The organism is Micromonospora andamanensis (assembly GCF_016863495.1).
Classification (GTDB): domain Bacteria; phylum Actinomycetota; class Actinomycetes; order Mycobacteriales; family Micromonosporaceae; genus Micromonospora; species Micromonospora andamanensis.
On sequence record NZ_BOOZ01000003.1, the window covers coordinates 341,716 to 398,217 of the forward strand.

Genomic DNA, 56,502 nt, shown 5'->3' on the forward strand with positions numbered 1-56,502 from the left:
GCTGATGATCATCACGGCGGCGGTCTGGGGGGTCACCTCACACAGCCCCGCCAGCGGCGGGATCGACCAGCCGACCCAGGCGCGTATCGGCGGCGACCAGGACGTTCCCTGCCAGGTCACGTACGTGCTGCGCAAGGACTCCGGCAAGGACTTCACCGCCGAGCTGAGCCTGACCAACACCGGCGACCGTGAGCTGCGCGACTGGACCATGAGCTTCGCCTTCCCCGGCGAGCAGACGGTGACAGCCGCGACGCCGGCCCCGGTGCGGCAGCAGGGTCGGGCCGTGGCGGTGCAGCCGGCTCCCGAGCGGCCCGCGCTGGCACCCGGTGCCACCGAGAAACTGAACCTGACCGGGCGGTACACCGGGACGAACCCGCTGCCTGTGGAGTTCCGGGTGGGCACGGCGGCGTGCGGGGTACAGGTCTCCGGGGTGGCCGGCACCGCGCCCACCGCCAAGCCGGCACCCGTCAAGTCGACCCCGGCCAAGACGGTGAAGGCAGCGGCCGGGAAGGCCGGTTCCGGCGACGCCACCTCCAAGGGGAAGAAGCCCAAGGCCGAGAAGCCCAAGCCGGACGACGGTAAGGGAAAGGGCAAGGGCGGGGGGAAGCCGCAGCCGGCCAAGCCCGGCAAGGGCCCCGGCCGGTGAGCTGACAGGTCAGGACAGCGTGGAGAAGCGCTGGACCTGTTCGATTGTGCCCTCCACGATGAGAACCGTGCCCTCGGCGAGTTCCAGGCCGTCGGAGACGTAGCGGTACCGGTCCTCGCCCGGCCGTCTGATCCCGATGACCCGTACGCCGTAGCGGTCCAGCAGCCGGATCTCGCTTGTCGGGCGCCCCAGAAGCGACTGCGGTACGGGGATCCTCGCCACCGCGAAGGCCTCACCGAACTCCACGAAGTCGAGCATCCGACTGATGATCAGGTGGGCGAGCCGTTCGCCGGTCTCCGCCTCGGGAAAGATCACGTGGTGGGCGCCGACCGAGGAGAGGATCTTCGCGTGCTGCCCCGACGTCGCCCGGGCCCAGATCTGCGGTACGCCCAGCTCCACCAGGGCGAGCACGGTGAGCACGCTGGCCTCGACGGAGGCGCCGATCGCCACCACCGCCTGGCCCAGGTCGGCCACCCCGAGCTGGCGGAGGGCACCCTCGTCGGTGGCGTCGGCCTGCGCCACCTGGTCGAGCATCGACGACCATTTCTGTACGTGTTGGGCGTCGCGGTCGATGGCCAACACCTCGCGGCCGAGGGCGGAGAGCGATTCGGCCAGGTGGCTGCCGAGGCGGCCGAGGCCGATCACCGCGATGCCACCCTGGTCCGGCTTTCTATCCAACAACGGGTTGCTCCTCTGGGTAGCGGTAGAGCCGGCGCCGGGTGTTCAGGGCGATCGCCGAGCCGAAGGTGAGCGGCCCCACCCGGCCGACGTACATGAGCACGGTCAGCAGTAGCTGGCCACCATCCGACAGGGACGACAGGACGCCCACCGAGAGCCCGGTGGTGCTGAACGCCGACGTGACCTCGAACAGCGCGGCGTAGAACGGCAGCTTGTCGGTCATCGCGATGAGCGCGGCGGTCCCGGCGGCGACGATCGCGACGCTGAGCAGCGCCACGGTGAGGGCCTGCCGTTGGCTGGCGGTGGCGACCCGACGGTGCCCGACCGTGACGTCCGGTTCGCCGCGGACCTCGGCCCAGATGACGAAGGCGAGCAGGAAGAAGGTGGAGACCTTGATCCCGCCGGCGGTGCTGGCGCTGCCGCCGCCGATGAACATCAGGCCGATCAACAGGGTGTAGCTCTCCTCCCGGAGCTGGTCGGTCGGTACCACCTCGAAGCCGCCGGTGCGGGCCAGCGCGATCTGCGTGAACCCGGCGACCACCTTGCCGGGAACGTCGTACTGGCCGACCGTCCAGGGGTTGGCCCACTCGGCGGCCAGGAACGCGACCGCACCGAAGGCGATCAGAGCGGCGCTGCCCCAGATGGTCAACTTGGTGGCGACCGCCCACCGGGCCGGCTGCCGCCATTCGCGGACCGCCTCGAACAGGGCCGGAAAGCCGAGACCGCCGACGATGGCGCCGAGGGCCAACGGCAGACTGACCCAGGGGTCGCGGGAGAACGCCAGCAGCCCGTCGCTGTAGAGCGAGAAGCCGGAGTTGTTGAACGCCTGCACCGCGTGGAACGAGCCCGTCCAGAGGGCCCGCCAGAACGGATAGTCGTACCCCAGCCAGAGACGTGCCGTGACGATGAGCGCCATCACCAGCTCGCAGGCGAACACCGTGCCGGCGATGTGTGCCAGCAGCCGGCGTACGTCGCCGAGCCCGTACTCCGCGGTCTCGGCCTGCACCAGCAGCCGGTTGTGCAGACCGAGCCGCCGGGACACGGTGAGGATCACCAGCGCGGCACCGGTCAGGATGCCGAGCCCGCCCAGCTGGGTGAGCACCGTGATGAGCACCAACCCGGGGCCGGACCAGTAGTTCGGGGTGTCGGTGACGGTCAGCCCGGTGACCGAGATGGCCGACGTGGCGGTGAAGAGCGCGGTCATGAACGGGGTGTGCTGGTACTCGATTGTCATCGGGCGCAGCATCAGCAGGCCGGTGCCGATCAGGATCGCCACCAGGAAGACGAGCGGCACGAGCCGCACCGGGTGACGAAGGAACCGACGCACCAGACAATCTTCCGATTCCACCCACCCGTTCCGGGCCGGAACCGCCATCCCGCCACCCGCCCCGCCGACTCACTCCTTGCTCTGCGTCCTTGCTCTGCGTCCTTGCTCTGCTTCAACGGACGCACAGGCGGAGGATTCACCGGATGGTCAGCCGCGGACCAACTGACGGTCAGCCCGGGCAGGTCTGCTGAGGCGGTTCCCGACGAGTCAAGGAGACCGCGTTGCGACGTACCCTTTCCGCCCTCGGTGTGACGGTGACCCTGCTCGCCGCCGCCGTGGCCACGCCCATGGTCGCCACGGCGAAGCCGACAGGCGGCACGGACCCGGCCCGCGTCGGTGACCAGCCCATCGTCATCGGTCACCGGGGTGCCAGCGGCTACCGGCCGGAGCACACGTTTGAGGCGTACCGGCTGGCGATCCGGATGGGTGCCGACTACATCGAGCCCGATCTGGTCGCGACCGCCGACGGCGTGCTCGTCGCCCGGCACGAGAACGAGATCAGCGGTACGACCGACGTGGCGACCAGGACGGAGTTCGCCGCCCGTCGGACCACGAAGACAATCGACGGGGTGTCGGTGACCGGCTGGTTCACCGAGGACTTCACCCTCGCCGAGCTGCGGACGCTGCGGGCCAAGGAGCGGCTGCCCCAGGTACGGGTGACGAACACCGCATTCGACGGCCAGTTCCAGGTGCCCACCTTTCAGGAGGTGATCGACCTGGCCCGGGCGGAGAGCCGGGCCCGGGGCCGGGTGATCGGTGTCTACCCGGAGACCAAGCATCCGACGTACTTCGCCTCGATCGGCCTGCCGCTGGAGGAGCCGCTTGTCGAGACGCTACGTCGGGCAGGCTGGACGAAACGGCACTCGCCGGTCATCATCCAGTCCTTCGAGACGGCGAACCTGCGGCGGTTGGATCGGCTGACCGACGTGCGGTTGGCCCAGCTGCTCGACGCCACCGGCAGGCCGTACGACTTCACCGTGGCCGGCGACACCCGCACCTACCGTGACCTGGCCGCCCCCGCCGGCCTCAAGTGGATCTCGCGCTACGCCGACGGGATCGGCGCCAACAAGAACCTCATCGTGCCGCGCGACACCGCCGGCAAGCTGCTCGCCCCGACGACTCTGGTCCAAGACGCGCACAAGCAGAAGCTGATCGTGCACGCCTGGACGTTCCGGGCGGAGAATCAGTTCCTTCCGGCGGACTTCCGGATCGGCACCGACCCGAACGCCCGGGGCGACATCCAGGCCGAGTACGAGCTGTTCTACCGGCTGGGCCTCGACGGCGTCTTCACCGACCACCCGGACACCGCCGTGGCCGCCCGCGCCGCCCTACCCCGCCCCTGACCCCGACCCCACCCCTCGCCCCGCTCCGAGTTCCCTGCAACTGCGGGGATGTTGCTGCCTCCGCTGGGGGTCGACCCAGCAGCATCCCCGAAGTTGTCGAAGAATCAGCGCAGGCGGGCGGCCGTTGCGCAGGACAGCGCAAGTTGGGCCTTCGGCTTGCCCGGAGGCCCCGACATGCCGCAACCCGCCGCCCAACCACTGACACGGCCGGGAGTGGGCGGCGGAGCGTGGGGGTGGGCGACACATGGCGGGCCGGTGTCGTGGGAGCGGTGCCCACCGCTCGGGCGGGTCGGGGCGCCCGAGGCGTCGAGCTTGTAAGGGCTGGCCATCCCGACCCTGTTACTTGTGTGTTTCCGCCACATAGCCCGTGGGTGACGTCACTTCTAGCGTGAGCCGACACATAAGGTTTTCCTCCCTCTGAGTCCTCACGTGGAGTCGCAATGACGGTCCGGACGACACGGCGGGTGTTCATCTCCGCCGCCACGATGATGGCCGCGGCGATCGCCGCCACGGCCTGTGGCAGCCCCCAGGACACCGCCAACGGCGGCGGCGACAGCGCCGCGCCGGTGAAGGTTGGTCTGGTCTACTCCCAGTCGGGAGCGCTGGCCAGTTACGGAAAGCAGTACATCGAGGGGTTCAGGGCCGGCCTGGACTTCGCCACCAACGGCACCAACAAGGTGGGCGATCGGGCGATCGAGATCACCGAGGTCGACGACGCGGGTGACCCGGCGAAGGCGGTCTCCGCGGCCAAGGACCTGATCGGCAAGGGCAACAAGATCATCGCTGGTTCGACGGCCTCGGGTGTGGCGCTTCAGGTCGCCCCGATCGCCGCCCAGAACAAGGTGCTGTTCATCTCCGGGCCGGCCGCCACCGACGCGGTGACCGGCGCGAACAAGTACACGTTCCGCTCCGGTCGGCAGTCGTACCAGGACGTGGTGACGGCGAAGTCGTTCATCGGTGACCCGGCCGGCAAGAAGGTGGTGGTCTTCGCCCAGGACGGTGCCTTCGGCGACGCCAACGAGGCGGCGGTCAAGGCGGTCATCGGCGGAGCCGGCGCGAGCGTCAGCGCCGTCCGGGCGCCGGCCAGCGCGACCGAGTTCACCCCGTTCGCCAGCCAGATCAAGTCAGCCAAGCCGGACCTGCTCTTCGTCGCCTGGGCCGGCACCACCGCCCCGGCCATGTGGCAGACCCTCGACCAGCAGGGCGTGCTCACCTCCACCACCGTCGTCACCGGTCTGGACATCCGCGCCTCCTGGCCGACCTTCGGCGCCGCCGGCAGCAAGATCTCCTTCCTGTCGCACTACTTCGACGGGGCCAGCGACACCGAGGCGGCCAAGGCCGCGAAGGCGAAGGTCCCCGGCGGCACGCTCGACCTGTTCCACCCGGACGGGTTCGCCGCCGCGCAGATGGTGGTCCGCGCCGCGGCCGAGGGCGGCGACGACGTCGACAAGATGGTCACCGCGCTGGAGGGCTGGAGCTTCGAGAGCGTGAAGGGCACCATGACCATCCGCGCCGAGGACCACGCCCTGCTCCAGCCGATGTATCAGGCCAGCCTGACCGGCAGCGGCGACGCCTTCACCGCGACCGCCCAGAAGGCGCTCACCGGTGACGAGACCGCGCCGCCGGTCCAGGCGATGAAGGGCTGAGGCGGAGATGCTCGCCACCCGCGGTCTGACCTGGCGGATCGGTGAGGTCTCCATCGTCGACTCCGTCTACCTGGACCTGGCACCCGGGGAGTTCCTCGGCGTGATCGGCCCCAACGGTGCCGGCAAGACCTCACTGTTCAACCTGATCACCGGCCTGCGCCGGGCCACCGAAGGTCGGGTCACCCTGGACGGGCAGGACATCTCCGACCTGCCGCCGTACCGGCGGGCCCGGCTGGGCCTGGGCCGTACCTTCCAGGCGTCCTCGGTCTTCGGCTCGCTGAGCGTGCGGGAGAACGTCCGGCTCGCCGTGCAGGCACACCGCGGGGGTTCGCTGAAGTTGTGGCGGCGAGCGGCGGCCGACCGGGAGGTCGCCGCCGCCGCCGACGCGGCGCTCGACCGGGTCGGCCTGGCCCACCGGGGTACGGCACTGGCCGGCACCCTCGCCCACGGCGAGAAGCGGAAGCTGGAGATCGCCCTGCTGCTCGCCGGCGAGCCACGGGTGATGCTGCTCGACGAGCCGATGGCCGGGGTCAGCGCCGAGGACGTGCCGGAGCTGGTCCAGGTGATCCGCTCGTTGACCGGCGACAGCGGCCGGGCGGTGCTGATGGTCGAGCACCACATGGACGTGATCCTCGAACTGGCCGACCGGATCGCCGTGATGCACCACGGCGCGCTGCTGGCCTGCGACACACCGGAGACGGTGATGGCCAACCCGACAGTACAAGAGGCCTATCTCGGGGAGTCGCTGTGAGCGAACCGGTATTGACCGTGGAGGATCTGTCGGTCCGGATCGCCGGACTGCACATCCTCCAGGGAGTGTCGTTCACCGTGGCTCCGACCGGGGTCACCGTGCTGCTCGGCCGCAACGGGGTCGGCAAGACCACCACGCTGCGCGCCGTGGTGGGGCTGACCCCACGTAACGGCGAGGTCCGCGGCACGGTCCGGATGGGTGCCCAGAGCCTGCTGTCCCAGCGGACCCACCGGCTGGTCCGTGGTGGGCTCGGCTACGTCCCGGAGGACCGCTGCGTCTTCGCCGGCCTCACCGTCGCGGAGAACCTGCGGCTCGCCGAGCGGCGCGGCACCACTCCGGCGTACGACCGGGTGTTCGCGCTCTTTCCCGAGCTGGACCGGCGTTCCCGGCAACGGGCCGGCTCGCTCTCCGGCGGGCAGCAGCAGATGCTCGCCATCGGTCGGGTGCTGCTCAACGACAACCGACTGCTGCTTGTCGACGAGCCGACCAAGGGGTTGGCGCCGAAGGTGGTGACCGAGGTGGCCGAGGTGCTGGAACGGGTCGCGGAGTCGGTGCCGGTGCTGCTCGTCGAGCAGAACCTGGCCGTGGTGCGGCGGCTCGCCCGCGACGCGGTGGTGCTCGCCGCCGGCCGGGTCGCCTGGACCGGTGACGCCCAGGAGTTGCTGCTGGAGACCGCGCTGACCCGGTCCCTGCTCGGCGTCGGCTCGGCGGAGAGCCACCAGCCCGCCGGGCCGGGCGCCGACCACCAGCCCGCCGGCCAGCGGACCGCCGCCGCGTCGGCCTTGGAGGACGGTAGCTGATGGACGCGATCATTCTGTTGACGCTCACCGGTCTCGGCCTGGCAGCCCTCTACTTCCTGGTCGCCTCCGGGCTGTCGCTGGTCTTCGGTCTGGCCGACGTGCTCAACTTCGCCCACGGGCTCTTCCTCGGCGTCGGCGCGTACGCCACCTGGTGGGCGGCGGGGAACCTGCCCGGCGCCGGCCCCGACGGCCTCGGCTTCGTGGTCGCGGTCGCCTTCGGGGTGGCCGCCGGCACGCTGATGGCGGTCCTTGTCGAGCTGGTGCTGATCCGGCCGCTCTACTCGCGCACCATCGAGCAGGTGCTGGTCACCGTCGGTCTGTCGCTGGCCGGGGTGGCGCTGTTGCAGGCCACCTGGGGTGCGGACGCCCGACCGTTCCCGCGCCCGGCGTGGACCCGTGAGGTGACCTCGATCTTCGGCGCGCAGGTGCCCAACGGAGGGCTGCTGCTGATCGTCGCCGCGACGCTGGTACTCGGTGCGATTCTCGCCTTCCTCCGCTGGACCCGCTACGGCCTGATCATCCGGGCCGGGGTGGAGAACCGGGAGATGGTGACCGCGCTGGGCATCGACGTGCGCAAGGCGTTCACCCTGGTCTTCGCCATCGGCGGGGCGGCGGCGGCGTTGGCCGGAGCGCTGGGCAGCGTGTACTTCGGCACGGTCTCGCCGCAGCAGGGCGGCTCGCTGCTGATCTTCGCGTTCATCGTGGTGGTCATCGGCGGCATGGGCTCGGTGGTCGGGTCCGCGTACGCGGCAGTCGCGGTCGGGCTGCTGCAACAGTTCGTCAACTACTACGGCACCTCCGGGCTGGGTGACATCTGCGTGGTGGCGCTGCTGGCCGTGGTGCTGCTGCTGCGCCCGCAGGGCATCGCCGGAAAGGCGGTTACGGCATGACCGAGGTCAAGAGTCCCGAGGTTCCGGCACCCCCGGCTGCGGTGCCCGACGAGTTGACTGAGGAACCGGGCCGCTGGGGCCGGATCCGCCCCTTCCTGCCGCTCGCCGCGCTGGCGGTGGCGGTGATCCTGCCGTACTCGACGCTTCACCTGCCGGGCATCTTCGAGGGCGCGCTGAACTCGCCGGGCACCCTGCAACTGCTCGCCGTGTGTCTGGTCTTCGGCGGGCTGGCGGCCGGCTACGACCTGCTGTTCGGGCGCACCGGGATGCTCTCCTTCGGCCACGCCCTCTACTTCGCCGCCGGGGTCTACGGCACCGACATCCTGATCACCCGGGCCGGGCTGCCGTTGTGGCAGGCCGCGCCGCTGGCCATCGTCGGCGGCACGATTCTCGCCGGCCTGCTCGGCGCTGTGGCGCTGCGTACCATCGGCATCGCCTTCGCCATGGTGACGCTCGCGTTCGCGCAGGTCGGGGCGATTCTGGTGGCTCGGGACTTCGGTGGGCTCACAGGTGGTGAGGAGGGGCTGCCGCTGGACGTCGCCGGGCTGCCGGACGGGCTGGTCGGGGTCGCCAACACTGTCAACCTGTACTGGCTGGCGCTGGCGTACCTCGTGGTGGTGGTCTTCGTGGTGCACCGGGTCAGCGGCTCACCTACCGGCCGGGTGCTGGCCGGGCTGCGCGACGACGAGCGCCGCATCGGCGTGCTCGGGCTGGATCCGTACCGGTTCAAGCTTGTCGCCTTCACCCTGGCCGGCGGTCTCGCGTCGGCCGGCGGGGTGGTCTACTGCCTGATCGTCGGCGGTGCCTCGCCGCACATCACCAGCAGCGAGCTGACCCTGTCACTGCTGGTGATGGTGGTCCTCGGTGGGCCAGGTACCCGGTGGGGCCCGGTGCTGGGCGGCATCCTCTACATGTACCTCGATCATCGACTTGTGTCGTTCGGCACCTCCGACGCGGTGAACGCGCTGCCGGCGTTCCTCAGCCGGCCACTGTCCCAGCCGCTGTTCGTGCTCGGCACGGTCTTCATCCTGGCCGTCTACTTCTTCCCCGGCGGCCTGGCCAGCCTCGCCCCTCGGCTGGCGCTGCTCCGCGACTCCCTGCGTCCCGGCTCCCGGCGTCAGGGCTGAACGTGAGGCCGGCGGGACGGCACGGACGGCGTGCCGTCCCGCCGCGCTAGCCTCATGATCGGGGTGGCCGGACCGGCGCTTCGGTCCGGCCAGCCGGGCATCCGGCTGGCCGGACGTCGCGCTACGGCCCGGCGGTGGACGCCTGCGGGACAGGCGGGGACGGGGAGGACAGCATGAGTCAGCGGTTGGCCGTGGTCAGCGGCGGCGGTACGGGCATCGGGGCGGCCGTGGCCCGGGCGCTCGTCGAGGACGGGTGCTCGGTGCTCGTCGTGGGCCGGCGCGAGGAGGTGCTCACGGCGGCGGCCGAGCGGATCGGAGCCGAATCAGGCCGTCCCGAAGCGATCCGGGCCGTGACGGCGGACCTCACCGACCCCGACCAGGTGGTGAAGGTGGTCGAGGCGGTCGGTGGGCGGCCGGTCGACGTGGTTGTCAACAACGCCGGCGGCTACCACAGCGCGGACAGTGACACGTTGGCCGGGATCGCCGCGAACTGGCGGGCGACCCTGGACACGAACGTGCTCACCGCGGTACTGCTCACCGAGGCGTTGCGGCCGGCACTGCGCCGGCCCGGCGGGCGGGTGATCCTGGTCAGCTCGATCGCCGCGCAGCGCGGTGGCGGCGACGCGTACTCGGCGGCGAAGGCGGCGCTGCACGGCTGGGCGTACAGCCTGGCGGCCCAGCTCGGACCGGACCAGATCACGGTGAACGTGGTCAGCCCGGGCTACGTCGCGGAGACCGAGTTCTTCGCCGGCCGGATGACCCCGGAGGGCCACGCGCAGCGGGTGGCCGCGACCCTTGTCGGACGGGCCGGGGTGCCGGACGACGTCGCCGAGTCGGTGCGCTACCTGGCCAGCCCCGCCGCCGGCTACGTCACCGGCCAGGTGCTCGGGGTCAACGGCGGGTCGGTGCTCGGCCGCTGACGGTCAGCCGTTGAGCAGGTCGTACGCGGCGGTGGGGGCCTGCTGGGCCTGCTCCTCGGTGAACGGCACAACCTCGGGAGCGGCGCCGAAGTCGAAGTACTCGACAACGTACTCGGACGCCTTCTTCTTGCCGGCCGCCGGGATCTCCAGGGTGAGCGAGGACAGGTTGCCGTCCGCGCCGACCACCGCGCTGAGCGGTAGCTGCCCGGCGGCGTCACCGAGCGTGGCCACGCCCTCCAGAGCGTCAGCCAGCTCGGGCACGGCGGACAGGTCCACCACTCCGGTGTACGTCCCTGGTTCGCCGGCCTGGACGTCGGTTGCCGCGCGGATGATCGCGTCCGCGTTGCCCGGATCGGTGCCCTCGTAGGTGGGCAGCGAGTCCGGGCCCTCGATCTTCGCCGGGTCCAGCGCCATCCACTTGGTGGGCAGCTTCATCAGCTTCTGGATGTCCTTGGCGCCCTTGAAGTTCACCTTCATCCAGGTGCGTGACTCGACCATCCGGAAGGACATCTCCAGGGTGAAGTCCTTGTCCTTGGTGACGGTGTCGATGTCCATGCCCCGGTTCGTCGGATCGACCACACCCGAGACGTCGCCCGAGGCGTCGCTCGTGGTGAAGCGGAAGGCCGGGTCCTGCTCACCCGGCACGGCCGCCAGGAGCTCCTGCTTCGGGTCCGGTGGCGGTGGAGCTGCCTCGGGGGTGGTCTCGTCGTCGCAGCCGGCCACCATGGTCGCGGCCAGCAGGGCGGCGGCCACGGCCGCGAGACGCCGGGTCGTGGCGGTGGTGCCGGTTCGCTGAGTCATCTCGTCTCTTTCTCCGGTATCGAACGGGAATGGTAGAACACACTCCCGGCCGCGGTCCGGCTCTGCCGTCGCTCCGCTGGTAGAAACGTCGGATGAGCCAGGAACGGACGGCGGTACGGCAGCGGGCCGAGGCGGTGCTGCGGCGGCTGGCCGGCGCGCAGGCCCGGCTCCGCGAGGACCAGTGGCGGGCGATCGAGGCGCTGGTGGTGGACCGGCGACGGGTGCTCTGTGTGCAGCGCACCGGGTGGGGCAAGTCGGCTGTGTACTTCGTGGCGACAGCGCTGTTGCGCGACCGCGACGGCCAGGGTGCCGGGGCCGGACCCACCGGCCCGACCGTGATCGTCTCGCCGCTGCTGGCGTTGATGCGGAACCAGGTCGACGCGGCGTCCCGGGCCGGGATCCGGGCCCGCACCATCAACTCGGCGAACCTGGACGAGTGGGAGGAGATCACCGCCGAGATCCACGCCGGCATGGTGGACGTGCTGCTGATCAGCCCGGAGCGGCTCAACAACCCGGACTTCCGGGACGGCGTGCTGCCGAAGCTCGCCGCCACCACCGGTCTGCTCGTGGTCGACGAGGCGCACTGCGTGTCGGACTGGGGGCACGATTTCCGGCCGGACTACCGCCGGCTGCGTACCTTCCTCGGCAACCTGCCCGACCGCACCCCGGTGCTCGCGACGACAGCCACCGCCAACGCCCGGGTGACCCGGGACGTTGCCGAGCAGTTGGGCACCGAACCGGCAGCGGCGACCGGGCCGCGCCCGGACGTCCTGGTGCTGCGCGGCAGCCTGGACCGGGAGTCGCTCCGGCTGGGTGTGCTCGACCTGCCGAGCCCGGCGCACCGGCTCGGTTGGCTCGCCGACCACCTGGACCGGCTCCCCGGCTCCGGCATCGTCTACACGTTGACCGTGGCCTCGGCGACCGAGACCGCCGAGTTCCTCCGCTCGCGGGGCTGGGCGGTGGCCGCCTACACCGGGCAGGCCGAGGACGCCGACCGCCGCGCCGCCGAGCAGGACCTGCTGGACAACAAGATCAAAGCCCTGGTCGCCACAAGTGCGCTCGGCATGGGTTTCGACAAACCGGATCTCGGCTTCGTCGTGCACCTCGGCGCGCCGCCGTCGCCTATCGCGTACTACCAGCAGGTGGGTCGGGCCGGGCGGGCCGTCGAACACGCCGAGGTGCTGTTGCTGCCCGGCGCCGAGGACGCGGCCATCTGGCGGTACTTCGCCTCGTTGGCCTTCCCGCCCGAGGAACAGGTCCGCACGGTGCTGGCGGCCCTGCACACCGACCGGCCGTTGTCGACGCAGGCGCTGGAACCCGTGGTGGACCTGCGCCGGGCCCGGCTGGAGCTGATGCTCAAGGTGCTCGACGTGGACGGCGCGGTCGGCCGGGTACGCGGCGGCTGGCTCGCCACCGGCGAGCCCTGGACCTACGACGAGGCCCGGCTGCGCCGCGTCGCCGCCGCCCGCACCGCCGAACAAAAAGCCATGATCGAGTACGCCGCGACGACCGGCTGCCGGATGCGCTACCTGCGCGAATGCCTGGACGATGCGGAGGCGGTCGACTGCGGTCGGTGTGACCGCTGTGCCGAGCCGCTGTTCCCGCCCGAGGTGTCGGCGGCCGCGCTGACCGCCGCGCAGACCTTCCTCGGCCGCCCCGGGGTGCAGGTCCCGCCGAAGAAGCTCTGGCCGACCGGGCTGGAGTCGGTAGGCGTACCGCTGAAAGGGCGCATCGCCCCGACGGAACAGGCGCTGCCGGGTCGCGCCGTCGGCCGGCTGTCGGACCTCGGCTGGGGTGGTCGGTTGCGTGGCCTGGTCGGGCCGGGCGCGCCGGACGGCCCGGTGCCCGACGACGTCGCCGCCGCAGTCGTCGAGGTGCTCAAGGCGTGGGCACACGGTGACGACCCCTGGCCGGACCGCCCGGCCGGGGTGGTCTCGGTCAGCTCCCGGAGCCGCCCGGCGCTTGTCGGTTCGCTGGCCGAGCGGATCGCCGCGGTCGGTCGGCTGCCGCTGCTGGGCCAGGTGGTCGCCGCCGGGTCGACGACCGCGGACGGCCCGCGCGGCAACAGCGCCCAGCGGGTACGCGCCCTGCACGGCACCCTCACCGTCCCCGGCGACCTCGCCGCCGCCGTCGCCGACCTGGACGGCCCGGTGCTGCTGGTGGACGACCTCGTCGACTCCGGCTGGACCATGACGATGGCGACCCGGGAACTCCGCCGCGCCGGTGCGCGAGCCGTCCTCCCACTGGCCCTCGCCCTCGCGGCCTAGTACACGGGTGCTGCCGGGTGCCCGTCCGCTCAGCGTGCGGTACCAAGGGGCGTGCCGGGGACGGGTGGGGGCGGGGTCGGCGGGTGGCCGAACTGGCGGCGGTACGGTGGGCGCATGGCTGACCAGGCAACCGACCCGCCCGCGCTCGGGTCGGTGCGTACCGCCGAGCGGCAGTCGGCGGGCCAGGAACCCGGCGCGGCTCCGGCCGGCCAGGGCCCCGACGCGGCCTCGGCCACACCGGATCGGGCCACGCTGCGGCTGGCCCTGGTGGTTGGCGGGCTCGTCCTGGCGGTGCTGCTCGGATTCGGCCTCGGGCGGATCAACGGCGGCGGTGGCGCGTCGGCGGTGGGCGGGACGGACAGCGCGCTTGCCGACCACACCCATGCCCCGGGTCTCGGCGCGCACTCGCACGGTGCCGACCAGGACGCGGCGGCCGAGGCCGGTGGCCTGGCGGTCAGCCGCGATGGTTACACGCTGGCCCCGCTGGCCGCCGAGTTCACCCCCGGGCAGGCCGGTGAGCTGCGGTTCCAGATCCGAAACGGGCAGCGCCGGGCGGTCACCCGGTTCGCGGTCGTGCACGACAAGCCGATGCATGTGATCGTGGTGCGCCGGGACCTGTCCGGTTACCAGCACCTGCACCCGACAATGGCCGAGGACGGGACCTGGTCGGTGCCGCTGACGCTCCCGTCGCCTGGCGTCTGGCGTGCGTATGCCGATTTCACGGCCCTGGCCGACGACGGCCGGCAGACGGCGACGACGCTCGGGGTGGACCTGGTCGCCCCCGGCGACTACACGCCCCGTGACCTGCCCACTGCGTCGACCACGAGCACTGTCGACGGATTCACAGTCGATTACCAGGGTGTTCCCCAGCCTGGGCTGACCGTGCCGGTCAGCTTCCGGATCGCCGGAGCGGACGGCGGGGCCCCGGCGTTGGAGCGCTACCTCGGTGCGTACGGACACCTCGTAGCGCTGCGCGAGGGAGACCTCGGCTATCTGCACGTGCACCCGGAGCCGGAGCTGATCGACGGGACGATCCGGTTCTGGCTCACCACACCGGGACCCGGGCGCTACCGCCTCTATCTGGACTTCGCGACCGGGGGAGCGGTACGCACCGCAGAGTTCACGGTGTCCGTGCCTTAGGCCCTGTGTCGAAGTCCCTGGCCCGCCGCATGCCGACGCTGGGCCCAGCGGGTCAGCCGGCCGTCCGGCGCATCGGGGTGGCGGTGGGGTCGGCGGGCCGTCGGATCGGCCGTCGGGCCAGGTAGCGCAGCAGGTCGCGGATGTGGTGCTTCTCCTCGGCCGGCACCGCCGGATCCGCCAACCGTTGCAGGATCACCCGTACGTCGGCCTCCACCGGGCCCTCGTCGCCGCGTCGCCACGACCCGGGGCCGGCGTCGGGCAGGCCGAGCGCGCGGAAGGCCGCCGCCACCGGCAGGTCGAGTGCGGCGCAGAAACCGCGGACCTTTGCCAGCTCGGGGTAGTCCTGCCAGTCACCGGCGAGCCAGCGGAATACCGTCGAACGACCGACGCCGGTGTGGGCGGCCAGGTCGGTGACGGTCCAGCCGCGCTCCTCGCGGGCGTCGTCGATGGCACGGCGCACGAAACGCGCGAAGGCCATCTGCGGCGAAACCTCTGCCGAACCCATCCGGTGGGTCTTCCCTCCCGACCGGCACCCCACGGTGCGCCCTTCGAGAGTAGTACGCCGACGGCATCGGGCAATTGACTGATTGACCAGACGATGTCGGGTGGCGGGACGCGAATCCGTCACACCGTCGGTGGTGGCTGCGTGAGCAGAGTCTCCAGCCGGGGCGTGAGCTGCCACGCGTCGACCAGGTCCCGATACTCCGCACGCTGGGCGGCGGTCGGGTCGGCGCGGGTGTGGCGGGCCCGGATGAGCAGGTTGCGCGGCGTGTGCGCGGAGTCGACGAACTCGACCACCTCGGCCCGGTAACCGTGCAGCCGCAACAGCCCGGCCCGCAGCGCGTCGGTGAGGACGTCCGCGAAGCGCTCCCGCAGGATGCCCTGCCGGGTGAGCAGGTCGTACGGCGCCGGCGTCGGCCGGTTGCGAAGTTGCGCCGCTGTGTCGTGGTGGCAGCAGGGCGCGGCGAGCACCCAGCGTGCCTGCCAGCCCACCGCCCGGGCCAGCGCCTCGTCCGTGGCGGTGTCGCAGGCGTGCAGCGCGAGCACCAGGTCCGGTGGCGGTCCGACGGCCGCGTCGGCGATCGTGCCGGCGACGAACCGCACCCGGTCGGCCCAGCCCAGCCGCTCGGCCAGTTCGGTGTTGCGGCGGCGCTGGTCGTCGCGTACATCCACGCCGACCAACTCGACGTCGAGGCCGGACCGGGACAGGTAGCGGTACGCCGCGAAGGTCAGGTAGGCGTTGCCGCAGCCCAGGTCCACCACCCGCAGCGGGCGGTCCAACTGCCCGGCCAGGTCGTCGGGCAGCGTGGCGGCCAGCGCCCGGAGGAAGGCGTCCACCTGCCGTCGCTTGGCCGCCGAGCCGCCGATCGCGGCGAAGAGCGGATCGCCCGGGTCGAGCAGGTAATCCTTGGCCCGGTCGTGCCCGGACGCTGCCACCGGGCTGGTCGGCCGGGTCGCCGCGCCGCGGTGCACCTGTGCCTCGCCCGATTTGGTGACCCGCAGTTGCAGGGTGGCGTCGGCGGTCTCCACGTGCCAGTTGCCGAACGGCTCGGCCAGCAGCGCCTCCACTGCCGCGTCGGCCTCCGGGCCGGGGGCCAGGTTCCGGGTGTGTGGCCGGGCCCCGTCGGAGGTCGAGATCTGCAACCGTCGACCGGCCTTGAGGGCGACCGGCCGCAGCTCGGCCCGGACCATCGAGGGACGCTGGCCGCGTCGCCGTCCGGCCGCCACGGCTCGGGTGAGGGCCGGTCCGAGCAGCATCGAGCGGACCTCGGCCAGGGCGGAGTCCAGTGGTTCGGGCATCGCTCCATCTTCCAGGGACGGCCGGAGGGCATCATCATCCGGCGGGCAGCGGCCGGCCGCTGCCCGCGCTGCCACCCGGTCAGCTCTGCTTCAACCGACGCACCAGTTCCGGTGGGGACCGGTGCGTGCGGTGAAGCAGAGCAAAGGGGCCGGACATGACGTACCGCCCGGACGGCGGCGGGTCGGTCCAGCGAACTGGCCCTCGCCGCCGCCTCGGGCGGTACGACGTCAGTCGGTTGTCGCTTCGGCCGGCGTACCGCTGCCGGACGCGGCGCCCCGACGGCGGCGGCGACGGCGCGGGCGGCCGGTGGCCTCACCGGCGGCGTCCTCGCTGCGGCCGGTGGCCGCCTCGACCGGGGTGCCGTCGACGGGGGTCGAGACGGACTCGGTGCCCGCCACCGCCTCGCCGGCCCGGCGACGCCGGCGACGTCGAGGGGTACGGGTGCCTTCCTCGGCGGCGCTCCCGGCGGCCTCGTCCGGCGTGGCGTCGGCACCGTCCTGCCGGCGCCCACCGTCGCCGCGCCCACGGCCGCCCTCGCTCCGGCCACCGTCGCTCCGGCCGCTCTCGCCACGACCCCGACGGCGGGTGCCGCGCGGCTCGCCCCGACGAGGCCGGCCACCGCCCAGGTCCTCCTCGACCTCGGCGGCCAACCCGGCGCGGGTGCGCTCGGCGGTCGGCAGGGTGCCGGTGATCTCGGTGGAGATGTGCAGGTCGGTGTAGAGATGCGGAGAGGTGTGGTACGTCTCCGGCGGCTCGGGCATGTCCAGGCCGAGCGTCTTGTCGATGATCCGCCAGCGGGGCATGTCGTCCCAGTCGACGAAGGTCACCGCGACACCGCTCGCGCCGGCCCGGCCGGTGCGGCCGATGCGGTGGGTGTAGGTGTCCTGGTCCTCCGGGCAGTCATAGTTGATCACGTGGGTGACGCCGCTGACGTCGATGCCCCGGGCCGCCACGTCGGTGGCGACCAGAGTGTCGATCTTCCCGGCCCGGAAGGCCCGCAGCGCCCGCTCGCGGGCACCCTGCCCGAGGTCGCCGTGCACCGCCGCGACCGCGAAGCCACGGAAGTCCAGGTCCTCGGCGACCCGGTCGGCGGCCCGCTTGGTCCGGGTGAAGATGATGGTCAGGCCACGGCTCTCGGCCTGGAGGATCCGGGCCACGATCTCGATCTTGTTCATCGAGTGGGTGCGGTAGACGAGTTGCTCGGTCTGCGGCGAGGGACCGGTCTCGGCGGTGTGCCCCGCGTGGATCGTGATCGGGTGGCGCAGGAAGCGCCGGGACAGCGTCACGATCGGGTCCGGCATTGTCGCGCTGAAGAGCATCGTCTGCCGGTCCTCGGGCAGCATCGCCAGGATCCGCTCGACATCGTCGAGGAAGCCGAGGTCGAGCATCCGGTCGGCCTCGTCCAGCACCAGGGCGCGCACCCCGTGCAGGCGCAGGTGCTTCTGCTTGGCGAGGTCCAGCAGCCGACCCGGCGTGCCGACGAGGATCTCCACGCCCTTGCGCAACGCCTCGATCTGCGGTTCGTACGCGACGCCGCCGTAGATCGGCAGCACGCGCACGCCCCGGGTCCGGCTGGCCGCGGCGATGTCCTTGGCAACCTGGATGCCCAGCTCGCGGGTGGGTACGACGACAAGGGCCTGCGGCAGTCCGTCGCCGCCCTCGTCCGGTGCGAAGACCCGCTCCAGCAGCGGTACGCCGAAGCCCAGCGTCTTGCCGGTGCCGGTCGGAGCCTGCCCGATCAGGTCGGCCCCGCGCAGCGCGATCGGTAGCGCGTACTCCTGGATGGCGAAGGCGCGGGTGATGCCGGCCGCAGCCAGCGCGTCGACGGTCTCGGCGCGGGCGCCGAGCTCCGCGAAGGTCGGTGCCTCCGGTCGGACCGGGGCGGTCGGGATCAGTTCCTGGCCCTCGATCAGTTCTTGAATCGGTTCACTCATGTGGATTTGGGGGTGCCCTCTCGTGGGTGCGCCCCGTCATGTCCTCAGGGCGCGTTCGGTATGACGCGGGCCACACGGTCGGCGGCAGAAAGCCGAGCGGACCGGGCCGCACGCGCGCCGGTGGGTCGTTTCAACCGGATCGGAGTTGGACTCCGGCCGGGATCGGCACCTACGGCAACTGCTCCATGCTACCTGAACGGGCCAAACAGCGTCTCGATTCCGAGGTGACGAGCACCGACGCAAAGGTTTGTATGTGACCTGTCTCACATCTGGCCGGCTGAAGGCTGGGGTTCGCGGGCCGGTCGACGCTGCCGGCGGACGGTAGCCTGCGCAGGTGTCCGCCCCCACCCCGCCCGGCCACGCCGTCACCGACCTGCTCGGTCTGGTGGCCCTTGGTGAGCTGCTCGCCTTCGACCGGATGGCGGCCGACGCCCGGCTCGCGCCCGACCTGCGTCGCCGGGCCGCGCTGAGTGAGATGGCCGCCGCCGAGATCGCCAACTACCGGCGGGTGGCCGACCGGCTCACCGTGCTCGGCGTGCTGCCTGACGACGCGATGGCGGCGTACGTCACGCCGCTGCAGGCGTACCACGACTCGACCGAACCGCGCGACTGGGCGGAGGCGGTCACCAAGGCGTACGTCGGTGACGCGATCACCGACGACTTCCTCCGGGAGATCGCCGTCGCGCTGGGGGAGCCCGACCGCCAACTGGTCCTCGACGTGCTGCACGAGTCGCGGTACGCGGAGTTCGCCGCCACCGAGATCCGGCTCGCCATCGAGACCGATCCGAGAGTCGCGGGCCGGCTGTCGATGTGGGCCCGACGTCTGGTCGGCGAGGCGTTGTCCCAGGCGGGCCGGGTCGCCGCCGCCGACCACGGTGCGCTCACCGCGCTGATCACCGCGAGCGGTCAGGTGGACGTGGCGGAATTGTTCCGGCGGCTGACCGCCGCGCACACCGCGCGGATGGCCGCCGCCGGGCTCAACAACTGAGCGGGACCGCCGATCGCGCCGCCGGCCCTCGCCCCACGTCAGCGGACGGTGAAACCGACAGCCCGCGGGGACGCCTCGGCGATCTCGACGTAGGCGACCTTGCCGACCGGCACGATGATCCGCCGGCCCTTCTCGTCGGTCAGGGAGAGAGTGCCCTCGCCCCTGGCGACGGCGTCGGTCACGATCCGCTCGATCTCGGCCGGCGACTGTGCGCTCTCCAGGACCAGCTCGCGCGGCGCGTACTGCACGCCGATCTTGACCTCCACTGTGCCTCCTCCATCGGGCGGAATGGCCGCCCTGCGAAGGCTATCCGATCACGAGGTCGAAGTTCAGGCTGACTCACCTTGCAGGGGGAAGCTGGCGATGCCCCGCCAGGACAGCGCCGCGACCAGCGCCTCGGCCTCGGCCTTGGGCACCTGGCGGCCACCGGCCAACCAGAACTGCGCGGCAGTCTCGGCCGCGCCCACCAGACCCGAGGCGAGCAGCTCGGCGTGGGCCCGGCTGACTCCGGTGTCGGAGATGATCGTGTCGGTGATCGCCGCGATGCAGCCCTGCTCGACCCGCTCCACGCGCTGCCGCACGGCCGGCTCGTTGCGCAGATCCGACTCGAAGACCAGCCGGAAGGCTTCACTCTCGTGGTCGACGAAGTCGAAGTACGCCCGCACCGACGCGCTGACCCGCTCCTTGTTGTCGGTGGTGCTCGCCATGGCGTCGTGCACCTTGGCGACGATCGCGTCACAGTGCGTGTCGAGCAGCGCGAGATACAGCTCCATCTTGCCGGGGAAGTGCTGGTACAGCACCGGCTTGGAGACCCCGGCCCGCTCGGCGATGTCGTCCATGGCCGCAGCGTGGTAGCCCTGCGCGACGAACACCTCCTGAGCAGCGGCGAGTAGCTGCTTACGGCGCGCCGAACGGGGCAGGCGCGTGGGTCGGCCGGCGGTCTGGGCGCCGTTCCCCACAGCGGTCATGGGAACCTCCGAGGTTGTCGTACGGGCCGGCATTTCACCCGAACCGGTCGGGGCCTCGTGGCCCCTCGCGGAATTGGCCCGCCGCTGTAACTTATCGCCACTGTCGCCACACGGTAGCCTCAGCGGGGGCGACCAAGGAGCGCGCGGTGAGTGAAACAGGGCAACCCGGTGCCGCCACCCCGGGAGAGCACGGCGACGGGACGGGTCAGCGCGATGACCTGGCCCGTTCCGGCAACGGGTGGGCCCCGCCGCCGACCGACTGGTCGTGGGGTCCGGAGATGGTGCCGGGTTCCGGCACGACCAGCCCCAGGTTCGAGTCTCCGGCCGGTTGGGCCACCGCCTCGTCACGCCACGCCGACCTGCCCGCTCCCGTCGGTGAGCAGGCGGAGCCCGAGCGGCCCGCCCGGGTCAACGGCAACCACGTCAACGGCCACCAGGTGAACGGCAGCCCCGTCGCGGACCACTCGCCCGCCGGGCGGCACGCCCCGGTCAGTGCGCCGCCCGGCCTGCCCGCTCCGGGGCAGGACCCCGGCAAGGACCGGCTCGTCGTACCGGCGCCCCGCCCGGTCCCGGCCGGTGAGCAGCCGGTCACCTCCGGCCCGGGTCTACCGACCTCGTCACCCCCGGCCATGCAGGTGCCGCCGGTCGGCACCGCCGCCTCCGGCTTCGAGATGCCGCCCGGCCTGCACGCGCCGACCGCCGAACGGTCCGGAGACGGCCCGGACGCGGACCGGCCCAGTTGGGCACAGCCCGGCCCGGCCAGCGACTGGGCACCGCCGTGGGCGCGCGACGAGAGCGAGTCCGCCGATCGCCGGTCCGGTGAGGTGCCGGCCCGGAACTGGGCGAGTGAGCCCAGCCGACCGTACGAGCCGGTACGGGCCGAGCCGACCCGACCGTACGAGCCGGTACGTGCCGAGCGGCCCCGCCCGTACGAACCGCGCAGGGATGGGGAGCCCACTCCCGAAGGGCAGACGCCCACCGCGTCCGAGCCGGCCGACCAGCCGGCGGTCGTCGATCCGACCAGCACACCACCGGCCCAGCCGCGTCCCTCGTGGGCTCGCTCGGCCGACCTCCCGCCTACCGAGGACCGTCCGTCCTGGGCGTTGCCGCCGGTAAGCGACGGTCCGACGAGCGCCGCCCCGGCTCAGCAACGTCCGTCGTGGGCGCGCACGCCCGAGGTGCCGCCGGCCGAGGAGCGCCCGTCCTGGGCACGCGCCGCCGAGGTGCCGCCGGCCGAGGAGCGCCCGTCGTGGGCGTTGCCGCCGGTCAGTGGCGCACCGGCGAGCGAGGGCCTGCCCTGGGGTACGCGACACGAGGAGCCTCCGCCGTGGGGGAACCGGTCCGGCGGCCAACCGACAGACGAGCGCCTGCCGTGGGCGCTGCGTCCGGCCAGTTCTCCACCGGCCGGCGCGTCGTCCGGTGCCGTCGACCCGACGAGCGCGCCACCGGCCAGCAGCCGGCCGACCGCCCTCACCACAAGCGCACCGCCTGACCCGCCGAGCCGGCGGGAGACACCCGAGCCCGGCCCGACGCCACAGGTAACCGAGGCCCGGTCGGCCGCCGACCCTCCCGGGTATCGACCGTTCCGGCTGCGGCCGGTCCCGGACGAGCCGACACCCGCGCCCGCACCGGCTCCCGCCCCGCCGGCCCCGACCGCCGGGGCGGCCCCGACCGACCAGGTCACGGCTGAGCCCGGCCGCCGCGACCACACTCCCGCTGCGCCAGTCCCGACGGGTGCAGCCCCCTACGCGGCACGCCGCTCCGCGCCGGATCCGGTCCCGCCGACCGAGCCGGCCGGTGACCGTCCGCGGGACAGCACCACGGCGGTGTTGCCGCAGCGCGTCCCCGCCGAACCGGACGTGCCCGTCGTGCCGGAGCCGCCAGCTGTGGAGCCACCCGCCGAAACCCCGGAACTCGCCCGGATCGCCACCCATCTGCGCCGTGAGGACGAGCCGGCCCCGCTACGGGACCGGCCGGAGGGCTTCGACGTCAACGCCATCCTCGCCGCTGTCCGAGGCGTCGAGGGCGTCCGCGACGCTGCCCTGCGGCGTACCCCCGCCGGGGCTCACAGCCTGCGCCTCGACCTTGCTGACGGGGCCGACCCGGCCGAGGTGAGTCGGCAGGTCGCCCGCCTGTTGCAGGAACGGATGGGGTTGGCGGCGGCACCGCGCGGCCTGCCCGGCGTCCCCGCCGGGCCGGTGCGTCGCCGCGCGCCGGAGGGTCGGAGCGAGGCGGCTGAAACCCGTCCGGTCGCCGAGCCACGGCGTCCGGCGGCCCGGCCCGGCGGCACCCGGACGGAGACTTCCCCGAGCCGGCCGGAGACGGTGCCGGAGACCATCCGGCGACGCCGACAGTCACCGACGCCGAACCGGGGTCGGGCGGTCGTGGACGAGTCGGGTGCGTCGGGCAGTCCGGTGACGTTGGGCGCCTCCTATTCCGGCGGGCAACTCACCACCACCGAGTCCGCGCCGTCGCGACCGCTGGACACCGGCGGCGTGCCTGGCCCCCGGGTGGTCCTCGACCACGTCCAGGTGAGCACGTTCGGCCTCGACGCCACCGTCGAGGTCCGGCTGGTCGCGGGGGACCACAACGCCTCGGGGCACGCCACCGGGCCAGCGGTGGACGGGTTCGTGCTGCGACTGTGTGGCGTCGCGGCAGCGGCGGCCATCGACGAGCTGCTCTACGCCGCGGTCCCCACCGCGGAACGTGGACGGTGCTTCGTGGAGCATGCGGCGGTGGTGCCCTTCGGCAACTGTGAGGTGGCCACCGTCGTGGTGCTGCTGGTTTGCGACGGGTGGGTCGAGCAGTTGGCCGGTTCCGCCCTGGTGGCCGGCGATCCACGGCAGGCGGTGGTGCGGGCGACCCTGGCCGCGGTCAATCGTCGACTGGAGGCGCTGCTGGCGTGAACCGTTCCAGGCAGACTGGAACGGTGAAGCCTGCCACCCTCTGGCCCGAACGGCTGTTGCCCGCTCACTCGGTCCCACCGCCCTGGCCGGGGCGCGAGGTACGACTCGACGGGGTCGTCACCTACGTCCGGGAGACGCCGGCCACCCGCCCGGACGCCGAGCCGGCCCTGTACGTGCACGGCCTGGGCGGCTCGTCGCAGAACTGGACCGACCTGGCGGGGCTGCTCGCCGACCGGCTGGACGGTCAGGCGATCGACCTGCCCGGCTTCGGTCGGAGCGAGCCGGGCCGGCGGTACACGGTGTCGGTCTTCGCGGACCGGGTGATCCGCTGGATCGAGCACGCCGATCGTGGGCCGGTGCACCTGTTCGGCAACTCGCTCGGCGGCGCGATCTCGGTACGGGTGGCCGCGCTCCGGCCGGATCTGGTCCGGACGCTGACCCTGGTTTCGCCGGCCCTGCCGTTCCTGGACTTCCGCAGGTCGTTGCAGGGGCGGATGCTGCCGCTGCTGGCCATCCCCCGCAGCGAACGGGTGGCCGCCTGGCGGCTGGCCCAACTGACGCCGGAGGTGATGGCCCAGCAGGTGATGGAGGCGTGCGTGGCGGATCTCAGCCGGATCTGCGATCAGCGACGACGCGAGGCGCTTGAGGAGATCCGGGTCCGCTACGAGGCGGAGCACTACGCGGCGGCGTACGTGCGTACCTTCCGGGGTCTGGTGTCCAGCTTCGTGCGGTCGTACCTGCCGGGGTCGGGGTCGCTGTGGCGGATGGCCGGTGCGGTCCGTGCCCCGTCACTTGTCATCGGGGGACGGCAGGACCGGCTTGTCGACGTGCGGGTGGCGCCGCAGACCGCCCGGGTGATCCCGGACAGTCGACTACTGATGATCAATGGTGTCGGTCACGTGGCCCAACTGGAGGTGCCGCGCCTGGTGGCCCGGGCCGTGCTGGGGCTGCTCGCCGAGACGGGGGAACCCGCCCGCCGGGCGGACCTGGCAGGATGACCGGGTGCACAGCCCTGGTAGCCGTCGTCGATCGGCGCGCTCCGCTGGCCGTCACGCCATCCGACGGAGGGTCGCCGACCATGATCGGGCGGCGGACCTGACCGGGCCGGCCGGTGGCGGGGGGCGGCGACGGCGGTCCGGGCCGGGTGGGCTAATCCGGGTGGCGGTGCTGGTGGCCGCCGTCGGTGCTGCGGTGGCGATGGTGGCCGGTGGCGCCGGGATGGGCTCGGGGGTGGCCGAGGAGGTCGCCCCGGTGGCCTCCGCGTCGGCCGTGACTCCGCCGTCCCTGACTCCCGTGGAGTCGCCGACGCCGTCGCCGGTGGACGTCTCCCCGTCGCCCGAGGCGCCGGTCCTGCAGGAGCCGGGTTCGATTCCGTCGCGTGGCCCGGGTCGGTTCGGCTACGACGACGGGACCGGCCCGGTGCTGGGCACGGCCGGCGGCGTCCGGCGGTACCGGGTGGCCGTGGAGTCGGGCTCCGGCGTGGACGCGGGCGAGTTCGCCCTGGCGGTGCGGACGGCGCTGGCCGGTCCGGGCAGTTGGGTGGACAGCGGGCGGCTGCGGTTGCGGCAGGTCGGCGGCACCGCTCGTCACGACTTCACCGTCTACCTGGCCACGGCCGGTACGGCGGGCCGGATGTGTGCTGCCGGCGGTGTGGACATCCGGGTCGGTGGCAGGCCGTACACCTCCTGCCGGGCGCCCGGAAAGGTGATTATCAACCTGGACCGGTGGCGACTGTCGGTGCCGCACTTCGTCGAGGCGGACGTGCCGCTGTCGCTCTACCGGACGTACGTGATCAATCATGAGGTCGGCCACGAGTTGGGTAACCGGCACGAGCGCTGCCCGGGGCGTGGCGAGCCGGCACCCGTGATGATGCAGCAGACCCTCTTCCTCAAGGGGTGCGTCGCCAATCCGTGGCCGTACCTGGACGGCCGGCGGTATGCGGGGCCGCCACTCTGAGCGGCAGCCGACCGACAAAAATGCGGTGATGTGCCGGAATAGGGTGCGACCATGGCGTCATGCCCTCTTCACCCCTTTGGCGCAGACCTGATCGCCCGGAACCTCCACCCGAACCCGGAGTGCCTGCGGTACCGCACCGGACGGCCGTGACCCTGGGCATGGTGCTGGTGCTGGCCGTCACCGCAGCGGTGCTGTTGGGGCGGGCCGGTCAGCGGGTGGCCGAGCCGGAGCAGGGTTTCGGCGACCGGATCGCGTACGGGGCGGGGGGCGACGAGCGGGCCGGGCCGAGCCGGTACCCGTGGGTGGGTGCCGGCAGCTTCGCGGTGGCCGGTGACGAATCGCCAGTGCACGGCGAGGCCGGTCCGGTGGCCCGCTACCAGGTCGCCGTGGAAGAGGGCGCCGGTCAGGATCCGGCGGCCTTCGCCGCCGAGGTCGACGTGGTGCTGGCCGATCCGCGCAGCTGGATCGGCACGGGCCAACTACGCGTGCAGCGGGTCGCCGAGGCGGAACCGGCGGACTTCACCGTCTACCTGGCCACCCCGCGCACCTCGGAGGCGATGTGCGCCGAGGGGGGACTGAGCACGGAGGGCTACACCTCGTGCCGGCTACCCGGGCAGGTGATCATCAACCTCGCCCGCTGGCTGGAGGCGGTGCCGGACTACGGCGCACCGCTGGAGGTCTACCGGGCGTACGTGATCAACCATGAGGTCGGACACGAGTTCGGGGAGGGGCACGAGGCGTGTCCGGTGCCGGGGGGCCCGGCACCGGTCATGCAGCAGCAGACGTACGGCCTGGACGGCTGCCTGCCGAACGCCTGGCCGATCCTCGACGGGCGCCGGCACGTCGGGGAGCTGATCGGCTGACCACGGCGGCAGGCGTCACCGGCCCGTCGGGTATTCCCGCTCCCGCATAACGGGCGACGTGTCCCTGCTCATGGTCGATGGGCACGTCGGCGAGCGACAATGGCCCGGTTGTCCACCACATCGATCCCGGGGAGTCCACCGTGTCGCTGCCCCCGCTCGTCGAACCCGCCGCCGAGCTGACCGTTGACGAGATCCGCCGCTACTCGCGCCACCTGATCATCCCCGATGTCGGGGTCACCGGGCAGAAGCGGCTGAAGAACGCCCGGGTGCTGTGTGTCGGTGCCGGTGGTCTCGGCTCTCCCGCCCTGATGTACCTGGCCGCGGCCGGGGTCGGCACGCTGGGGATCATCGACTTCGACACCGTCGACGAGTCAAACCTCCAGCGCCAGATCATCCACGGCGTCTCCGACATCGGCCGGTCCAAGGCCGAGTCGGCTGCGGCGAGCATCCGCGAGATCAACCCGCTGGTGAACGTCGAGATCCACAACACCGCGCTGGACCGGGACAACGTCCGCGAGATCTTCGCCGAGTACGACCTGATCGTCGACGGCACCGACAACTTCGCCACCCGGTACATGGTCAATGACGCGGCGGTGCTGCTCGGCAAGCCGTACGTCTGGGGGTCGATCTACCGGTTCGACGGCCAGGCCTCGGTGTTCTGGGCCGAGCACGGCCCCTGCTACCGCTGCCTCTACCCGGAGCCGCCGCCGCCGGGCATGGTCCCCTCCTGCGCCGAGGGCGGCGTCCTCGGTGTGCTCTGCGCCTCGATCGGTTCGATCCAGGTCAACGAGGCGATCAAGTTGCTCGCCGGCATCGGTGAGCCGCTTGTCGGCCGGCTGATGGTCTACGACGCCCTGGAGATGAGCTACCGCAAGATCAAGGTCCGCAAGGACCCGAACTGCGTGCTCTGCGGCGAGAACCCGACGCTCACCGATCTGATGGAGGACTACGAGGACTTCTGCGGTGCGGTGTCGGTGGAGGCCCAGGAGGCGGTGGTGGACGCGACGATCACCGCGTCCGAGCTGAAGGAGTGGCAGGACGCCGGCAAGGACATCTTCCTCGTCGACGTCCGGGAGCCGGCCGAGTACGAGATCGTCCGTATCCCCGGCGCCACCCTGATCCCCAAGGGGGAGATCCTCTCCGGTGAGGCGCTGTCCAAGCTCCCGCAGGACCGGCAGATCGTGCTGCACTGCAAGTCCGGTGTCCGCTCCGCGGATGCGCTTGCCGCGTTGAAGGCGGCCGGTTTCCGCGACGCGGTGCACGTGCAGGGCGGAGTGCTCTCCTGGATCAAGCAGATCGATCCCTCGCTGCCCGCGTACTGATCGACGGCCGAGGGCCTCTCCGCCGAGTCCATGGGGGAGAGGCCCTTCGCCGCCACCCCGCCGTCGGTCGGATCTCACCTATCCGTCCTCCTGAGGCGGGATCGCGTTTGCGCCGGTAGCGTGGCCGCCGTGGTCGACATCGACGCCGCGATCGGGTTCGTGGTAGCTCACGGAGACACGGTGGAGCGTGCCCGGCTGTCCTGGTTGCGCACGGGCACGCAGCCACCGCCGGAGGTGCTCGACAGCGCCGAGGTCGGGCAGACGCTCGGCGGCGGCTGGCCGGCGTCCTGGGGCGAGGAGGTCGCCTCGGTCGACGCGACCTGCTTCCGCCTCGCCGAACTCGATGACCTGGGGGCGCTGGGCCGCCCGAGCGCCCGTCGGGCGTTGGACTGGCTTGCCGCCGGTCAGCAGCGTGACGGCTGCTGGGAGGAGGATCAGGCCCTCGCGGACTCCGCACCGGAGTGGGCGCGTCCGGGTGACCCGGAGGCCCGGCTGTATCTGACCGCCAACGCGGCCTTCTGGCTCACCGTGGCGGGGCTGGACGCGCGGGCCGCCGGGCCGTTGGATCACCGGGTCGGCGGGGCGTACGCCGGGGTGGTGTACGCCGCCAGCCAGGCCCTCGCCGCCCAACTGCGCCCGGATGGTAGTTGGCCGTCCTTCCTGGCCGCCGGTTGGCTCAGCGCGGCAGTCCTGCACCGGCAGCAGATGTTCTACGAGTCGGCGCAGATCAAGGCGGTGCTGGCGGAGCGGCTACCGCAGGCGTCGGCGGCCGACGCCGCCTGGCTCGCCGTGACGCTGCGCCGGGTCGGCGTCGACAATCAGGAGTGGACGCTCGTCGCCGCCCGACGCCGGCTCACCGAGACCCAGCGCAGCGACGGCGGCTGGAGCAGCGACGACGGCCACCAGTTCGACGTACACGCCACCCTCTCCGTAATCCGCGCCTTCCGCTGACCCCCACCCCCGGCCTCCGCGCACCCCTGTCCGGTGTTGATCATGAGGTTAGCGGTACGGAGAGCGCTTACCGGCACGGCTAACCTCATGATCAACGAGGGAAGGTGGAGGGCGGGTGCGGGTCAGGTGCGGAGGTGGCCGGTGCCGGTTACCACGTACTTGGTGCTCGTCAGTTCGGGGAGGCCCATGGGGCCGCGGGCGTGCAGCTTCTGGGTGGAGATGCCGATCTCGGCACCGAAGCCGAACTCGCCGCCGTCGGTGAACCGGGTGGAGGCGTTGACCATCACGGCCGCCGAATCGACCCGGGCCACGAACTCCCGGGCGGCCGACTGCGAGTCGGTGACGATCGCCTCGGTGTGACCGCTGCCGTACCGCCGGATGTGCGTGACCGCCGCGTCGAGTGAGTCGACGACGGCGGCGGAGATGTCCGCGGCCAGGTACTCGGTGCCGAAGTCCGCGTCGGTGGCCGGGACCACCGCGTCGGAGTACGCCGCGACCCGCGCGTCGCCGTGCACTGTCACCCCGGCCTCGGCGAACGCGGCAAGCGCAGCAGGCAGGAAAGCGTCGGCGATGTCGGCGTGCACCAGCAGCGACTCGGCGGTGTTGCAGGTGGACAGCCGCTGCGTCTTCGCGTTGAGAGTGATCGCGACAGCCATCGACACGTCGGCGGCGGCGTCCACGTAGACGTGGCAGTTGCCCACCCCGGTCTCGATCACCGGCACTGTCGAGTCCTCGACCACGGTGCGGATCAGCGACGCGCCGCCGCGTGGGATCAGCACGTCGACCAGGCCCCGGGCCCGCATCAGCTCCTTGACCGAGTCACGGGTGCTGGCGTCGACGAGCTGCACCGCGTCCGCCGGCAGACCGGCCTCGTCGAGCGCGTCCCGCAGCACCGCGACCAGGGCGACATTGGAGTGCGCGGCCGAGGAGGAGCCGCGCAGCAGCGCCGCGTTACCGGCCTTCAGGCAGATCCCGGCGGCGTCCACAGTCACGTTGGGCCGACCCTCGTAGATGACGCCGACCACGCCGAACGGCACCCGGATCTGCCGCAGCTCCAGCCCGTTGGGCAGGGTCGAGCCGCGGACCACCTCGCCCACCGGGTCGGGCAACGCGGCCATCTGGCGCAGCGCGTCGGCGATGCCGGCCATCCGCCCCTCGTCGAGGGCGAGCCGGTCCAGCACGGCCGCGCTCAGCCCGGCGTCGCGTCCGGCCGCCAGGTCCGCGCCGTTCGCGGCCAGGATCTCCGGTGTACGCGCCACGAGCGCGTCGGCCATCGCGTGCAGCGCGGCGTCCTTGGCGGTACGCGTCGCGACGGCAAGCGTCTCTGCCGCCGTTCGCGCCCGACGGGCCTGCTCGCTCACGCTCATGTCCCACTCCTCAGATGTCGGCCCGGTTCGGGGCGGTTCACAGCAGCACCAGGTCGTCGCGGTGGACGACCTCTCGTTCGTACGCCGGGCCGAGCGCCGCGGCAAGGTCGGCGGTGGAGCGCCCGAGCAGGCCGGGCAGCTCGATCGCGTCGTAGTTCACAAGCCCCCGGGCCACCGGTGCGCCGGAGGTGTCGACGAGGTCGACCGGGTCGCCTGCGGTGAATGCCCCGTCGACGGCGGTGATCCCGGCCGGTAGCAGCGACTTTCGTCGGCCCACCACGGCGGCGACCGCCCCGGGGTCGAGGTGCAGCCGGCCCCGGGGCGCGGTGGCGTGGGCGAGCCAGAACAGCCGGGCGGCGGGTCGTCGGAGGCTCGGGTGGAAGAAGGTGCCGACCGGCTCCCCGGCCAGCGCGGCAGCCGCCTGGCCGGCGGAGGTGAGCACCACCGGGATGCCGAAGCCGGTGGCGATCCGGGCCGCCTCGACCTTCGTCACCATGCCGCCGGTGCCGACCCCGGCGCGGCCGCTGCCGCCGATCTGGACACCGGCCAGGTCCGTCTCGTCGCGTACCTCGGCGATGCGGCGGGAGTCGGGTCGGGTCGGGTCGCCGGTCCAGAGCGCGTCGACGTCGGAGAGGAGCACCAGCAGGTCGGCGTCGACGAGCGCGGCGACCAATGCGGCCAGCCGGTCGTTGTCGCCGAACCGGATTTCCTCGGTGGCTACCGTGTCGTTCTCGTTGACGATCGGCACCGCCCGCAGGTCGAGCAGCTTGCGCAGGGTGCGGTACGCGTTGCGGTAGTGGGCCCGCCGGGTCACGTCGTCGACGGTGAGCAGTACCTGGCCGACGGTGCGGCCGTGCCGGGCGAAGGCAGCCGCGTACCGCCCGATCAGCAGGCCCTGGCCGACACTCGCGGCGGCCTGCTGGGTGGCCAGGTCACGCGGTCGCCGGGGCAGGCCGAGCGGGGCGAGACCGGCGGCGATCGCGCCGGAGGAGACAAGCACCACCTCGCGGCCGTCGGCGCCACGCCGGCCCAGGGCGTCGACGAGCGCGTCGACCCGCCCGTCGTCCAGTCCGCCGCTGGCGGTGGTCAACGAGGAGGACCCGATCTTGACAACGACCCGCCGGGCCGCCGTGACTGCGTCGCGCACCCGCCCATTCTGCGCTGTCGTCGCGGCGTCGCCCGCCGCCGTTCCCATAGTCTGGCCGCTTGTGACACCTGACGAGTACGTCGAAGCGGTGCTGGAACTTGCCGACCGGATCCCGCCCGGCCGGGTGATGTCGTACGGGGCGTTGGCCGACGCGTTGGCAGAACGCTCCGGACGGGCGTCGGCGCGGTTGGTCGGGGCGATCATGGCGCGCCACGGCGGTGGGGCCCCGTGGCACCGGGTGGTGAACGCGGGCGGTGGGCTGCCACCCCGGTTGGCCCGCGAGGCGCGGGCGCGTTGGCTCGCCGAGGGGACACCGTTGCGCGGTAGCGGAGTGGACATGCGGTCGGCCGCGTGGTCGCCCGGGCAGGGGGTGTGACCGCCGCCATAACGTGAGTAATATTCGGCCCCATGATCGCGCCGCCGGGTGGCTCCGGCCCACCTCCCACCCCCGGCCCGCCCGCGCCCGCCTCCGGTCCGGCAGCCACCACCGCCGCCGTCCCGTCGGGCACGCCCCCGGATGCCGCAGCCGGCGCGCTGCCGCGCGGCGTGCACGCCGGCTACGCGCTCGGCTCGCTGGCGACGGGGGCGTTCGGCACCGTGCCGGGCCTGCTGCTGTTGCCCTACCTGACCGACACGCTGGGGGTCGCCGCCGGCGTGGCCGCGCTGCTGGTGCTGCTGCCGAAAGCATGGGACGTGCTCGTCAACCCGGTCGCCGGGCGGATCTCCGACCGCACCCGGTCGCGGTGGGGTGCCCGCCGTCCCTATCTGCTCTTCGCCGGGCTGGCGCTGGCCGTGCTCTTCGGGGCCATCTTCGCCGCGCCGTTCGGTGCCGGTCCGGCGTCCGGGGCGTACGTCGCCGTCGCCTTCCTGGCCACCGCTACCGCGTTCGCCTTCTTCCAGGTGCCGTACGTGGCCATGCCGGCCGAGCTGACAAGCGACTACGCCGAACGTACCCGGATGATGACCTGGCGGATCGCGGTGCTGGCACTGGCCATCCTGGTCGCCGGTGCGGTGGCCCCGCTGGTGCGCGACGCGGCCGGCGGAGGAGTTCCCGGGCACCGGTGGATGGGTGTCTTCGTGGCCGCCCTGATCGCGCTCGGCGCGGTCGGTGCCTTCCTCGGCACCCGGTCCGCCCCGCAGGGCGCGGTCGGCGAGAGCGAGCCGAGCCTGCGCGCCCAACTCACCGTCGCGGCCCGCAACCGGCCTTTCCGGGCACTGCTGCTCTGCTTCGTGGTGCAGTCCGCCGGAGTGGCCACCATCCTCGCCGGAGTCCAGTACTTCGCCGACCATGTGCTGCGGGACTCGGCGACAGGTCCGACCGTGCTGTTCGCCTGCTTCGTCGGCCCGGCGCTCGTGGTGATGCCGCTCTGGTCCCGGGTGGGTGCCCGGGTGGGCAAGCTCGCCGCCCTGGTGGCGGCGTCGTTGATCCTGTCGGCTGGGGGACTGGCGTTGGTCGCCGCACCGGTCCTGCCGGCCGTCGTGGTGTACCTGCTCGTCGCGATGCTCGGCGTCGGGTACGCCGGGCAGCAGGTGTTCGCGCTGGCCATGCTCCCGGACTGCATCGCGTACGACACCGCGCGTACCGGGCGTCGACAGGCCGGCGTCTTCACCGGAGTGTGGACGGCCGGCGAGACCTTCGGACTGGCCCTCGGCCCCGGCATCTACGGGCTGGTGCTCGCCCTCACCGGCTACGTCTCCTCCAGCACCGGCACCGCCGCCACCCAGTCCGACACCGCCCGCCTCGGCGTCCTGCTCGGCTTCACGGTCCTCCCCGCCCTCCTGATCGGCCTGGCCACCCTCCTGCTCCGCCCCTACGACCTCACCCCCACCCGCCTCGCCACCCCCACCCCGACCCCGGCCACCGTCGATCATGCAGTTGTCGCAGGTACAAAAGCCGCAGGAAACCACGGAAAGGGCGCCACAACTCCATGATCGACGAGAGCAGGGCTGCGCTGCCGAACGAGGGCGTGCCGGCGGAGCAGGTGCTGGCGGAGATCCGCGAGCTGCGGGCGACGGATCGGCCGACCCACGGCGGTCGGCTGTTCGCATACGTCTACGACCCGGCGGTGCCCGGGCTGGACGCGCTCGCCGCCGCCGCGTACGCGGAGAGCGCCCACGTCAACGGGCTCGACCCGACCGCCTTCCCGTCCCTGCTCGCCATGGAGAACATGCTTGTCGCGGCGGCGGCGCGGCTGCTCGGCGGCGGGCCGGACACCAGCGCACCGGACGTCGTCGGCAGCGTCACAAGCGGCGGCACCGAGTCGCTCATCCTGGCCGTCAAGACCGCCCGGGACGCCCGGCCGGACATCGCGGCACCCCGGATCGTGGTACCGGCCAGCGCCCATGCCGCGTTCGCCAAGGCGGCCCACTACCTGCGGGTGGCGCTCGACACCGTGCCTGTCGACCCGACCACCCTACGGCCGGCAGCCGCCGACGTCGCCGCCGCGATCCGACCGGAGACGGTGCTCGTCGCCTGCTCCGCACCCTCGTACGCGCACGGCGTCGTGGACCCGGTCGAGCAGATCGCCGAGGTGGCCGCCGCCGCCGGGGTCCGCTGCCACGTGGATGCCTGCTTCGGCGGCTGGACCCTGCCCTACCTGCGGCGCCTCGGCGTGCCGGTGCCCCCGTTCGACCTCGCGGTGCCCGGTGTCACCTCGATCTCGGTGGACCTGCACAAGTACGCGTACGCGCCGAAGGGCGTGTCGGTGCTGCTGCACCGTGATCCGCAGCTGCGCGCCCCGCAGTACTTCGCGTACGCCGACTGGCCCGGGTACACCATGATCAACCCGGTGATCTCCTCCACCCGCTCCGGTGGGCCGATCGCCGCCGCGTACGCCACCCTGCGGCACCTCGGCGACGACGGCTACCTGGAGCTGACCCGGCAGACCTGGGCGGCGGTGCGCACGCTTGCCGACGCGGTACGCGGCACCGACGGGCTGCGGCTGGCCGCCGAGCCGGAGTCGACAGTGGTCTGCCTCACCGCCACCGAGGACGGGCCGGACCTGTTCGTGCTTGTCGACGAGTTGGCCGTGCGGGGCTGGCACACCCAGCCCCAACTGTCGTACGCCGGCCTGCCGCCCAGCGTGCACCTGACGGTGACCGCCGCGGTGGCCCCCCGGGCGGCGGAGTTCGGCGATGACCTGGCCGACGCGGTCACCGCCGCCCGCGCGGCGGGGCCGGTGGGGTTGCCGCCGGAGCTGCGGGCCCTGGCCGGCACCCTGGCACCGGAGGCGCTCACCGGCGACCTCGTCGCCGGGCTGGCCGCCGGCCTCGGGCTCGGCCCCGGCGGTGGGTTGCCGGACCGGATGGCCCCGGTCAACACGCTGTTGGACGTCGCGCCTCCGGCGCTGCGGGAGCGGCTCCTCGTCGAGTTCGTCAGTCTGCTGCAACGTCCGGCCTGGTAGCGCTCAGCCAGGTAACGCCCGCCACGGTCCGCGGTGGCCGCCCGGTGGCGGCGGCCCTCCGCCTCGGGCTGCTGTGGTTGACTGTCGGGGACGGGAGGGGGAGCGGTCGTGCAGCTGCCTGCGGTGCTCGGTGAGCCGATCCGGTTCGTGCTCAACTGGGGTCGGCGCTACTCGCTCTGGGTCTTCAACTTCGGCCTGGCCTGCTGCGCCATCGAGTTCATCGCGACAAGCATGTCCCGGCACGACTTCATGCGACTCGGCGTGATCCCGTTCGCGCACGGGCCCCGGCAGGCCGACCTGATGGTGGTCTCCGGCACCGTCACCGACAAGATGGCCCCGGCGATCAAGCGGCTCTACGACCAGATGCCCGAGCCGAAGTACGTGATCTCGTTCGGTGCCTGCTCCAACTGCGGTGGTCCGTACTGGGACTCGTACTCGGTGACCAAGGGCGTCGACCAGCTCATCCCGGTCGACGTCTACGTGCCCGGCTGCCCACCTCGGCCGGAGGCGCTGCTGCACGGCATCCTCCGTCTTCAGGAGAAGATCGCCGCCGAGCAGTCCGGCATCGGCGGGGTGCCCCGCACCGACCCACTCGCCGCACCTGTCGACGCCCCGCCCCGCGACGGCGCCCCGCCCCGCTCGGTCGCCTCCCTGACCGCACCGCCGGTACGCCCGCCGAACACCTGACCCGGGTGCCCGGCCGTGTCTGGGCGGCGGTCCGGTCGTCGGCGGAGACCGTTCGCTCGGTTGGCCGCCAGGGTGGTCAGGCTTCGCTAGCGTACGGATCATGACCGACGTCGCGGAGGAGCGTTCCGCCTTCATCATCGAGGTGCTGACCGAGGAGTTCGGCACCCTGATGGCGCTCGACCCGGCCGCCTTCCGGCGCAAGTTCCGCAAGATGGCCGCCTCGCCGTTCGCCTTCTACCGGGGCAGTGCCAGCCTCTTCTACGCCGACCAGCGCGGCGACTTCGCCGACGACCGTTTCCTGGACGCGCAGACCAGCCGGGTCTGGATCCACGGCGACCTGCACGCGGAGAACTTCGGCACCTACATGAACGGCTCCGGCCAGCTCGTCTTCAACGTCAACGACTTCGACGAGGCGTACGTCGGGCCGTTCACCTGGGACCTGCGGCGGTTCGTCGCCAGCGTGGCGTTGATCGGCTACACCAAGGCGCTCTCCGACCGGGTCATCAGCGACCTGGTCACCTGCTTCGCCAACGCGTACCTGGTCGAACTGCGGGCCATCGCCGCCGGTGGGGACGACGCCATCGGCTCGATCACCCTGGACAACGCCGACGGGGTGCTGCGCCGGGTGCTCCAGCAGGCCCGCCTGAACACCCGCGTCGACCTGCTGCGCGGGCAGACCACAATCGACAACTACGAGCGGCGCTTCTCCCTCGGCGACGGGGTGTACGAGATCGACGGCGAGGTGCGGGCGCGGGTGTGCGCGGCGTTCGAGGCGTACCTGGAGACGCTGCCGGCCGCCACGGCCGAGGCCCGGCCGCTCGCTACCCAGATCAAGGACGTGGTGCTGCGCAAGGGGGTGGGCATCGGCTCGGCCGGACTGCCGTCGTACAACCTCCTGCTCGAGGGGCACACCCAGGCGCTGGAGAACGACGTCCTCATCTACATGAAGCAGGCCCAGGTGCCGGCGGTGGCGCGGTACATCGACGACGAACGGGTTCGCGGCTACTTCCGGCACCAGGGGCACCGCACCGCCGAGTCCCAACGGGCCCTGCAGGCGCACGCCGACCCGTGGGTGGGCTTCACCGAACTCGACGGCGTCGGCCAACTCGTCGCCGAGGTGTCCCCGTACGCGGCAGACCTCGACTGGGCGGACGTCAACGAGCCGGAGGATTTGGCCGGGGTGCTCGCCGACCTGGGACGGGCGGTCGCCCGGATGCACTCGGTGGCCGACGACGAGTCCAGCCACGACCTGGTCGACTATTCGACCGAGGAGGCCATCGTCGCCGCCGTCGACGCGGACACCGCCGGCTTCGTCGGGCACCTTGTCGACTTCGCCCACACGTACGGCGTACGTGCCCGGCAGGATCACCAGCTCTTCGTCGACCTGTTCCGCAACGGCCGACTCCCCGGCATCTGACCGGGGCCCGGCCGGCAGTTCAGGCGGGGAAGTCGAGGACGACCTTGATGTCCTGCGGTCCGGGGGAGTAGGCGCTGGCGTACCCGGCCAGCGGCACCCGGCGGGTGATCAGTGAGGCGAGCCAGGCCGGGTCGGCCTTGGACAATGCCTCGGCGGCGCCCTCCCAGTGCCGCCGATTGGCGTTGACCGAGCCGAAGACGACGTTGTTCTCCAGGACGAGGGTGCGGTTGAGCGCGCCCGCGTCGAAGTCGATGGTCCGGCCGCCGCTGGACACCCCGGCCAGGCAGACGATCCCGTTGGGGCCGACCTTGCACATCGTCTCCAGCACGACCACCGGCGCGCCTGTGCACTCGATGATGACGTCCGGTTCGAGGTCGAGCTGATCGAGCGGTCCGGAGTGGTACGTAGCCCCGAGCGCGCCGGCGAGCGCCGGCTTCGGGCCCTCGGTGGCCAGGTCGAGCACGTGCACGGAGAGACCTCGCTGGCTGGCCAGCAGCGCGGCGAGCAGGCCGATCGGCCCGGCACCGGTGATCAGCGCGGTACGGGGCTGCCACTCGGCCCGCAGGCCGATCCGGTCGACGTGGTCCCACGCCTTGACCATCACGCTCGTCGGTTCGAGCAGCATGCCCACCTCGATCAGCGAGGGGTCGAGTCCCACGGCGAAGCGGGGCTGCAACCGCCAGCGCTCGCGGGCGAAGCCCGGCAACGCCTTGATGCCGTGCTCGGTGAACAGGCCGTTGCGGCACATGTCCCACTCGCCCACCGCGCAGTTCGGGCAGGGCATCGGGTCGGGGTGTCGGACGATCCCCGCCACCAGATCGCCGGGTTGCCGGGTGCCGGTCGGGTCCTCCAGCACCCGGCCCAGTGACTCGTGACCGAGCACCAGGTGGTCGGTGCCGGGCGGCGCCTCGCCGTACTGCCCCTCGATGATCTCGATGTCGGTTCCGCAGACCCCCACCGAGAGCGCCTCCACCAGGATCGGTCCCTCCTCGGGGGCCGGTTCCGGGTAGTCGTCGAGCAGCCGCAGCGAGCCGGGCACTCCGGGGATGACTGTCACAGCGCGCACGGGTCCATACTGGTGGCCGCGCACGGCCGGCACGGGCGAAGCCCACTGGAGTCACCCGCCCGCGTGCACCGGGCCGGGCTGCGGCCGCCGCCTGGCTCCGTCTCGGCTCGACCGAGGACTCCGGCCCCAGGGCCTAGGATCAGCGGCATGACACCGGAAGAGGTCGGCCAGCGGCTCGTCGCGCTGCTCGCGCCCGTCGAGGCCACCGCGACGGTCTCCGGCGGTCAGGTCCATTCCCGGGCCACCGTCGACGTACCCCCGCATGCCTGGCGGGCCGCGTTGCTGGCCGCCCGCGACGACGCCGAGCTGGCCTGTGACTACTTCGACTGGCTGTCGGCGGTCGACGAGCTGGCCGACGGGTTCGACGTGGTGGCCCACCTCTGGTCCACCCCGCACCGGCACGGTGTGCTGCTGCGCGCCCGGGTGCCTCGCGAGACACCCACAGTCGATTCCGTGGTGGCGGTCTACCCGGGTGCCGCCTGGCACGAGCGGGAAACCCACGAGATGTTCGGCATCGACTTCGCCGGGCACGCCGACCTGCGTCCGCTGCTGCTGCCACCGGAGTTCGAGGGGCATCCGTTGCGTAAGGAGTTCGTCCTGGCCTCGCGGGTGGCGAAGCCCTGGCCAGGTGCGAAGGAACCGGGTGAGTCGGAGGCCGGCGGCGGACGCCGCCCGATCCGTCCCCCGGGCGTGCCCGCGCCTGGCGAGTGGGGAGTCGTGCCGACCCCCGCCGGTGCTGGTGGGGTGGGGGAGGGGCCGCGTGGCGGCACCCCGGCCCGCCCGGCCCGGGAGCGCCCGGCCCGTCCGGCACCGGGTGCCCGCGGGCCGCGTACCCCCCGGGCCGCCGGCTCCGACGGGGAGCCGGCGGCGCCTCGGCCCGGCCCCGGCGGTCCGGCGCCGGACGCTCCCGGCGGTCCGGCGCCTGCGGATGGTCCGACACCGGACGATGGAGGTGGGGCCTGATGCCGCTCTGGCTGGAGTTTGTCATCCGGATCGGCGGAGTGCTTGCCGCCTTCCTCGTCCTGCCGCTGCTTGTCGGGCAGGCGGAGCACAAGGTGATGGCGCACATGCAGGGCCGAGTCGGCCCGATGTACGCGGGTGGGTTCCACGGCTGGGCGCAGCTGATCGCCGACGGGGTGAAGTTCGTCCAGAAGGAGGACGTCACCCCACGCGCGGCCGACCGGCAGGTGTTCCGGCTGGCTCCGGCGGTGGCGCTGGTGCCGTACCTGTTGGCCCTGCTGGTGATCCCGCTCGGCCCGAACGACCTGGTCGGGCAGCCACTCGACGTCGGGCTCTTCTTCGTACTCGCGGTGGTCGGTGTGGGCGTGCTGGCCGTGCTCATGTCGGCCTGGGCGTCGGCAAACAAGTACAGCCTGCTCGGCGGGCTGCGCGGCGCGGCCCAACTGCTCGGCTACGAGCTGCCGCTGGTACTGGCTGCCGCGTCGGTGGCGATGGCCGCCGGGACGCTGAGCCTCTCCGGCATCGTCGAGGCGTGGCAGCCGTGGTGGCTGCTCTGGCAGGCACCGGCGATGGTCATCTTCTTCGTGGCCGGGCTGGCGGAGATCCGCCGGCCCCCCTTCGACATGCCGGTTGCCGACTCAGAGCTGGTCTTCGGCTATCTGACCGAGTACACCGGCCTGCGCTTCGCGTTCCTGCTGCTTGCCGAGTACGTCGGCATCGTGGTGATCGCCGCGCTCACCACAGTGCTGTTCCTCGGCGGTTGGCAGGGCCCGTTCGCCGACGCGCAGCTCGGCTGGCTCTGGACCCTGCTGAAGGTCGCCGCAGTCAGCTTCGTGATCATCTGGCTCCGGGTCTCCTACCCCCGCCTCCGCGAGGACCAGCTCCAACGCCTCTGCTGGCTCGTCCTCGTCCCCGCCGCCCTGGCCCAACTCGTCCTGACCGCCACCATCCGCCTAACCCTCTAAGCCTCTAACCCCCACCCCCCACCCTCTCCCCGCGCGGGTGGGCGGGGGCTAGGGGGTGGGGAGGGGGGTGTGGGTGGGGTTGACGCGTTCGGTGGGGGTGGGGGGCTCGGGTGGGGTGCCGGTGCCGAAGGGGCTGCCGCCGAGTGCCTCGCGATCGTGTGGGGTGAGCCAGTTCGACAGGTCGGGGCCGAGTGGCACCACGCCCGTCGGATTGATGTCCCGGTGGACCTCGTAGTAGTGCCGCTTGATGTGGTCGAAGTCGATCGTGTCACCGAAGCCGGGCGTGGTGAACAGGTCCCGCGCGTACGCCCACAGCACCGGCATCTCGCTGAGCTTCTGCCGGTTGCACTTGAAGTGGCCGTGGTACACCGGATCGAAGCGGACAAGCGTGGTGAACAGTCGTACGTCGGCCTCGGTAATCGTGTCGCCGACCAGGTAACGCTGCCCGGCCAGTCGCTCACTGAGCCAGTCCAGCCTGTCGAACAGCCGCCGGTACGCCCGCTCGTACGCGTCCTGGCTGCCGGCGAAGCCACAGCGGTAGACGCCGTTGTTGACGTCGGCGAAGACCACCGCGTTCACCTCGTCGATCTCGGCGCGCAGGTGTTCCGGATAGAGCTGCGGAGCACCGGTACGGTGGTACGCGGTCCACTCGGTGGACAGATCCAGGCTCATCCGGGCGTAGTCGTTCGTCACCACCTGCCCGGTGGGCACGTCCACGATCGCCGGCACGGTGATGCCCCGGGGATAGTCCGGGTAGCGCGCGAAGTAGGCCTCCTGGATGCGCTCGATGCCGAGCACCGGGTCCCGTCCGTCGGGGTCGAGATCGAAGGTCCAGCTCCGCGCGTCGTGCGTCGGACCGGCGACCCCCATCGAGATGGCGTCCTCCAGGCCCAGCAGCCGACGCACGATGATCAGACGGTTGGCCCACGGGCAGGCACGGCTGACCACCAACCGGTAGCGACCCGGCTCGACCGGATAGCCGTCCCGCCCGTCGGCGGTGATCCGCGTGGTGATGTAGTTCTGGTCCCGCTTGAACTCACCCGGCTCGACGTACTTCCCGCCGGTGCCCTTGCCGTCCTCGCCCATGTCGCCCCCAGGGTGTGCCGAGTCGTCCTCGGTCCCATCATGGCGGATCTTCACGGGTTCGGCCTGGTGGGCGGGCGAGACGGCCACCGGGCCGCTGCGACCGCCCGCGCCCTCAGCGGGAGCGGGGCGTGATCCGGTCGAGCGGGATGTCCATCTCCCACGGGTCGGCCAGCAGGATGCCGTCGCTCATCCGGGCGTGCTCGACGTAGACGCGCTTCACCGGGTCGAGCCGGTGGGCGTGCACCACGATCCCCGCCTCGGTCTCGATCCGCCAGAAGAAGGGAATGTCCGCCTCGGCGTAGAGTGCGGGCTTGAGCACCCGGTCGATGCTGCGCGAACCCTCCGAGACGATCTCCACCACCAGCAGGACCTCGTTCGGCAGGTAGGACGAGGGGTTGCGGGTGGCCGCGTCGAGCTCGGTGACCAGCAGGTCGGGGATGAAGGACCGGGTGCGGGACATCCGCACCGCCACTCCCTGGGTGACGTCGAGATCGGCGGGGCAGGTCTCTTCCAGTGCGGCCATGAGCCGGCCGGCGATGGATTGGTGCAGTCGCGTGGGGGAGGGCGACACGATCAGTTGTCCGTCCAGGAGTTCACGGCGGCGGCCGTCGTCGGGCAGGCGGTCGAGGGCGTCCGTCGTCCACTCGCCCGGCGCCGGGTTGTCGTCGTGCAGCGCGGCGGTCATTGACGGGTCCTTTCCGGTGCGTCGTTCTCCCCGTGGCCACCGTACTACCGGCTACCCCCGGGTGGTGGTCGCGCGCGCCGTGCCCACAGGGCAGGATGTTCGGCATGAGTGAGCGCGAGCGAAGCGAGGCGACCGGCGTGCCCGGCAGCGGCCTGGTCAAGGGGCTGGCGGTCACGCTCAAGACGATGACGAAGCGCTCGACCACCCAGCAGTACCCGGACGTCGCCCCCGAGCTACCGCCCCGCTCGCGCGGGGTGATCGCGCTGCTGGAGGAGAACTGCACGGTCTGCATGCTCTGCGCCCGCGAGTGTCCGGACTGGTGCATCTACATCGACTCGCACAAGGAGGAGGTGGCGGTGCCGGGGGCCGCCCGGGCCCGGCAGCGCAACGTGCTCGACCGGTTCGACATCGACTTCTCGCTCTGCATGTATTGCGGCATCTGCATCGAGGTCTGCCCCTTCGACGCGCTCTACTGGTCGCCGGAGTTCGAGTACGCCGAGTACGACATCAAGGACCTGCTGCACGACAAGGATCACCTGGGCGAGTGGATGGCCACAGTGCCGCCGCCCCCGGCCCACGACCCCAACGGCGAGCCGGCCAAGGAGGAGACCGCCGCCGCGCGCAAGGCGGCCGTCCCCGGCGCGCCCGCCGCCCGTCCGACCACAGCGGCGGTACGCCCCGAGCGCCGACCGGTGCCACCCCGTGCCGCCGACGACGACGAAGGTACGTCCGCGTGACCGGGGTGGACGTGCTGCTGCTCGCCCTCGGCGCGGTGGCGGTCGGCTCGGCGGCGCTTGTGGTGGGCACCCGGCACCTGGTCCGGGCGGGGCTCTACCTGGTGGTCTGCCTCGGCGCGGTGGCCGGCATGTACCTGGTGCTCGCCGCCGAACTGGTTGCCTGGGTGCAGGTGCTGATCTACGTCGGCGCGGTGGTGGTGCTGCTGCTGTTCGCCGTGATGCTGACCCGCGCGCCGATCGGCGCCTCCGACGACCTGGACCGCCCCGGCTGGCCGGCCGCGCTCATCGGCGGTGGTGCCGGGCTCGGGCTGGCGGCGTTGCTCGTCGACGCGTACCGCTGGACGACTGTGGACCTGCCCGCGGCGGGAAACGCCGAGCGCATCGGTGAGCAGGTCTTCAGCAACTGGGTGCTGCCCTTCGAGGTGCTGTCGGTGCTGCTGCTCTCGGCGCTTGTGGGCGCCATCGTGCTGTCCCGTCCCGACATCGGCGCCACCAGGGACGACGCGACAGGTGACCGGGGGCGGTCACGGTGAGACCTGTCATCCCGTACGTCACCGCAGCGCTGCTGTTCGGTCTCGGCGTGTACGGCGTGCTGCGGCGGCGCAACGCGGTGCTGGTGCTGATGGCCGTCGAGTTGATGCTCAACGCGGTGAACCTGATCCTGGTCACCGCCGACACCACGGCCCGGGCGGTGCTACCGCACGGTGGGCAGGTCTTCGCGCTCTTCGTGATCGTGCTGGCCGCCGCCGAGATCGGGGTCGGGTTGGCGATCGTGCTCCAGCTGTACCGGATGCGGGCCAGCGTCGCCGTCGACGAGATTCCCCTGGCCGAGCGGCGAGCCGGGGAGGTCGAACCCCACGCCGGGGGACCGGTACCGGCCACGACGGGTGGCGGGGCGTCCCCGGCCGCCGGAAGTGCACCGGAGGGACAGCGGTGAACGCCACGACGATCGGTGCGTTGCTGCCCGCCGTACCGCTGCTCGCCGGCCTGGCCGGGCTGTTGCTGCCACCGTCGCCGGCTGGCTCGACCCTCGGCGAGTCGACCGCCCGCCGCACCGCCGCGGCCCTCGGGGTGGCCGGCGCGGCCGGTGCCCTCGGCCTGGCGGTGGCCCTGCTCGTCACCCTGGACGGTCCGGCCGAGTCCTCGACCACCTGGATCGAGTTGGGCGGGCTCACCGTCACCCTCGGGGTACGCCTCGACGGCGCGGCCGCCCTGGTCGCCGTCGCGGTCACCACTGTGGCCCTGGCCGTGCAGATCTACTCCACCGGCTACCTCCGGCAGGGGCCGCCCGACGAGCCCGACCACCGCTATCCGCCGTACGCGGCGCAGGTCAGCCTCTTCACCGCCGCGATGCTGCTGGTGGTGGTCTCCGGGGACCTGATCCTGCTGCTTGTCGGCTGGGAGGTGATGGGCCTCTGCTCCTACCTGCTCATCGCCCACGACCGGAGACTGCCGGAGGCACCCGCCGCCGCGATGAAGGCGTTCCTGGTGACCCGGGTCGGTGACGTCGGCTTCCTGCTCGGCATCGCCCTGCTCGGCGTCTCGGCGGGCAGCTTCCGGATCGCCGACGTGCTCGCCCACGACCACAGCAGCGCCACGCTCACCGCGGCCTGCCTGCTGCTGCTCGCCGGGGTGGCCGGCAAGAGCGCCCAGTTCCCGCTGCACACCTGGCTGCCCGACGCGATGGCCGGACCCACCCCGATCTCCGCGTTGATCCACGCCGCGACGATGGTCGCCGCCGGGGTGTACGCGGTCACCCGGCTGTGGCCGCTCTTCGAGGCCACCCCGATCGCGTTGATCGTGCTCGGCGTGATGGCCTCGGTGACCCTGCTGCTGGGCGCGCTGGCGGCCACCGCGCAGGACGACATCAAGCGGGTGCTCGCCTGGTCGACTGTCTCGCAGATCGGCTACATGACCGGGGCGCTCGCCGTCGGCTCCCCACCGGCCGCGCTGTTCCACCTGCTCACCCACGCGGCGTTCAAGGCGCTGCTGTTCCTCGCCGCCGGTGCGGTGATCCACGCCGTCGGGACCACAGTGATGTCCCGGATGGGTGGGCTGCGGCACAGCATGCCTGTCACCTTCTGGTGCACGCTTGTCGGGCTCGGCGCGCTTGCCGGCGTACCGCCGCTGTCCGGCTTCTGGAGCAAGGAGGGGGTGCTCGCCGCCGCCGAGCAGGCAGCCCTGCACGGCGACGGCCCGGCGCCGGCCTGGCTGGGCTGGCTGGTCTGGCTCGCCGGGCTGGTCGGTGTGGCCGTCACCGCCTGGTACGCCACCCGGCTGCTGCTGCGCACCTTCTTCGGTGCGCCCCGCACCCCGCTGGCCCAGCCGCACGACCCGCCGGCCGTACTCCGCTGGCCGGTGCTGGCGCTTGCCGTACCAGCGGCGCTGCTCGGCCTGGCCGGCTTCCCGGGCTGGTTCTCCCGCCACCTGCAATCCACCCCGCCGACCGCCCCTGACACCGTGTCGGATCTGCTGCCGCCGGACGGGCTGATCCACCTCACCCCGACCGTGCTGCTGCCGCTGGCACTGCTCGTGATCGGCGCCGGCCTGGCGTGGGCCGGCTGGCGGCGGGGCGGCGGTGCCGACCCGGCGACGGCGCTCGGCCCGCTGCGGCCGGTCTTCGCCCGCGCGTTCCGGCTCGACGACGTCCAACACACCCTCGTCGTACGACCGACGACAGCGGCGGCGCGGATGGCGCGTACCACCGACGAACGGGTGGTGGACGGTGCGGTCACCGGCACCGGACGGGCCGCCAGCGCCCTCGGCGGCGGCCTGGGCGTCCTGCACCGGGCGGCGTTGCCCCGGGCCGCCGCCGCGGTGCTGGCCGGCGCGCTGCTGATCGGCCTGGCCGCAGCCCTGATCGGAGCGACGGCATGAGCGAGCGTCAGCGAGCGAATCATCAACTCAATGCTTCGGTGCCGCACGCCGACCCGCAGCGCAGCGGAGGGCGGGCATGAGCGAGGGGGAGTTCCTGCTGGTGGCGGTGCTCGCGGTGCCGGCGCTCGGCGCGCTGGCGGTGGCGGCCACGCCACGCGACCGGGCGGCCCGGATCGTCGGTACGGTGGCCGCCGCGCTGACCCTCGTCGCGGCTGTGGCGCTTGTCGGCGGACGGGCCACCGGCTGGTCGGCGTACGTGCCGCCGGATGCCGCAGGTGCGGTGCGTCCCTGGCACACCGTCGACAGGCCGTGGGTGCCGGGGCTGGACCTGCGCTTCCATCTGGGCGTGGACGGCATCTCCTGGCCGCTGCTGGTGCTCACCGCCCTGCTCACCCTGCTGTGCTGCGGGTACACCCTCTGGCGGGTGCCGGGCGGCGGCGACGGCCGGGCCCTGGTGGCGCTGCTGCTGGTCGTCGAGGTCGGCATCCTCGGCACCTTCCTCGCCCTCGACCTGGTGCTGTTCTTCCTCTTCTTCGAGGTCGTCCTGCTGCCGATGTACGCGATCATCGTCGGTTGGGGCGGCGACGGCACCGACCCGGCGTCGCACGACGCGCGGCGGCGGGCGGGACGCAAGTTCGCCCTCTACACCCTCTTCGGTTCGGTGCTGCTGCTGGTCGGGGTGTACGTGGTGGTGGCCGCCGCCGGCACCGCCGACATCGTGGCGCTCACCGGCGGCACCGAACTGTCCCGCACCACCCAGCTCGTCGCCTTCACCCTGCTCGCGTTGGCCTTCGCGGTGAAGAGTCCGCTGTGGCCGCTGCACTCCTGGCTGCCCGACGCCCACACCCAGGCACCCACGGTCGGCAGCGTGCTGCTCGCCGGGGTGCTGCTCAAAATGGGCACGTACGGTCTGATCCGGGTCGCCGTCGCGGTGGCCCCCGAAGGGGCCCGGTGGGCGGCACCGGTGCTCGGTGTGCTCGCGGTAGCCGCCATCCTGGTCGGCTCTCTGGTGTGCCTCGCCCAGACCGAGTTGAAGCGGCTGATCGCGTACTCCAGCGTCGGACACATGGGCTTCGTCCTGCTCGGGGTCGCCACCCTGACCGCCACCGGCATCCAGGCGGCGCTGATCGGCAACGTCGCCCACGGCATCATCACGGGTCTGCTGTTCTTCCTGGCCGGGGCGATCAAGGATCGGGCCCACACCGGCGAGCTGAGCGAGCTGTCCGGGCTGCGGGAGACCGCCCCGCGCCTGTCCGGGCTGCTCGCGTTCGCGGCCGTCGCCTCGCTGGGGCTGCCCGGGCTGGCCGGCTTCTGGGGCGAGGCGTTCGCCGTGGTCGCCGCCGTCGAGTCCGGTGGGGCGCTGTGGACCACGCTTGCGGTGCTGGCCGCGATCGGCGGGGCGCTGACGGCGGCGTACCTGCTGCGGCTGCTGCGGCGGGTGACCCATGGCGAGCCGACCCCGGTGGTCGCCGCGCTCGGTCCCGGCCTGGCCGGGGCCGAACTGGTCGCCTGGGTGCCCCTGGTGCTGCTCGCGCTGGCCGTCGGGCTGGCTCCGACGCTCGTCCTCGGTGTCGCCGAAGCCCCGGTCGAGGCCCTGGTGGGAGTACTGCGATGAGCGAGCGCGGCGAGCGAGTCATTCGGCTCAGTGCGGTGGTGCCTCGTCGCGGCGCCGAGCGTAGCGAGGTGGCGCGATGAGCGACTCGAGTCTGGTGCAGGCCGTCGACCACGTGGCGTTGCTGCCGGCGTACCTGGCCGCCGGGACGGCGGTGCTGGTGCTGCTGGTGGACCTGCTGGTCGCCCGACCGCTGGCCACCGTGGTCACGGCGGCCACCGGGGCGGTCGCCACTGCGGTCGGCGCGGCGGTGGTCGGTTCGGGAGCCGAACGACGTACGTTCTGCGTCGGCCCCGACTGTTCGTACGTCTTCGGCGGCCGAGCCGCCCTGGTCGCCGCGCTCGTGGCGCTGCTCGTGCTCGGCGTACTGGCGTTGTCCGGGCCGCTGCTGCGGGCCGGGAACACTCCGGTGGGGGAGTACTGCTTCCTGCTCGCCTGTTCGATGACCGGCGGCGTGGTGCTCGGCGCGGCCGGCGACCTGATCACCCTGATCGTGGCGGTGGAGGTGCTCACCCTGCCGCTGTACGTCCTGGTCGGCCTGCGTCGGGGCAGCCTGGCCAGTGCCGAGGCGGCGGTGACCTTCTTCGTGGTCAGCGTGGTCGCCACCACGCTGACCCTGCTCGGTGCCGCGCTGCTCTACGCGGTCACCGGCGGGCTGCACCTGGAACGGCTGGGCACCCTCCTCGCCGACGAGGCGCTGCTCGACCTGCCGTTGACCACCGTCGCGGTGACGCTCGTGGTGGCGGGACTGGCGTTCAAGGTGGCTGCGGTGCCGTTCCACGCCTGGGCACCGGCCACCTACGACGGGGCACCGCTGCCGGTGGCCGCCTACCTGTCCACCGCGTCGAAGCTGGGCGGGGTGATCGCCCTGCTGGCGGTGGTGCGGCACGCGCTGCCGTCGGAGGTGACCGGGCCGCTGCTGGCGGTGGTCGCCGCGCTCACCATGACCGTCGGCAACCTGGTGGCGCTGCGCCAGCGGCGTACGGTGCGGTTGCTCGCCTGGTCCTCGGTGGCCCAGGCGGGCTACATCCTCGCTCCGCTCGGCGCGCTGGCGCTGACCGCCGACGCGGACGCCCGAACCGCCGCGTACGCCGCCGCCCTGGCGTACGCCGTCTTCTTCGTGCTGCTGGAACTGGCCGCCTTCGCCGGTGTCGTGGCGCTGCGCCCGGCCGGCGCGGACGGTGGCAGCCTCGACGACCTGCGCGGTGCGGCGCGCCGGCACCCCTGGGTCGGCGCCGGGCTGGCGTTCGCGCTGATCGGCCTCGCCGGCCTGCCGCCCGGCCTGGCCGGGCTGTTCGCCAAGGTGACGGTGGTCCGGTCCCTGCTCGGCGGTGGCGCGGGCTGGCTCGCCCTGGTGGTGGCGATCAACGCGGTCATCGGTCTGGCCTACTACCTGCGGGCCGCCGCACTGCTCTACGCCCCGGCCGGGGAGGTCACCGCCCCTGCCGTCCGGCCCGCGCGCGCGGTTGCCGTGGCGCTGGCGGTGGCGACGGTGGTGGCGCTGGCCGTCGGCTTCGCGCCGCAGATCGTGCTCGATCTCGTCGGGAGCTGACGCTTCGACCCGGCTGCGCCGAGCCGGTCCGCTTCCCGCAGGTGACAGTCGCTCAGGTAACTCTCAGTCATGAGACGGATGGTTGGCGGGTACCCGCGTGTTGTACCGGTCAGCGGATCCCGGCATCCGTGCACCGAAGGAGTGATCGTGCACCACAACCGTCTGAAGACCGCCGCGCTGCTCGGCCTGCTCACCTCACTGATCCTGGCGGTGGGTTACTGGTTCGGCGGCAGTGGCGGCCTGGTCATCGCCGTACTCGTGTCGCTGGTGATGAACGGCGTCACGTACTTCTACTCCGACAAGCTGGCACTCCGCTCGATGCGGGCGCAACCGGTGAGCGAGGCCCAGTTCCCCGAGCTGTACCAGATGGTTCGGGAGCTGGCCACCGAGGCGCGGCAGCCCATGCCACGGCTCTACCTCAGCCCGACCGTCCAGCCCAACGCGTTCGCCACCGGACGCAACCCGCAGAACGCGGCCGTCTGCGTCACCCAGGGGATCGTCGAACTGCTCGACTACCGTGAGTTGCGGGGCGTCATCGGTCACGAGCTGTCACACGTCTACAACCGGGACATCCTCATCTCCAGCGTGGCCGCCGGCCTGGCCGGCATCATCACCATGCTGGCGAACCTCGCCCTGTTCATCCCGCTCGGCGGTAACAGTGACGAGGACGGCCCGAACCCGCTGGTCCTGCTGCTCACAATCATCCTGGGGCCGATCGCCGCGAGCGTCATCCAACTGGCGATCAGCCGCAGTCGCGAGTTCCAGGCGGACGCCTCGGGTGCCGAACTCACCCGGGACCCGCTGGCGCTGGCCAGCGCCCTACGGAAGATCCACATGGGTGCCCAGCGTCGGCCGTTGCCGGCCGAGGGGCAGCTCACCAGCACCGCGCACCTCATGATCGCCAACCCGTTCCGGGGTGGCGGGGTGGCCGCGCTCTTCGCCACCCACCCGCCGATGGAGCAGCGGGTCGCCCGGCTCGAGCAACTGGCGACCCAGATGGGCCCGGTGCGTCACCAGCGCTGACCCGCCGGCCGACAGCCGTCCGATCGACACCCTCGCCGCCCGCGCCCGGTTCACCCGGCGCGGGCGGCTCCGTCTCGCCGGGTCGGAGGCAGCGCGGGTTGCGGTATGTCGGCCGCTCGGAGGGCGGCCCGAGCGGGCAGATCGCGGCATTCCGGGGCCCGGGAGCTGGGAGGGCACAGCTCGCCGGCAGGGCTGGAGCGTCCGCGCCGGACGCCGGGTGAGCGCCGCCACAGGTCCGGACCGGATCGCCCGCCGGACGCGGGGCGTTAGGGTCTAACCGAGTCTCGCTCATTACATTCGTGGAGGTCCGCTGTGGCTGGGCTGCGCCGATATCTGGCTGTCTGGCAGATCCCGGGCGCGCCCACCCTGCTGATCACCGGCATCATCGGACGCCTCGGGATCGGCATGACGCCGCTGGCGCTGCTGCTCGTCGTCGAGGGGGTGACCGGGCGCTACTCGCTGGCGGCCGTGGCCGGTGGCTGCTACGCACTCTTCGGCGCGGCCCTGAGCCCGGTGGCCGGGCGGATCGCCGACCGGATCGGTCCCACCCCGGTGCTCGTCGGCACCGCGATCGCCCATCCGCTGGCCCTGGGCGGGCTGCTCTGGGCAGCCCGCGCCGACGACACCCCGTTCGCGCTGGTGCTGCTCGCCTCGGCGGTGGCCGGTGGGACGTACCCGCCGATGACCGCCGCGATCCGGGGTGCCTGGAACGACCTGACCAACTTCGACTCCGGCCGGTACCACCTCCGCAACACCGCGCTCGCCGCCGAAACCACCCTGTTCGAGATCGTCTTCGTGCTCGGCCCGCTGCTGGTGGCCGGTTTCGTGCTGGTCGCCGACGCCGGCGCGGCGCTCATCGGTGCCGCGGTGGTGACCCTGATCGGCACCCTGTCGGTGGCGCTCGGTCAGGCCATGCGGGGCTGGCGCCCGCATTCCCGGGAACACCACGCCCGTGGCCTCGGCCCGCTACGGGTCGCCGGCTTCCCGGCGCTGCTGCTCTGCGTGGCCAGCATCGGCATCGCCTTCGGGGCGGCCGGGGTGACAGTGCCGGCGTTCGCCAGCCGCTACAGCCCGGACGACCCGGACAGTCTCGCCGGCCTGCTGTTGGCCGTCTGGGGGATCGGCAGCGCGATCGGCGGGTTCTGGTTCGGCGTCCGCCGGCCGGCACGCAACATGACACGCCTGTTCGCCTGGCTGCTCGCCGGGCTCGCCGGCAGCTTCGCCGTGTTCGCCGTGATGTCCACGCCGGTCGCGCTGGGTGCCGCCCTGCTGGTCGGCGGAGCCGTCATCGCTCCCGCGCTCACCCTGGAGAACACCCTGGTCGGGCGGATCTCGCCGAGCGGCATGCTGAACGAGGCGTACACCTGGGTGGTGACCATGTCGGTCGGTGCCAGCGCGGTCGGCGGCGCGGTCTCCGGACTGATCATCGACAACGCCGGCGGCGTGCCCTGGGCCTTCCTGTTCGCCGGGGCGGCTGTCGCCGTCGGGGCGGCGGTCGCCGCGCTACCCGCCGGCCCCATCGCCCGCGCCGAGGCCACCGCCGTCCGCGCCGAGCAGCCAGCAACGGCCTGACCGCGAAACCACAGTGGGTACGCCTGACGGTTTCTCCTGCCGGCAGCCGGCGGTAGCCTCGCGCGCTGAGGAGGCGAGCATGGAACTGACCGTGCCGGGCCCGACCCACGCGCCAGTCGTGGCGAGCTGGGCGACCTCTCCGCAGGAGAGCCGCCGCTGGTGCTCACTCGATCGAGTGACGTCTGAGGACGTCGCCCGTTGGGGTGCCGAGCCCGACGTGCGCGCGTACGTCGCGCTCGTCGACGGCGAACCTGTCGGGTACGGCGAGTTGTGGCTCGACGATGACGAGGCCGAGGTGGAACTGGCCCGCCTCATCGTGGCCCCGGCACGCCGTGGGCAGGGACTGGGCCGCCGGATGGTCACCCTGCTCACCACCCTGGCCCGGAAGCACCATCCGGCGGTGCTGATGCGGTTGCACCCCGACAACACCCAGGCGCTGCGGTGCTACACCGCCGCCGGTTTCGACCTGGTGCCGCCGGACCAGGCGGACGAGTGGAACCAGGGCCAACCCGTGTCGTACGTCTGGCTGCGACACAGGTCCGACCACTGAACCACTCGCTGAACCGGCCGGCGTCGCTGGTTCAGCGGTAGTTGGTGAACTGGAGAGCCACGCCGAAGTCCTCGGCCTTGAGTAGCGCGATGACCGCCTGGAGATCGTCCCGCTTCTTGCCGGTGACGCGCAGTTGGTCGCCCTGGATCTGGGCCTGGACGCCCTTGGGGCCCTCGTCGCGGATCTTCTTGCTGATCGCCTTCGCCTTGTCCTGGTCGATACCCTGGATCACCTTGGCGTCGATCTTGAAGATCTTGCCCGAGGGGCGCGGGTCGCCCGCGTCCAGCGACTTCAGCGAGATGTTCCGCTTGATCAGCTTCTCCTTGAACACGTCCAACGCGGCCCGGACCCGCTCCTCGGTCTCCGCCTGGAGGCTTATCGCCTCCTCGCCGGACCAGGAGACCCCCGCGCCCGTGCCCCGGAAGTCGAACCGCGTCCCGAGCTCCTTCTCCGCCTGCCGGAGGGCGTTGTCGACCTCCTGGCGGTCGACCTTGCTCACGATGTCGAACGACGGATTCGCTGCCATACTCATGCTCCTGCTGTCCGGCTGATTTGTGATCCTTTGGCCCTGGTTGCCCAGAGGTACGACTCCCTGACGGTACCCGGTTGCGGCGGCAACGGGTGGAGCCGCTATCCTTGCTTCCGCCGCCGCGCCACGGTGCGGTGGTACGCCCTGGCGGGTTGCCCGAGCGGCCAATGGGAGCGGACTGTAAATCCGTCGCGAAAGCTACAGAGGTTCGAATCCTCTACCCGCCACCAGGTGCGACAACGGCCCCTGGCCAGCGTCAACGCTGGTCAGGGGCCGCTGTCGTTAATCCTGATCGTTCTCGTCCGAGGTCTGCTGGCGGTGGGCCGGTGGCCTGCCCACGGCCCGGAAGTGACAGGCGGGATATTCATGGGGGTGGCTGGGTTGGCATATCCGGCCTACTCTGGCAGCCGTGGGGGAGTGACCGCAGGTTGACTGGCGGGAGCTGAGGGCTCGTGATGCCGCATGAGTCGACATGTATGTCCACAGTGTTCTGCGGATCCGTCGATTGTCCGCAAGATCCGCTTCGCGGCCTTAAGGAAACTATTGCGCGGTTGGCCTCTTCTTCCTGTCCTATTGCCGGCTCATCGGCTCTGACCTGCCCGGATGCGTCGCCGATCGGCGCGGCGGCGCGGCCTGCGGCGACCGACGGACCATCACGGGCTCGGTGAACTTTCCAGCGACCGACCTGCTGTGGCACCATCGGAGGGCCCTCAACACGTACCCTCATCACCCCACCAGGAGCACATAATGTCTGCTCAACGCTTGGGCCGGCTGCTCGGCTCCCTCGCTCTGGTCCTCGGCCTGGCGGCTGTGGCGAGCGTGGTTACAGAAGGCGACTTCAGGACGAACGGGGTCGACTGGCAGATGCCGACGATGAACTCAGTGGTGCGTTGACGGGCGATCGTCCCGCTGTGGCAACCGCCGGCACCGGCCGGCTCTGACGCGCAAGGGGGCCCATGACGTCTCGTCTGCGCCCTCCGCGTCGGCAGACGGAACACGCCTGGTTCATCACCGGGCCGTTGGCGCTCTGCGCGATCGTGGTCTCCCTGCTGCTGGGAGTGACTGTCGATCCGGCAGTCGGTGAGTTGCCGCTGACCCTGCTGCTCATGGTGGCGATGGTCGTCGCCACCATGCCCACCATCAACATCGTGGTGCGCCGTCAGGCACTCGGCATTCTGTTCACCGAGATTCCCCTGGTCGTCGCGCTGTATCTGCTGCCGCCGCTGTCGGTGGTGGTGGCGTTCACGGTGGCCACACTCGTGGTGCAGGTGCGGCGGCGGCTGCTGCCCGCCAAGTTCTGGTTCAATGTCGCCCTCGCGGCGGCCGCGACCTCGCTGGCCACCGCCGTCTATCACCTTCTGCCGCAGCCGACTGGTGTCGGTCCGGCCACCTGGGCTGTCCTGATGGCCGCGATCGCCACTCACATGGTGGTCGGTCTCGCGGCGATGGCGGCCGTGTTCACTGTCGTCCAGGGCTGGCCGGCGGGGCAGGAGGTGATCCGGGCAGCACCGTCGATGCTGCTCGCCGGCGCGGTCAACCTCTGCATCGGCCTGCTTGTCATCATCGCACTGGAGATCACTCCCTGGGCGGTTCTCCTCTTCGCCGGGCTGGCCGTGGCGTTTGCCTTGATCTACGGCTCGTACGCCCAGTTCCTGCGACAGCACCGCACGCTGTCGGAGATGTACGAGCTGACCAAGGCGATAAGTGAGAGCGGCCCGGAGGGCAACCTCATCGACGTACTGCTGGTCCGCATCCGGAGCTTGATGCAGGCGGAGTACGCCACCCTGTGGCTGCCGAGACAGGGGCGTCACCCGGAGGTGCTGTTGACCGCCCAGGAGGGCAAGCCGGGGCTGCTCGACTCCACACCCAGTCCGACGGCGCTGCGAGACGCCGCGATGGTTCGCCAGGAGACAGTGGCGGTGAGCCAGCGGCTCGGGGGTGATCCTGAGCTGCGCGGGGCGCTGGGGTCGACAGCGATCAAGGATGTGATCGTGGTGCCGCTGCGGTCCGGCAAGGCGGTCATCGGCACCGTGGAGGTGGCGAACCGGCTCGGCGACACCAACTTCTTCCGTAGCCCCGACGTCCCCGTCTTCGAGACGGTCGCCGCGCACGCCGCGGTCGCGCTGGAGAATTCCCGCCTGGTCGACCGGCTGCGGCACGACGCGTACCACGACGCGCTCACGAAGCTGCCCAACCGTCGGCGCATCCTCGGTGCGCTGGCCGAGGCCGTCCGGATCCGGGCTCCCGGCGAGGTCGTCGCGTTGCTGCTCTTCGACGTCGACCGGCTGCGGCAGGTCAACGAGGCGCTCGGCCACGCCGCGGGGGACAAGGTCCTGGTCGAGGTGGCCGACCGGCTGCGTGGCTGTGTGCCGTCGGCCGCGCTTGTCGGGCGGGCCGGTGGCGACGAGTTCCTGGTGACCATGCGGTTGGAGAGCGCCGAGGCGGCGGTCGAGCTGGCCGGCCAGTTGCGGGAACAGATCCGCGACGAGATGGTCTTCGACTCGCTCACGCTGGACGTGGACACCGCGGTCGGGGTGGTCGTGCATCCGGATCACGGCGACGCGCCGGCGACCCTGCTGCAACGGGTGGACGTGGCCGCGACGGCGGCCAAGGCGGTGCCGGGCAGCGTGCAGCTGTACACGCCGGCGTTGGAGTCGCGGTCGCTGCACCGACTCGGCCTCGCGGGGGACCTGCGCAGCGCTCTCGACAACGGCGAGCTGGAGGTCTACTACCAGCCCAAGGTGACGCTGCGGGATCGCCGGCTCATCGGGGTGGAGTGCCTGGCGCGTTGGGAGCACCCGACGCACGGTTCGGTCACCCCGGCGGACTTCGTCGCGGTGGCCGAGCACACCGGCCAGCTTGGCCGGCTCACCGAGTTCGTGCTCCGGGAGGGGCTGCGGCACAGCCGGGACTGGGCGCACGGCGGCCAGTCCCTCGCCGTCGCGGTCAACCTCTCCGCGCGTACCCTCACCGACCAGCATTTCCCGGAGCGGGTGCGGGAGCTGCTGGAGGAGTACGGCGTTCCGGCGCAGCTGCTGACCCTGGAGATCCCGGAAGCCGGCGTGCTGGACGGCACCGAGCGTCCGATCCCGACCCTGCGCCGCCTGCGGGACCTGGGCGTACGGCTCTCGGTGGACGACTTCGGCACCGGCAGTTCCTCGCTTGCCCACCTGCGCCGCCTGCCCGTGCACGAGGTGAAGGTCGACCACTCCTTCGTGCAGGGCATGGCCACGGATCCCGGGGACCTGGCGATCGTCAACGCCGTGGTCACTCTCTCCCAGCAGTTCGGCCTCACCGTGGTGGCCGAGGGGGTGGAGAGTGAGCTGACCCTGGAGTTGCTCCAGGACATCGGGTGCGAGGTCGGTCAGGGTTTCCTGTTCAGCCGACCGCTGCCGTTCGAGCGTCTGGAGGCGTGGTTCGGCGCCCAGATCGACCCGGAGTCGATCTCCAGCAGTGAGCTTCCGAGGCTCCGCGTGGTGCCCTGAGCTGGGTGTACGGCGTCCCTGGGGATCCGATTTCACCAGCCGGGTGGGGCCGTGTACTCTTACCTCTGCGCGGGCACCGAGTGATCGCGCAGGCCCCCTTAGCTCAGTCGGCAGAGCGTCTCCATGGTAAGGAGAAGGTCTACGGTTCGATTCCGTAAGGGGGCTCAGAGGGTCCGGCTGGGCCCACCGCGGCGGTGTAGCTCAGATGGCAGAGCAAGCGGCTCATAATCGCTGTGTCGCCGGTTCAAGTCCGGCCACCGCTACTCTCGTCCGCCCCGGAGTTATCCGGCGGTCGGTGGGACGGGCGCCACAGGCGCCCGCTTTGCATGTCCGACCAGGTGGCGCGTAGGCTTCAGCGCCGTAGTTGTGTCCGTTAGCGAGGAAGGCACTCCGCCGTGGCGAAGGCGACCGATGTCCGGCCGAAGATCACTTTGGCGTGTGTGGAGTGCAAGGAGCGCAACTACATCACGCGCAAGAACCGTCGTAACGACCCGGACCGCATCGAACTGAAGAAGTTCTGCCCCCGGGACGGGCGGCACACCCTGCACCGCGAGACGCGCTGAACCAGTCCGGGCCGGCTGGCCCGGCTCCGCACGTGTCATGTTCGCCGGTCCGTACGGACGGCGCGGCCTGAGCCGTCGCCGACCGCTCGGATCGGCGATCGTGCTCTGCGTGTAGGTTCGCGGCATGCCCCTGGACCAGTCCTTCGTCGGCCGGACCTATCCGCCGACCGCCCCCTATCAGGTGGGCCGAGAGAAGATCCGCGAGTTCGCGACGGCGATCGGTGCCACCGATCCCGCCCACCACGACCCGGAGGCGGCCCGCGCGATGGGTCATCCGGACGTGGTCGCGCCGCCGACCTTTCCGGTGGTGATCACCATGGCCGCCAGCCGTCAGCTCATCGAGGACCCGGCGCTCGGCATCGACTACAGCCGAGTGGTCCACGGCGACCAGCGGTTCGCGTACAGCCGGCCGGTGGTGGCCGGCGACGAGCTGGTCTGCGTGAACACCGTCGAGGACATCACCAGCCGTGGTGGCCACGAGTTCCTGACCACCCGGACCGACGTGAGCACGACCGCCGGCGAGTCGGTGGTCGCGGTCTGGTCCAAGCTCGTGGTACGCGGGGAGGCCTGAGATGGAGCTGCCCACCCAGACGTTCCGGGTGACCCGGGCGGACCTGATCCGTTACGCCGGCGCCTCGGGCGACTTCAACCCGATCCACTGGAACGACAGGTTCGCCACGACTGTGGGTCTGCCCGGGGTGATCGCCCACGGCATGTTCACCATGGCTTTCGTCGGTCGGGCGGTCACCACCTGGGCCGGCTCGCCCGACGCGGTTGTCGACTTCGGCGTGCGGTTCACCCGCCCGGTGGTGGTGCCCGACGACGACTCCGGCACCGAGATCGTGGTGACAGCAGTGGTCCGGGAGGTGACCGAAGCGGGTCTGACCAGGCTGGACGTGACCGCCACCTGTCTCGGTGAGAAGGTGCTGTCGCAGGCGCGGGCCACCGTGCGTACGACCGGCTGAGCAGCACCGGGCGGCGCGTCGGGTAGACCGGTTGGGAAAGTCGGGTCGGTACCCGTACACTGGTCCGCCGTGGGGCAAGTGACCCCTGCCTGGTCGTGTGACCGGGTGGGGCGAGCGTTGCCGCACAGGGGTGTAGCTCAATTGGCAGAGCAGCGGTCTCCAAAACCGCAGGCTGCAGGTTCAAGTCCTGTCACCCCTGCGCCTCAGGCCTGACCGTTCCGTGGGTCC

52 protein-coding genes and 4 tRNA genes (1 of these 56 only partly in view) are annotated in these 56,502 nt (G+C 72.0%); 42 read left to right on the top strand and 14 right to left on the bottom strand.

Annotated features, from left to right (window positions below; genetic code table 11):
* Positions 1-646: the final stretch of a serine/threonine-protein kinase gene (locus Van01_RS04080; protein WP_204000091.1), read on the top strand. The gene continues 1,016 nt to the left of window position 1, outside the view; 646 of the gene's 1,662 nt are visible here — the last part of the coding sequence; the start codon falls outside the window, past its left edge; the stop codon is at positions 644-646.
* A 9-nt stretch (positions 647-655) separates the two neighbouring features.
* Here Van01_RS04080 and Van01_RS04085 read toward each other — a convergent pair whose 3' ends face one another.
* Positions 656-1,327, bottom strand: a complete 672-nt coding sequence (locus Van01_RS04085) for a potassium channel family protein (protein WP_239098837.1) — start codon at positions 1,325-1,327, stop codon at positions 656-658.
* On the bottom strand, positions 1,317-2,651 hold the full coding sequence (locus Van01_RS04090; protein ID WP_204000092.1) for a TrkH family potassium uptake protein: 1,335 nt from the start codon (positions 2,649-2,651) through the stop codon (positions 1,317-1,319). The genes Van01_RS04085 and Van01_RS04090 overlap by 11 nt, the downstream gene beginning before the upstream one ends.
* Before the next feature lie 221 nt (positions 2,652-2,872).
* Between Van01_RS04090 and Van01_RS04095 the strand changes: the two genes are divergently transcribed.
* The 7 genes from Van01_RS04095 to Van01_RS04125 all read left to right on the top strand — a co-directional run bounded on the left by Van01_RS04095 (position 2,873) and on the right by Van01_RS04125 (position 10,128).
* The gene (locus Van01_RS04095; protein ID WP_204000094.1) at positions 2,873-3,994 is read left to right on the top strand and encodes a glycerophosphodiester phosphodiesterase; all 1,122 of its coding nucleotides are present in this window, start codon (positions 2,873-2,875) and stop codon (positions 3,992-3,994) included.
* A gap of 440 nt (positions 3,995-4,434) precedes the next feature.
* Positions 4,435-5,640 carry a substrate-binding domain-containing protein gene (locus Van01_RS04100; protein WP_204000096.1) on the top strand — a complete coding sequence of 402 codons (1,206 nt, stop codon included), beginning with the start codon at positions 4,435-4,437 and terminating at the stop codon, positions 5,638-5,640.
* Positions 5,641-5,647: 7 nt separating this feature from the next.
* Entirely contained in the window at positions 5,648-6,391 is a 744-nt protein-coding gene (locus Van01_RS04105) for an ABC transporter ATP-binding protein (protein ID WP_099849466.1), read from the top strand.
* Positions 6,388-7,191 carry an ABC transporter ATP-binding protein gene (locus Van01_RS04110; RefSeq protein ID WP_239098838.1) on the top strand — a complete coding sequence of 268 codons (804 nt, stop codon included), beginning with the start codon at positions 6,388-6,390 and terminating at the stop codon, positions 7,189-7,191. The genes Van01_RS04105 and Van01_RS04110 overlap by 4 nt, the downstream gene beginning before the upstream one ends.
* Entirely contained in the window at positions 7,191-8,081 is an 891-nt protein-coding gene (locus tag Van01_RS04115; protein ID WP_099849468.1) for a branched-chain amino acid ABC transporter permease, read from the top strand. Before Van01_RS04110 ends, Van01_RS04115 begins: the two co-directional genes overlap by 1 nt.
* Positions 8,078-9,208: a branched-chain amino acid ABC transporter permease gene (locus Van01_RS04120; protein ID WP_204000098.1), complete on the top strand. Its 1,131-nt coding sequence runs from the start codon at positions 8,078-8,080 to the stop codon at positions 9,206-9,208. The genes Van01_RS04115 and Van01_RS04120 overlap by 4 nt, the downstream gene beginning before the upstream one ends.
* Positions 9,209-9,381: 173 nt before the next feature.
* Entirely contained in the window at positions 9,382-10,128 is a 747-nt protein-coding gene (locus Van01_RS04125) for an SDR family NAD(P)-dependent oxidoreductase (RefSeq protein ID WP_204000101.1), read from the top strand.
* A 3-nt stretch (positions 10,129-10,131) separates the two neighbouring features.
* Here Van01_RS04125 and Van01_RS04130 read toward each other — a convergent pair whose 3' ends face one another.
* Positions 10,132-10,929 (bottom strand): hypothetical protein, encoded by a 798-nt coding sequence (locus tag Van01_RS04130; RefSeq protein WP_204000104.1) that lies wholly within the window; start codon positions 10,927-10,929, stop codon positions 10,132-10,134.
* 92 nt (positions 10,930-11,021) lie between these two features.
* On the opposite strand from Van01_RS04130, the gene Van01_RS04135 reads away from it, so the two are divergent.
* Positions 11,022-13,196, top strand: coding sequence for a RecQ family ATP-dependent DNA helicase (locus Van01_RS04135; protein WP_204000108.1), 2,175 nt, complete (start codon positions 11,022-11,024; stop codon positions 13,194-13,196).
* A 114-nt stretch (positions 13,197-13,310) separates the two neighbouring features.
* Positions 13,311-14,336 carry a DUF8832 domain-containing protein gene (locus Van01_RS04140; protein WP_239098839.1) on the top strand — a complete coding sequence of 342 codons (1,026 nt, stop codon included), beginning with the start codon at positions 13,311-13,313 and terminating at the stop codon, positions 14,334-14,336.
* A gap of 52 nt (positions 14,337-14,388) precedes the next feature.
* Here the strand turns inward: Van01_RS04140 and Van01_RS04145 are convergent, their stop codons facing one another.
* The 3 genes from Van01_RS04145 to Van01_RS04155 form a co-directional block, all read right to left on the bottom strand.
* The gene (locus Van01_RS04145; RefSeq protein WP_204000111.1) at positions 14,389-14,841 is read right to left on the bottom strand and encodes a helix-turn-helix domain-containing protein; all 453 of its coding nucleotides are present in this window, start codon (positions 14,839-14,841) and stop codon (positions 14,389-14,391) included.
* 119 nt (positions 14,842-14,960) lie between these two features.
* On the bottom strand, positions 14,961-16,136 hold the full coding sequence (locus Van01_RS04150; RefSeq protein ID WP_204000113.1) for a class I SAM-dependent methyltransferase: 1,176 nt from the start codon (positions 16,134-16,136) through the stop codon (positions 14,961-14,963).
* A 228-nt stretch (positions 16,137-16,364) separates the two neighbouring features.
* Positions 16,365-18,071, bottom strand: a complete 1,707-nt coding sequence (locus Van01_RS04155; RefSeq protein ID WP_204000116.1) for a DEAD/DEAH box helicase — start codon at positions 18,069-18,071, stop codon at positions 16,365-16,367.
* 334 nt (positions 18,072-18,405) lie between these two features.
* On the opposite strand from Van01_RS04155, the gene Van01_RS04160 reads away from it, so the two are divergent.
* Positions 18,406-19,059, top strand: a complete 654-nt coding sequence (locus Van01_RS04160) for a ferritin-like fold-containing protein (RefSeq protein ID WP_204000120.1) — start codon at positions 18,406-18,408, stop codon at positions 19,057-19,059.
* A gap of 38 nt (positions 19,060-19,097) precedes the next feature.
* Here Van01_RS04160 and Van01_RS04165 read toward each other — a convergent pair whose 3' ends face one another.
* Together Van01_RS04165 and Van01_RS04170 are read right to left on the bottom strand one after the other, a co-directional pair.
* Positions 19,098-19,325, bottom strand: coding sequence for a DUF3107 domain-containing protein (locus Van01_RS04165; RefSeq protein ID WP_099849490.1), 228 nt, complete (start codon positions 19,323-19,325; stop codon positions 19,098-19,100).
* A gap of 63 nt (positions 19,326-19,388) precedes the next feature.
* A complete protein-coding gene (locus Van01_RS04170) occupies positions 19,389-20,027 on the bottom strand; it encodes a TetR/AcrR family transcriptional regulator (RefSeq protein WP_131302398.1) in 639 nt (212 codons plus the stop codon).
* A gap of 146 nt (positions 20,028-20,173) precedes the next feature.
* Between Van01_RS04170 and Van01_RS04175 the strand changes: the two genes are divergently transcribed.
* From Van01_RS04175 to Van01_RS04200, 6 genes are all read left to right on the top strand, one after another.
* Positions 20,174-22,933 (top strand): hypothetical protein, encoded by a 2,760-nt coding sequence (locus Van01_RS04175; protein WP_204000122.1) that lies wholly within the window; start codon positions 20,174-20,176, stop codon positions 22,931-22,933.
* 23 nt (positions 22,934-22,956) lie between these two features.
* Positions 22,957-23,931 carry an alpha/beta fold hydrolase gene (locus Van01_RS04180; RefSeq protein ID WP_204000125.1) on the top strand — a complete coding sequence of 325 codons (975 nt, stop codon included), beginning with the start codon at positions 22,957-22,959 and terminating at the stop codon, positions 23,929-23,931.
* Positions 23,932-24,097: 166 nt separating this feature from the next.
* Positions 24,098-24,889 (top strand): DUF3152 domain-containing protein, encoded by a 792-nt coding sequence (locus tag Van01_RS04185; RefSeq protein WP_373306207.1) that lies wholly within the window; start codon positions 24,098-24,100, stop codon positions 24,887-24,889.
* 146 nt (positions 24,890-25,035) lie between these two features.
* On the top strand, positions 25,036-25,752 hold the full coding sequence (locus tag Van01_RS04190) for a DUF3152 domain-containing protein (RefSeq protein WP_239098841.1): 717 nt from the start codon (positions 25,036-25,038) through the stop codon (positions 25,750-25,752).
* A gap of 140 nt (positions 25,753-25,892) precedes the next feature.
* Positions 25,893-27,074, top strand: a complete 1,182-nt coding sequence (gene moeZ, locus Van01_RS04195) for an adenylyltransferase/sulfurtransferase MoeZ (RefSeq protein ID WP_204000131.1) — start codon at positions 25,893-25,895, stop codon at positions 27,072-27,074.
* 30 nt (positions 27,075-27,104) lie between these two features.
* On the top strand, positions 27,105-28,025 hold the full coding sequence (locus Van01_RS04200; protein WP_204000134.1) for a prenyltransferase/squalene oxidase repeat-containing protein: 921 nt from the start codon (positions 27,105-27,107) through the stop codon (positions 28,023-28,025).
* A gap of 122 nt (positions 28,026-28,147) precedes the next feature.
* On the opposite strand, the gene Van01_RS04205 is transcribed toward Van01_RS04200, so the two are convergent.
* Complete coding sequence (locus Van01_RS04205; protein WP_204000137.1) at positions 28,148-29,392, bottom strand: glutamate-5-semialdehyde dehydrogenase; 1,245 nt, start codon at positions 29,390-29,392, stop codon at positions 28,148-28,150.
* Positions 29,393-29,429: 37 nt separating this feature from the next.
* A complete protein-coding gene (proB, locus tag Van01_RS04210; protein WP_204000140.1) occupies positions 29,430-30,539 on the bottom strand; it encodes a glutamate 5-kinase in 1,110 nt (369 codons plus the stop codon).
* Positions 30,540-30,600: 61 nt separating this feature from the next.
* Here proB and Van01_RS04215 point away from each other — a divergent pair, with 61 nt between their 5' ends.
* The 5 genes from Van01_RS04215 (at position 30,601) to Van01_RS04235 (ending at position 36,047) form a co-directional block, all read left to right on the top strand.
* The gene (locus Van01_RS04215) at positions 30,601-30,915 is read left to right on the top strand and encodes an MGMT family protein (protein ID WP_204000143.1); all 315 of its coding nucleotides are present in this window, start codon (positions 30,601-30,603) and stop codon (positions 30,913-30,915) included.
* Between the two features lie 32 nt (positions 30,916-30,947).
* Positions 30,948-32,471: an MFS transporter gene (locus Van01_RS04220; protein ID WP_204000146.1), complete on the top strand. Its 1,524-nt coding sequence runs from the start codon at positions 30,948-30,950 to the stop codon at positions 32,469-32,471.
* Positions 32,468-33,943 carry a pyridoxal phosphate-dependent decarboxylase family protein gene (locus Van01_RS04225; RefSeq protein WP_204000149.1) on the top strand — a complete coding sequence of 492 codons (1,476 nt, stop codon included), beginning with the start codon at positions 32,468-32,470 and terminating at the stop codon, positions 33,941-33,943. The genes Van01_RS04220 and Van01_RS04225 overlap by 4 nt, the downstream gene beginning before the upstream one ends.
* A gap of 108 nt (positions 33,944-34,051) precedes the next feature.
* Positions 34,052-34,630, top strand: a complete 579-nt coding sequence (locus tag Van01_RS04230; RefSeq protein WP_204000152.1) for an NADH-quinone oxidoreductase subunit B — start codon at positions 34,052-34,054, stop codon at positions 34,628-34,630.
* A 100-nt stretch (positions 34,631-34,730) separates the two neighbouring features.
* A complete protein-coding gene (locus Van01_RS04235) occupies positions 34,731-36,047 on the top strand; it encodes a DUF2252 domain-containing protein (RefSeq protein WP_099849528.1) in 1,317 nt (438 codons plus the stop codon).
* 19 nt (positions 36,048-36,066) lie between these two features.
* Here the strand turns inward: Van01_RS04235 and Van01_RS04240 are convergent, their stop codons facing one another.
* Positions 36,067-37,113, bottom strand: a complete 1,047-nt coding sequence (locus tag Van01_RS04240) for a glucose 1-dehydrogenase (RefSeq protein ID WP_204000155.1) — start codon at positions 37,111-37,113, stop codon at positions 36,067-36,069.
* A gap of 147 nt (positions 37,114-37,260) precedes the next feature.
* Here Van01_RS04240 and Van01_RS04245 point away from each other — a divergent pair, with 147 nt between their 5' ends.
* Positions 37,261-38,076, top strand: coding sequence for an NADH-quinone oxidoreductase subunit C (locus Van01_RS04245; protein WP_204000158.1), 816 nt, complete (start codon positions 37,261-37,263; stop codon positions 38,074-38,076).
* On the top strand, positions 38,076-39,038 hold the full coding sequence (locus Van01_RS04250; protein WP_204000161.1) for a complex I subunit 1/NuoH family protein: 963 nt from the start codon (positions 38,076-38,078) through the stop codon (positions 39,036-39,038). The genes Van01_RS04245 and Van01_RS04250 overlap by 1 nt, the downstream gene beginning before the upstream one ends.
* Before the next feature lie 48 nt (positions 39,039-39,086).
* Here Van01_RS04250 and Van01_RS04255 read toward each other — a convergent pair whose 3' ends face one another.
* Positions 39,087-40,124 carry a glutathione S-transferase family protein gene (locus Van01_RS04255; protein ID WP_204000164.1) on the bottom strand — a complete coding sequence of 346 codons (1,038 nt, stop codon included), beginning with the start codon at positions 40,122-40,124 and terminating at the stop codon, positions 39,087-39,089.
* A gap of 112 nt (positions 40,125-40,236) precedes the next feature.
* A complete protein-coding gene (locus Van01_RS04260; RefSeq protein ID WP_204000168.1) occupies positions 40,237-40,809 on the bottom strand; it encodes a Uma2 family endonuclease in 573 nt (190 codons plus the stop codon).
* Between the two features lie 95 nt (positions 40,810-40,904).
* Here Van01_RS04260 and Van01_RS04265 point away from each other — a divergent pair, with 95 nt between their 5' ends.
* The 9 genes from Van01_RS04265 (at position 40,905) to Van01_RS04305 (ending at position 50,732) form a co-directional block, all read left to right on the top strand.
* Complete coding sequence (locus Van01_RS04265; protein ID WP_204000171.1) at positions 40,905-41,546, top strand: NuoI/complex I 23 kDa subunit family protein; 642 nt, start codon at positions 40,905-40,907, stop codon at positions 41,544-41,546.
* Positions 41,543-42,079 carry an NADH-quinone oxidoreductase subunit J family protein gene (locus Van01_RS04270; protein WP_204000185.1) on the top strand — a complete coding sequence of 179 codons (537 nt, stop codon included), beginning with the start codon at positions 41,543-41,545 and terminating at the stop codon, positions 42,077-42,079. The genes Van01_RS04265 and Van01_RS04270 overlap by 4 nt, the downstream gene beginning before the upstream one ends.
* Entirely contained in the window at positions 42,076-42,483 is a 408-nt protein-coding gene (gene nuoK, locus Van01_RS04275; RefSeq protein ID WP_204000188.1) for an NADH-quinone oxidoreductase subunit NuoK, read from the top strand. Before Van01_RS04270 ends, nuoK begins: the two co-directional genes overlap by 4 nt.
* Positions 42,480-44,423, top strand: a complete 1,944-nt coding sequence (locus Van01_RS04280) for an NADH-quinone oxidoreductase subunit 5 family protein (protein ID WP_204000191.1) — start codon at positions 42,480-42,482, stop codon at positions 44,421-44,423. Before nuoK ends, Van01_RS04280 begins: the two co-directional genes overlap by 4 nt.
* 76 nt (positions 44,424-44,499) lie before the next feature.
* Positions 44,500-46,038 (top strand): complex I subunit 4 family protein, encoded by a 1,539-nt coding sequence (locus Van01_RS04285; RefSeq protein ID WP_204000194.1) that lies wholly within the window; start codon positions 44,500-44,502, stop codon positions 46,036-46,038.
* Positions 46,039-46,114: 76 nt separating this feature from the next.
* A complete protein-coding gene (locus Van01_RS04290) occupies positions 46,115-47,587 on the top strand; it encodes an NADH-quinone oxidoreductase subunit N (protein WP_204000197.1) in 1,473 nt (490 codons plus the stop codon).
* Positions 47,588-47,734: 147 nt separating this feature from the next.
* On the top strand, positions 47,735-48,610 hold the full coding sequence (gene htpX, locus Van01_RS04295) for a zinc metalloprotease HtpX (protein ID WP_204000199.1): 876 nt from the start codon (positions 47,735-47,737) through the stop codon (positions 48,608-48,610).
* Positions 48,611-48,922: 312 nt separating this feature from the next.
* Entirely contained in the window at positions 48,923-50,182 is a 1,260-nt protein-coding gene (locus Van01_RS04300; RefSeq protein WP_204000210.1) for an MFS transporter, read from the top strand.
* 79 nt (positions 50,183-50,261) lie between these two features.
* Positions 50,262-50,732, top strand: coding sequence for a GNAT family N-acetyltransferase (locus tag Van01_RS04305; RefSeq protein WP_204000212.1), 471 nt, complete (start codon positions 50,262-50,264; stop codon positions 50,730-50,732).
* A gap of 31 nt (positions 50,733-50,763) precedes the next feature.
* Here Van01_RS04305 and Van01_RS04310 read toward each other — a convergent pair whose 3' ends face one another.
* A complete protein-coding gene (locus Van01_RS04310; RefSeq protein WP_204000214.1) occupies positions 50,764-51,258 on the bottom strand; it encodes a YajQ family cyclic di-GMP-binding protein in 495 nt (164 codons plus the stop codon).
* 149 nt (positions 51,259-51,407) lie between these two features.
* Here Van01_RS04310 and Van01_RS04315 point away from each other — a divergent pair.
* The 9 genes from Van01_RS04315 to Van01_RS04355 all read left to right on the top strand — a co-directional run bounded on the left by Van01_RS04315 (position 51,408) and on the right by Van01_RS04355 (position 56,473).
* Positions 51,408-51,491, top strand: a tRNA-Tyr gene (locus tag Van01_RS04315).
* A 517-nt stretch (positions 51,492-52,008) separates the two neighbouring features.
* Positions 52,009-52,155: a hypothetical protein gene (locus tag Van01_RS04320; RefSeq protein WP_204000216.1), complete on the top strand. Its 147-nt coding sequence runs from the start codon at positions 52,009-52,011 to the stop codon at positions 52,153-52,155.
* 62 nt (positions 52,156-52,217) lie between these two features.
* Complete coding sequence (locus tag Van01_RS04325; protein ID WP_204000218.1) at positions 52,218-54,746, top strand: putative bifunctional diguanylate cyclase/phosphodiesterase; 2,529 nt, start codon at positions 52,218-52,220, stop codon at positions 54,744-54,746.
* Positions 54,747-54,838: 92 nt separating this feature from the next.
* Positions 54,839-54,911: transfer RNA gene (locus Van01_RS04330), tRNA-Thr, on the top strand.
* A 25-nt stretch (positions 54,912-54,936) separates the two neighbouring features.
* Positions 54,937-55,009: transfer RNA gene (locus tag Van01_RS04335), tRNA-Met, on the top strand.
* A gap of 132 nt (positions 55,010-55,141) precedes the next feature.
* Positions 55,142-55,309 (top strand): 50S ribosomal protein L33, encoded by a 168-nt coding sequence (gene rpmG, locus Van01_RS04340; protein WP_093403583.1) that lies wholly within the window; start codon positions 55,142-55,144, stop codon positions 55,307-55,309.
* Positions 55,310-55,433: 124 nt separating this feature from the next.
* On the top strand, positions 55,434-55,880 hold the full coding sequence (locus tag Van01_RS04345) for a MaoC family dehydratase N-terminal domain-containing protein (protein WP_099849564.1): 447 nt from the start codon (positions 55,434-55,436) through the stop codon (positions 55,878-55,880).
* Between the two features lies 1 nt (position 55,881).
* Positions 55,882-56,274, top strand: coding sequence for a MaoC family dehydratase (locus Van01_RS04350; protein WP_204000220.1), 393 nt, complete (start codon positions 55,882-55,884; stop codon positions 56,272-56,274).
* Between the two features lie 126 nt (positions 56,275-56,400).
* Positions 56,401-56,473, top strand: a tRNA-Trp gene (locus Van01_RS04355).
* Positions 56,474-56,502 lie beyond the last annotated feature (29 nt).

What these genes read in the sequence shown, in the direction of transcription:
- Van01_RS04100 (WP_204000096.1), top strand. Translation starts at nt 4,435, where the DNA reads ATGACGGTCCGGACGACACGGCGGGTGTTCATCTCCGCCGCCACGATG.
- Van01_RS04105 (WP_099849466.1), top strand. Translation starts at nt 5,648, where the DNA reads ATGCTCGCCACCCGCGGTCTGACCTGGCGGATCGGTGAGGTCTCCATC.
- Van01_RS04115 (WP_099849468.1), top strand. Translation starts at nt 7,191, where the DNA reads ATGGACGCGATCATTCTGTTGACGCTCACCGGTCTCGGCCTGGCAGCC.
- Van01_RS04120 (WP_204000098.1), top strand. Translation starts at nt 8,078, where the DNA reads ATGACCGAGGTCAAGAGTCCCGAGGTTCCGGCACCCCCGGCTGCGGTG.
- Van01_RS04125 (WP_204000101.1), top strand. Translation starts at nt 9,382, where the DNA reads ATGAGTCAGCGGTTGGCCGTGGTCAGCGGCGGCGGTACGGGCATCGGG.
- Van01_RS04130 (WP_204000104.1), bottom strand. Translation starts at nt 10,929, where the DNA reads ATGACTCAGCGAACCGGCACCACCGCCACGACCCGGCGTCTCGCGGCC.
- Van01_RS04135 (WP_204000108.1), top strand. Translation starts at nt 11,022, where the DNA reads ATGAGCCAGGAACGGACGGCGGTACGGCAGCGGGCCGAGGCGGTGCTG.
- Van01_RS04140 (WP_239098839.1), top strand. Translation starts at nt 13,311, where the DNA reads ATGGCTGACCAGGCAACCGACCCGCCCGCGCTCGGGTCGGTGCGTACC.
- Van01_RS04145 (WP_204000111.1), bottom strand. Translation starts at nt 14,841, where the DNA reads ATGGGTTCGGCAGAGGTTTCGCCGCAGATGGCCTTCGCGCGTTTCGTG.
- Van01_RS04150 (WP_204000113.1), bottom strand. Translation starts at nt 16,136, where the DNA reads ATGCCCGAACCACTGGACTCCGCCCTGGCCGAGGTCCGCTCGATGCTG.
- Van01_RS04155 (WP_204000116.1), bottom strand. Translation starts at nt 18,071, where the DNA reads ATGAGTGAACCGATTCAAGAACTGATCGAGGGCCAGGAACTGATCCCG.
- Van01_RS04170 (WP_131302398.1), bottom strand. Translation starts at nt 20,027, where the DNA reads ATGACCGCTGTGGGGAACGGCGCCCAGACCGCCGGCCGACCCACGCGC.
- Van01_RS04200 (WP_204000134.1), top strand. Translation starts at nt 27,105, where the DNA reads ATGGGGGAGAGGCCCTTCGCCGCCACCCCGCCGTCGGTCGGATCTCAC.
- Van01_RS04205 (WP_204000137.1), bottom strand. Translation starts at nt 29,392, where the DNA reads ATGAGCGTGAGCGAGCAGGCCCGTCGGGCGCGAACGGCGGCAGAGACG.
- Van01_RS04220 (WP_204000146.1), top strand. Translation starts at nt 30,948, where the DNA reads ATGATCGCGCCGCCGGGTGGCTCCGGCCCACCTCCCACCCCCGGCCCG.
- Van01_RS04225 (WP_204000149.1), top strand. Translation starts at nt 32,468, where the DNA reads ATGATCGACGAGAGCAGGGCTGCGCTGCCGAACGAGGGCGTGCCGGCG.
- Van01_RS04235 (WP_099849528.1), top strand. Translation starts at nt 34,731, where the DNA reads ATGACCGACGTCGCGGAGGAGCGTTCCGCCTTCATCATCGAGGTGCTG.
- Van01_RS04245 (WP_204000158.1), top strand. Translation starts at nt 37,261, where the DNA reads ATGACACCGGAAGAGGTCGGCCAGCGGCTCGTCGCGCTGCTCGCGCCC.
- Van01_RS04250 (WP_204000161.1), top strand. Translation starts at nt 38,076, where the DNA reads ATGCCGCTCTGGCTGGAGTTTGTCATCCGGATCGGCGGAGTGCTTGCC.
- Van01_RS04255 (WP_204000164.1), bottom strand. Translation starts at nt 40,124, where the DNA reads ATGGGCGAGGACGGCAAGGGCACCGGCGGGAAGTACGTCGAGCCGGGT.
- Van01_RS04260 (WP_204000168.1), bottom strand. Translation starts at nt 40,809, where the DNA reads ATGACCGCCGCGCTGCACGACGACAACCCGGCGCCGGGCGAGTGGACG.
- Van01_RS04265 (WP_204000171.1), top strand. Translation starts at nt 40,905, where the DNA reads ATGTTCGGCATGAGTGAGCGCGAGCGAAGCGAGGCGACCGGCGTGCCC.
- Van01_RS04285 (WP_204000194.1), top strand. Translation starts at nt 44,500, where the DNA reads ATGAGCGAGGGGGAGTTCCTGCTGGTGGCGGTGCTCGCGGTGCCGGCG.
- Van01_RS04290 (WP_204000197.1), top strand. Translation starts at nt 46,115, where the DNA reads ATGAGCGACTCGAGTCTGGTGCAGGCCGTCGACCACGTGGCGTTGCTG.
- Van01_RS04305 (WP_204000212.1), top strand. Translation starts at nt 50,262, where the DNA reads ATGGAACTGACCGTGCCGGGCCCGACCCACGCGCCAGTCGTGGCGAGC.
- Van01_RS04310 (WP_204000214.1), bottom strand. Translation starts at nt 51,258, where the DNA reads ATGGCAGCGAATCCGTCGTTCGACATCGTGAGCAAGGTCGACCGCCAG.
- Van01_RS04320 (WP_204000216.1), top strand. Translation starts at nt 52,009, where the DNA reads ATGTCTGCTCAACGCTTGGGCCGGCTGCTCGGCTCCCTCGCTCTGGTC.
- Van01_RS04325 (WP_204000218.1), top strand. Translation starts at nt 52,218, where the DNA reads ATGACGTCTCGTCTGCGCCCTCCGCGTCGGCAGACGGAACACGCCTGG.
- Van01_RS04345 (WP_099849564.1), top strand. Translation starts at nt 55,434, where the DNA reads ATGCCCCTGGACCAGTCCTTCGTCGGCCGGACCTATCCGCCGACCGCC.
- Van01_RS04350 (WP_204000220.1), top strand. Translation starts at nt 55,882, where the DNA reads ATGGAGCTGCCCACCCAGACGTTCCGGGTGACCCGGGCGGACCTGATC.